This is a genomic window from uncultured Psychrosphaera sp., assembly GCF_947500655.1.
In the GTDB taxonomy this organism is placed as follows: domain Bacteria; phylum Pseudomonadota; class Gammaproteobacteria; order Enterobacterales; family Alteromonadaceae; genus Psychrosphaera.
This window is the reverse complement of record NZ_CANMSK010000013.1, coordinates 57,672-115,342: the sequence shown is the minus strand read 5'-3', so window position 1 is coordinate 115,342 and position 57,671 is coordinate 57,672. Positions and strand designations below refer to the sequence as shown.

51 protein-coding genes (2 of these 51 cut by a window edge) are annotated in these 57,671 nt (G+C 36.5%); 38 read left to right on the top strand and 13 right to left on the bottom strand.

Going from position 1 to position 57,671, the window contains the following annotated elements:
* From Q0940_RS11905 to Q0940_RS11895, 3 genes are all read left to right on the top strand, one after another.
* A protein-coding gene (locus Q0940_RS11905; RefSeq protein ID WP_299268779.1) for a hypothetical protein crosses the window boundary here: on the top strand, window positions 1-125 show its final stretch. Its footprint begins 310 nt before the window's first position; 125 of the gene's 435 nt are visible here — the last part of the coding sequence; its start codon lies beyond the left edge, outside the window; its stop codon occupies window positions 123-125.
* 133 nt (window positions 126-258) lie between these two features.
* Entirely contained in the window at window positions 259-1,380 is a 1,122-nt protein-coding gene (locus tag Q0940_RS11900) for a PQQ-dependent sugar dehydrogenase (protein ID WP_299268777.1), read from the top strand.
* 65 nt (window positions 1,381-1,445) lie between these two features.
* Window positions 1,446-1,958, top strand: coding sequence for a hypothetical protein (locus Q0940_RS11895; RefSeq protein WP_299268775.1), 513 nt, complete (start codon window positions 1,446-1,448; stop codon window positions 1,956-1,958).
* A 155-nt stretch (window positions 1,959-2,113) separates the two neighbouring features.
* Here Q0940_RS11895 and hisF read toward each other — a convergent pair whose 3' ends face one another.
* Window positions 2,114-2,887: an imidazole glycerol phosphate synthase subunit HisF gene (hisF, locus tag Q0940_RS11890; protein WP_299268773.1), complete on the bottom strand. Its 774-nt coding sequence runs from the start codon at window positions 2,885-2,887 to the stop codon at window positions 2,114-2,116.
* Between the two features lie 291 nt (window positions 2,888-3,178).
* Between hisF and Q0940_RS11885 the strand changes: the two genes are divergently transcribed.
* The 4 genes from Q0940_RS11885 (at window position 3,179) to Q0940_RS11870 (ending at window position 7,660) form a co-directional block, all read left to right on the top strand.
* On the top strand, window positions 3,179-4,873 hold the full coding sequence (locus tag Q0940_RS11885; RefSeq protein ID WP_299268771.1) for an NAD-dependent malic enzyme: 1,695 nt from the start codon (window positions 3,179-3,181) through the stop codon (window positions 4,871-4,873).
* A gap of 77 nt (window positions 4,874-4,950) precedes the next feature.
* Window positions 4,951-5,391, top strand: a complete 441-nt coding sequence (locus Q0940_RS11880; RefSeq protein WP_299268769.1) for a VOC family protein — start codon at window positions 4,951-4,953, stop codon at window positions 5,389-5,391.
* Between the two features lie 210 nt (window positions 5,392-5,601).
* Window positions 5,602-7,092, top strand: a complete 1,491-nt coding sequence (locus Q0940_RS11875; RefSeq protein ID WP_299268767.1) for a methyl-accepting chemotaxis protein — start codon at window positions 5,602-5,604, stop codon at window positions 7,090-7,092.
* The gene (locus tag Q0940_RS11870) at window positions 7,067-7,660 is read left to right on the top strand and encodes a DUF6436 domain-containing protein (protein WP_299268765.1); all 594 of its coding nucleotides are present in this window, start codon (window positions 7,067-7,069) and stop codon (window positions 7,658-7,660) included. Before Q0940_RS11875 ends, Q0940_RS11870 begins: the two co-directional genes overlap by 26 nt.
* A 132-nt stretch (window positions 7,661-7,792) precedes the next feature.
* On the opposite strand, the gene Q0940_RS11865 is transcribed toward Q0940_RS11870, so the two are convergent.
* Both Q0940_RS11865 and Q0940_RS11860 read right to left on the bottom strand, forming a co-directional pair.
* On the bottom strand, window positions 7,793-7,960 hold the full coding sequence (locus tag Q0940_RS11865; RefSeq protein ID WP_181135921.1) for a hypothetical protein: 168 nt from the start codon (window positions 7,958-7,960) through the stop codon (window positions 7,793-7,795).
* A 329-nt stretch (window positions 7,961-8,289) separates the two neighbouring features.
* Window positions 8,290-8,610 (bottom strand): DUF2007 domain-containing protein, encoded by a 321-nt coding sequence (locus Q0940_RS11860; RefSeq protein WP_299268758.1) that lies wholly within the window; start codon window positions 8,608-8,610, stop codon window positions 8,290-8,292.
* A gap of 138 nt (window positions 8,611-8,748) precedes the next feature.
* Between Q0940_RS11860 and Q0940_RS11855 the strand changes: the two genes are divergently transcribed.
* Both Q0940_RS11855 and Q0940_RS11850 read left to right on the top strand, forming a co-directional pair.
* Complete coding sequence (locus Q0940_RS11855) at window positions 8,749-9,618, top strand: 6-carboxytetrahydropterin synthase (protein WP_299268756.1); 870 nt, start codon at window positions 8,749-8,751, stop codon at window positions 9,616-9,618.
* The gene (locus Q0940_RS11850) at window positions 9,608-10,435 is read left to right on the top strand and encodes a M23 family metallopeptidase (RefSeq protein WP_299268754.1); all 828 of its coding nucleotides are present in this window, start codon (window positions 9,608-9,610) and stop codon (window positions 10,433-10,435) included. The genes Q0940_RS11855 and Q0940_RS11850 overlap by 11 nt, the downstream gene beginning before the upstream one ends.
* Window positions 10,436-10,528: 93 nt before the next feature.
* Here the strand turns inward: Q0940_RS11850 and Q0940_RS11845 are convergent, their stop codons facing one another.
* A complete protein-coding gene (locus tag Q0940_RS11845) occupies window positions 10,529-12,304 on the bottom strand; it encodes a PDZ domain-containing protein (protein ID WP_299268752.1) in 1,776 nt (591 codons plus the stop codon).
* Window positions 12,305-12,405: 101 nt separating this feature from the next.
* On the opposite strand from Q0940_RS11845, the gene Q0940_RS11840 reads away from it, so the two are divergent.
* The 4 genes from Q0940_RS11840 (at window position 12,406) to Q0940_RS11825 (ending at window position 15,469) form a co-directional block, all read left to right on the top strand.
* Window positions 12,406-12,816: an acyl-CoA thioesterase gene (locus Q0940_RS11840; RefSeq protein ID WP_299268751.1), complete on the top strand. Its 411-nt coding sequence runs from the start codon at window positions 12,406-12,408 to the stop codon at window positions 12,814-12,816.
* Window positions 12,817-12,922: 106 nt separating this feature from the next.
* Complete coding sequence (locus Q0940_RS11835) at window positions 12,923-13,393, top strand: Mpo1-like protein (protein ID WP_299268749.1); 471 nt, start codon at window positions 12,923-12,925, stop codon at window positions 13,391-13,393.
* Window positions 13,394-13,550: 157 nt separating this feature from the next.
* On the top strand, window positions 13,551-14,618 hold the full coding sequence (locus Q0940_RS11830) for a histidine kinase (protein WP_299268747.1): 1,068 nt from the start codon (window positions 13,551-13,553) through the stop codon (window positions 14,616-14,618).
* Between the two features lie 5 nt (window positions 14,619-14,623).
* Window positions 14,624-15,469, top strand: coding sequence for a LytTR family DNA-binding domain-containing protein (locus Q0940_RS11825; protein WP_299268745.1), 846 nt, complete (start codon window positions 14,624-14,626; stop codon window positions 15,467-15,469).
* A 118-nt stretch (window positions 15,470-15,587) separates the two neighbouring features.
* Here Q0940_RS11825 and Q0940_RS11820 read toward each other — a convergent pair whose 3' ends face one another.
* Complete coding sequence (locus Q0940_RS11820; protein WP_299268743.1) at window positions 15,588-16,574, bottom strand: ATP-dependent 6-phosphofructokinase; 987 nt, start codon at window positions 16,572-16,574, stop codon at window positions 15,588-15,590.
* Window positions 16,575-16,739: 165 nt separating this feature from the next.
* Between Q0940_RS11820 and Q0940_RS11815 the strand changes: the two genes are divergently transcribed.
* From Q0940_RS11815 to Q0940_RS11740, 16 genes are all read left to right on the top strand, one after another.
* Window positions 16,740-17,600 carry a DUF6279 family lipoprotein gene (locus tag Q0940_RS11815; RefSeq protein ID WP_299268741.1) on the top strand — a complete coding sequence of 287 codons (861 nt, stop codon included), beginning with the start codon at window positions 16,740-16,742 and terminating at the stop codon, window positions 17,598-17,600.
* A 248-nt stretch (window positions 17,601-17,848) separates the two neighbouring features.
* Window positions 17,849-18,298, top strand: coding sequence for a GAF domain-containing protein (locus Q0940_RS11810; RefSeq protein WP_299268783.1), 450 nt, complete (start codon window positions 17,849-17,851; stop codon window positions 18,296-18,298).
* Window positions 18,299-18,403: 105 nt separating this feature from the next.
* On the top strand, window positions 18,404-18,589 hold the full coding sequence (locus Q0940_RS11805; RefSeq protein ID WP_299268739.1) for a hypothetical protein: 186 nt from the start codon (window positions 18,404-18,406) through the stop codon (window positions 18,587-18,589).
* Window positions 18,589-19,218, top strand: coding sequence for an RNA chaperone ProQ (proQ, locus tag Q0940_RS11800; protein ID WP_299268737.1), 630 nt, complete (start codon window positions 18,589-18,591; stop codon window positions 19,216-19,218). Before Q0940_RS11805 ends, proQ begins: the two co-directional genes overlap by 1 nt.
* Before the next feature lie 8 nt (window positions 19,219-19,226).
* Complete coding sequence (gene prc, locus Q0940_RS11795) at window positions 19,227-21,266, top strand: carboxy terminal-processing peptidase (protein WP_299268735.1); 2,040 nt, start codon at window positions 19,227-19,229, stop codon at window positions 21,264-21,266.
* Between the two features lie 229 nt (window positions 21,267-21,495).
* Window positions 21,496-22,929 (top strand): Na+/H+ antiporter NhaC, encoded by a 1,434-nt coding sequence (nhaC, locus tag Q0940_RS11790; RefSeq protein WP_299268733.1) that lies wholly within the window; start codon window positions 21,496-21,498, stop codon window positions 22,927-22,929.
* Window positions 22,930-23,042: 113 nt separating this feature from the next.
* Window positions 23,043-25,619: an aminopeptidase N gene (gene pepN, locus Q0940_RS11785; RefSeq protein WP_299268731.1), complete on the top strand. Its 2,577-nt coding sequence runs from the start codon at window positions 23,043-23,045 to the stop codon at window positions 25,617-25,619.
* A 2-nt stretch (window positions 25,620-25,621) separates the two neighbouring features.
* Complete coding sequence (locus tag Q0940_RS11780; protein WP_299268729.1) at window positions 25,622-25,849, top strand: DUF2835 family protein; 228 nt, start codon at window positions 25,622-25,624, stop codon at window positions 25,847-25,849.
* A gap of 160 nt (window positions 25,850-26,009) precedes the next feature.
* Entirely contained in the window at window positions 26,010-28,061 is a 2,052-nt protein-coding gene (locus Q0940_RS11775; RefSeq protein WP_299268727.1) for a DUF1302 domain-containing protein, read from the top strand.
* Between the two features lie 15 nt (window positions 28,062-28,076).
* A complete protein-coding gene (locus Q0940_RS11770) occupies window positions 28,077-29,438 on the top strand; it encodes a DUF1329 domain-containing protein (protein WP_299268724.1) in 1,362 nt (453 codons plus the stop codon).
* Window positions 29,439-29,553: 115 nt separating this feature from the next.
* Window positions 29,554-30,582 (top strand): YCF48-related protein, encoded by a 1,029-nt coding sequence (locus Q0940_RS11765; protein ID WP_299268722.1) that lies wholly within the window; start codon window positions 29,554-29,556, stop codon window positions 30,580-30,582.
* Between the two features lie 4 nt (window positions 30,583-30,586).
* Window positions 30,587-32,908, top strand: a complete 2,322-nt coding sequence (locus Q0940_RS11760) for an MMPL family transporter (protein ID WP_299268720.1) — start codon at window positions 30,587-30,589, stop codon at window positions 32,906-32,908.
* 294 nt (window positions 32,909-33,202) lie between these two features.
* Window positions 33,203-38,029 carry an NAD-glutamate dehydrogenase gene (locus tag Q0940_RS11755; RefSeq protein WP_299268718.1) on the top strand — a complete coding sequence of 1,609 codons (4,827 nt, stop codon included), beginning with the start codon at window positions 33,203-33,205 and terminating at the stop codon, window positions 38,027-38,029.
* 170 nt (window positions 38,030-38,199) lie between these two features.
* Window positions 38,200-39,207: a quinone-dependent dihydroorotate dehydrogenase gene (gene pyrD, locus Q0940_RS11750; protein ID WP_299268716.1), complete on the top strand. Its 1,008-nt coding sequence runs from the start codon at window positions 38,200-38,202 to the stop codon at window positions 39,205-39,207.
* Window positions 39,208-39,350: 143 nt separating this feature from the next.
* Window positions 39,351-39,878 (top strand): cell division protein ZapC domain-containing protein, encoded by a 528-nt coding sequence (locus tag Q0940_RS11745; RefSeq protein WP_299268714.1) that lies wholly within the window; start codon window positions 39,351-39,353, stop codon window positions 39,876-39,878.
* Window positions 39,875-41,113, top strand: a complete 1,239-nt coding sequence (locus tag Q0940_RS11740; RefSeq protein ID WP_299268712.1) for a phosphopentomutase — start codon at window positions 39,875-39,877, stop codon at window positions 41,111-41,113. The genes Q0940_RS11745 and Q0940_RS11740 overlap by 4 nt, the downstream gene beginning before the upstream one ends.
* 2 nt (window positions 41,114-41,115) lie before the next feature.
* Here Q0940_RS11740 and Q0940_RS11735 read toward each other — a convergent pair whose 3' ends face one another.
* The 4 genes from Q0940_RS11735 to mfd are packed head-to-tail and all read right to left on the bottom strand — an operon-like array spanning window position 41,116 to window position 46,987.
* The gene (locus Q0940_RS11735) at window positions 41,116-41,604 is read right to left on the bottom strand and encodes a GNAT family N-acetyltransferase (protein WP_299268709.1); all 489 of its coding nucleotides are present in this window, start codon (window positions 41,602-41,604) and stop codon (window positions 41,116-41,118) included.
* Between the two features lie 27 nt (window positions 41,605-41,631).
* Window positions 41,632-42,051, bottom strand: a complete 420-nt coding sequence (locus Q0940_RS11730; protein WP_299268707.1) for a hypothetical protein — start codon at window positions 42,049-42,051, stop codon at window positions 41,632-41,634.
* Between the two features lie 36 nt (window positions 42,052-42,087).
* On the bottom strand, window positions 42,088-43,458 hold the full coding sequence (locus Q0940_RS11725) for a CsiV family protein (RefSeq protein WP_299268705.1): 1,371 nt from the start codon (window positions 43,456-43,458) through the stop codon (window positions 42,088-42,090).
* A gap of 55 nt (window positions 43,459-43,513) precedes the next feature.
* The gene (mfd, locus tag Q0940_RS11720; protein WP_299268781.1) at window positions 43,514-46,987 is read right to left on the bottom strand and encodes a transcription-repair coupling factor; all 3,474 of its coding nucleotides are present in this window, start codon (window positions 46,985-46,987) and stop codon (window positions 43,514-43,516) included.
* 1,226 nt (window positions 46,988-48,213) lie between these two features.
* On the opposite strand from mfd, the gene Q0940_RS11715 reads away from it, so the two are divergent.
* The 5 genes from Q0940_RS11715 (at window position 48,214) to Q0940_RS11695 (ending at window position 51,328) form a co-directional block, all read left to right on the top strand.
* A complete protein-coding gene (locus tag Q0940_RS11715) occupies window positions 48,214-48,921 on the top strand; it encodes a hypothetical protein (protein ID WP_299268703.1) in 708 nt (235 codons plus the stop codon).
* Between the two features lie 154 nt (window positions 48,922-49,075).
* A complete protein-coding gene (locus Q0940_RS11710) occupies window positions 49,076-49,489 on the top strand; it encodes a hypothetical protein (RefSeq protein WP_299268701.1) in 414 nt (137 codons plus the stop codon).
* A gap of 141 nt (window positions 49,490-49,630) precedes the next feature.
* Window positions 49,631-49,819, top strand: a complete 189-nt coding sequence (locus Q0940_RS11705; RefSeq protein ID WP_299268699.1) for a hypothetical protein — start codon at window positions 49,631-49,633, stop codon at window positions 49,817-49,819.
* Between the two features lie 79 nt (window positions 49,820-49,898).
* The gene (locus tag Q0940_RS11700; RefSeq protein ID WP_299268697.1) at window positions 49,899-50,333 is read left to right on the top strand and encodes a hypothetical protein; all 435 of its coding nucleotides are present in this window, start codon (window positions 49,899-49,901) and stop codon (window positions 50,331-50,333) included.
* Window positions 50,334-50,851: 518 nt separating this feature from the next.
* On the top strand, window positions 50,852-51,328 hold the full coding sequence (locus tag Q0940_RS11695) for a hypothetical protein (protein ID WP_299268695.1): 477 nt from the start codon (window positions 50,852-50,854) through the stop codon (window positions 51,326-51,328).
* A 99-nt stretch (window positions 51,329-51,427) separates the two neighbouring features.
* Here the strand turns inward: Q0940_RS11695 and Q0940_RS11690 are convergent, their stop codons facing one another.
* Together Q0940_RS11690 and Q0940_RS11685 are read right to left on the bottom strand one after the other, a co-directional pair.
* Entirely contained in the window at window positions 51,428-52,096 is a 669-nt protein-coding gene (locus Q0940_RS11690; protein ID WP_299268693.1) for a hypothetical protein, read from the bottom strand.
* A gap of 146 nt (window positions 52,097-52,242) precedes the next feature.
* Complete coding sequence (locus tag Q0940_RS11685; protein ID WP_299268691.1) at window positions 52,243-53,127, bottom strand: hypothetical protein; 885 nt, start codon at window positions 53,125-53,127, stop codon at window positions 52,243-52,245.
* A gap of 370 nt (window positions 53,128-53,497) precedes the next feature.
* Between Q0940_RS11685 and Q0940_RS11680 the strand changes: the two genes are divergently transcribed.
* Together Q0940_RS11680 and Q0940_RS11675 are read left to right on the top strand one after the other, a co-directional pair.
* Window positions 53,498-53,992 carry an N-acetyltransferase gene (locus Q0940_RS11680; RefSeq protein ID WP_299268689.1) on the top strand — a complete coding sequence of 165 codons (495 nt, stop codon included), beginning with the start codon at window positions 53,498-53,500 and terminating at the stop codon, window positions 53,990-53,992.
* Window positions 53,992-54,891, top strand: coding sequence for a PhzF family phenazine biosynthesis protein (locus tag Q0940_RS11675; RefSeq protein WP_299268687.1), 900 nt, complete (start codon window positions 53,992-53,994; stop codon window positions 54,889-54,891). The genes Q0940_RS11680 and Q0940_RS11675 overlap by 1 nt, the downstream gene beginning before the upstream one ends.
* 37 nt (window positions 54,892-54,928) lie before the next feature.
* Here the strand turns inward: Q0940_RS11675 and Q0940_RS11670 are convergent, their stop codons facing one another.
* Window positions 54,929-55,381 carry an SRPBCC domain-containing protein gene (locus tag Q0940_RS11670; RefSeq protein WP_299268685.1) on the bottom strand — a complete coding sequence of 151 codons (453 nt, stop codon included), beginning with the start codon at window positions 55,379-55,381 and terminating at the stop codon, window positions 54,929-54,931.
* 78 nt (window positions 55,382-55,459) lie between these two features.
* Here Q0940_RS11670 and Q0940_RS11665 point away from each other — a divergent pair, with 78 nt between their 5' ends.
* A complete protein-coding gene (locus tag Q0940_RS11665; RefSeq protein WP_299268683.1) occupies window positions 55,460-56,341 on the top strand; it encodes a helix-turn-helix transcriptional regulator in 882 nt (293 codons plus the stop codon).
* Between the two features lie 25 nt (window positions 56,342-56,366).
* On the opposite strand, the gene Q0940_RS11660 is transcribed toward Q0940_RS11665, so the two are convergent.
* Window positions 56,367-57,002, bottom strand: coding sequence for a PilZ domain-containing protein (locus Q0940_RS11660; RefSeq protein WP_299268682.1), 636 nt, complete (start codon window positions 57,000-57,002; stop codon window positions 56,367-56,369).
* 169 nt (window positions 57,003-57,171) lie between these two features.
* Here Q0940_RS11660 and Q0940_RS11655 point away from each other — a divergent pair, with 169 nt between their 5' ends.
* Window positions 57,172-57,671, top strand: partial view of a lipoprotein-releasing ABC transporter permease subunit gene (locus tag Q0940_RS11655; RefSeq protein ID WP_299268680.1) — the start only. It continues 742 nt past the right edge of the window; the window shows 500 of its 1,242 coding nt (coding positions 1-500); it begins with the start codon at window positions 57,172-57,174; its stop codon lies beyond the right edge, outside the window.

Here is a 57,671-nt window from a genome sequence, read left to right as displayed (position 1 = left end):
ATTTGAGCGTTAAGATTGATAATGTACTTTTAATTTATGCTGGTAAGAAAGAGTATTCTGACTTGATAAAAGCGGAAGTAGAAGCCAAAGGTATTAAATACGCCTTTATTGATACTTATAAATAAGCAGAATGGATGTTGGTTTTACGCTCAATATCAGTTAGATAGCCTAGGTATATATTGCTAGATGCCACTAAGGTCTTATTTTAATGCTAACACTGATTATTTTAGAGTTAAATTAGCCAAGTAGGATGTAACTATGAATCGCTATTTATTGTTAGTTGTTTTTTTCACGTTTAATATAAATGCGGCAACTGAGTTTAGTTTTAACACCACCACTTTTGTTTCTGGCCTTACCCAGCCTTGGGGGATGACTACATTACCTAATGGCGACCTCATCATAACTGAGCGTAACGGTCAATTAAGGCGTTGGAATGGCAAGTCTTTGTCAGCCAAAATAGTTGGTTTACCTAAGGTTTTATACATAGGTCAAGGTGGTTTGTTAGATGTAAAAGCACATCCTAATTTTGCGAAAAACAAATGGTTATATTTCACATATTCTGCAGTTAGCTCCGAGCCTCAAAAAAAGAATAAAAATGGCACTCATTTAGCCAGAGCCAAGCTTATTGATAATACTTTAAGTCAAGTTGAAGTATTGTTTTCTCCACGATTTATGAAAGCTGGTGGATACCACTTTGCTGGTAGAATTGAATTTTTACCAGATAATACTCTGGTCTTTGGCGTAGGGGATGGCTATTCTTATAAAGATCATGCGCAAGACTTAACCAGTGATTTAGGTAAGTTGATAAGACTAAATGATGATGGAAGTATTCCAGCAGACAATCCATTTGTAAAAAAAGCCAACCGCAATTCAGAAATATACTCTTACGGTCATCGTAACCCTCAAGGCTTAAGCTTTGACGTTAAACGAAACATCTTATTCTCTAATGAACATGGCCCTAAAGGCGGTGATGAAGTTAATATCATTAAGCCCAGCCTTAACTATGGCTGGCCAGAAATTACCTATGGCGTAGATTACTCAGGCGAGATCATTAGTGAGGATTCTGCAAGAGAAGGCATGCAGCAGCCTTTAGTCGATTGGACGCCGTCTATCGCACCATCGTCAATGGTGGTTTATTACGGAAAAGCATTTCCTCAATTAAACGGCCACTTACTAAATACCACACTAAAATATCAAGAGTTACGTTTGGTGGAGTTAGCAAACACTGGAGATACAAGCGGTGAAACACCAGTTAAAGTAGTGAGCCAAAGCCGTTATTTAAAAAGCCTAGGTGAACGCTTTAGAGATATTGAACTGGATAGTGAAGGTAATATTTATTTGTTAACTGACAGCGGAAAGTTGATTAAACTGTCAATTTAACGTTAAGAGTCAGTCACGCTCTTATTAACTGACTTTAATTCGATCGATATAATTAAGGAAAAAGTATGAGTAAAAGAATAGCGTACATCATTTGTATTTTAATGGTTCTTGTTAAAGTAAATACCGCTGATGGAATGTTAGTAGAAAGAATAAGTGGCGATACTAACTCCATTGAAGCTAGTGTTAAAGCCGAGGTTGAATTTATTCCTAAAGTAAACTCTAAACCTGTGTTCGCAAGTATTGATGTGCAATTAGACATAAGTTCGATTGAATCCGAGTTAACAGGTCACGAAACTGTATTTGTATATGTTAGAGCTTGGCAAGGTGCAAAAATACCATTAGCGATAAAACGCTTCACGGTAAATGAGCTGCCAAGTCAGATCAGTTTAGATTCAAGTAATGCAATGGCTTCGGAGATAGACATTACAAGTGCGAAAAAATTAGAGCTAATTGTACTAGTTTCAAAGTCTGGACAAGCATCACCACAAACGGGAGATTGGTTTGCAACGGCAGGACCAATTAGTATTGAGACTCAAAAAAATCCCGTGGTACTTAATGTTACCGAGCAATACCCTTAATATGTAAACTGCTTTAGTTTAATACTGACGCGTATTAGTGTTTTAGAGATATAAAGTTGGAAGGGTAAAAGTAGACACAAAAAAACTTGAAAAGAGTATCAACCCAATTCAAGTTTTTTTACTTACAGCCTTACAGCCTTACAGCCTTACAGCTCTTAGCCTCTCATCGGAATTCCGTTTTCCAATAATGTCTTTTTAAGCTCTTGGATATTGATAATTTGCTTATGGAAGACACTCGCTGCCAATGCACCGTCTACTTTTGCTTGTTTAAATACATCTTCAAAATGAGATATTTCACCTGCGCCACCAGAGGCAATTAATGGTAAATTACAGGCTTGTCTAATTTCAGCAAGCTGTTTGATATCGTAACCGCTTCTTACACCGTCTTGATTCATGCAGTTTAAAACAATTTCACCAGCACCTAGCTGTTGCACATGTTTTACCCAGTCTATGGTTTTCCAGCTGGTTTTTTGGGTACGAGTTTCATCACCAGTAAATTGGTAAACTTCGTAATCGCCTGTGTCTTTATTAAAGAATGAGTCGATACCAATAACAATACACTGTTGACCGTAGGTGTCATGTAATTCAGTAATTAAAGATGGATTAGACAGAGCTGGTGAGTTGATTGATATTTTATCAGCACCCATTGCCAAAATTTCACCAGCTTGCTCTACGGTTTTAATTCCACCTGCGACACAAAAGGGGATATCTATTACTTGGGCAATCTTAGTTACCCAAGATTTGTCTACAACGCGGTCGTCGCTTGAAGCGGTAATATCATAAAAGACTAATTCGTCAGCACCTTCTTCAGCATAACGTTTTGCTAGTGGCACTATGTCACCAATAATTTCATGATTTCTAAACTGAACACCCTTTACAACTTTTCCGTCTCGGACGTCTAAACATGGGATGATTCTTTTGGCTAACATGAAATTCTCAGTATCAATAAATAGAATAAAGGCGCAATTTAATTTCCTACGGCTTGACTGTCAACTGTTTACGCGAATATCTTCTATTATTATTGGAGTAATATAGTTTTAATGGTTTATTGAGATTTTTAAAAAGCAGTGTTTTTTAGTACAAATTGAGGGGAAACCCTATTCCATCAGGTATTACCAGTTTGTTATATTAGTCAAAATCGAATTGATGCTTTCACATTTTGCATTTTGTTCCGTAAAATGCAGGTTATTAATTACTTTATGTTTATCAACGGAATTGCCATGTCTGAACTTGTACCGAAAAGCCCACTTTATATTCATCATGCAGGGCCTGCATTAATCGAAACACCGCTATTAAACAAAGGTACAGCGTTTTCTAAAATAGAGCGCACTAATTTTAATTTAATGGGGCTGCTGCCTCCGCGTTATGAGTCGATTGAAGAACAAGTAGAACGAGCATATTTACAGTATTCCAGCTTTAAAGAAGCCATTAATAAGCATATTTATTTACGTAATATTCAAGACAGTAACGAAACTTTATTCTTTAAACTGTTAAATCGTCATATTGAAGAAATGATGCCGATCATCTACACGCCTACCGTTGGCGAAGCCTGTGAACGTTTTTCTGATATATATCGTAGTAACCGTGGCTTATTTGTTTCATATACGGAACGTGACCAAATGGATGACATATTACGTAATGCAACAAAACGTAATGTAAAAGTGATCGTAGTGACCGATGGCGAACGTATATTAGGTCTTGGCGACCAAGGTATGGGCGGAATGGGAATTCCAATTGGTAAGTTATCTTTGTATACCGCTTGTGGTGGAATTAGCCCAGCTTATACATTGCCAATCACCTTAGACGTTGGTACCAATAACGAGAAATTATTGAATGACCCTATGTATATGGGGGAGAGACATAAACGAATTAGCCAAAGTGCCTACGATGTATTTGTAGATCAGTTTATTGTTGCTGCACAAAAGCGTTGGCCTGGTGTGATGATCCAATTTGAGGATTTTGCTCAGCCAAATGCAATGCCTTTATTAAAACGTTACAGAAATGAAATATGCTGCTTTAACGATGATATCCAAGGTACAGCAGCCGTTGCGGTTGGTACTTTATTAGCTGCTTGCCGTAAAAAAGGCGAGAAACTTTCTGATCAAAATGTTGTGTTTGTGGGCTCTGGCTCAGCAGGTTGTGGTATTGCAGAACAAATAATTTTACAAATGATAAGTGAAGGTTTAACGGACAAACAAGCTCGCGCACAAGTATTTATGATGGACCGTTTTGGTTTGTTAACAGAAGGTATGACAGGCTTACGTGAATTCCAGGAAGCACTAGTACAAGACCCAACTAATTTGGCTGATTGGTCAATTGAAGATGAATACGCAAGTCTAGTAGAAGTGATGCTTAATGCTAAACCTGGGATTTTAATTGGTGTATCTGGTGTACCTGGTTTGTTCACAGAAGAAGCCATTAAAGCCATGCATAAAGGCAATAAAACACCGATTATATTCCCACTGAGTAATCCAATTAAACAAATTGAAGCTCGCCCTGAACAGATAATCGAATGGACCGATGGTGATGTTATTTGTGCATCAGGTAGCCCATTTGATCCAGTTCAATACAAAGGAGAGTCGTACCATATAGCGCAATGTAACAATGCGTATATTTTCCCTGGTATAGGTTTAGGCGTGTTGGCGGTTAAAGCTAAGATCATTAGTGATGAAATGTTAATGGCAACCAGTGTGACTTTGGCTGATTCATCACCTGTGGTAAATACAGGTGACGGTAACTTATTACCAAACTTAAAAGACTTACCTGAGTTAAGTAAAACCATCGCTTTCAATGTTGCTAAAATAGCAATGGAGCAAGGGCATGCTTTAACAATCAGTGATGAAGAATTAACAGCAAGAATAGAGAAGGGGTTCTGGTTACCAGAATATCGCCCATACAAACGAGTCAGCGTTTAATCCCCACTCGTTTATTAATTAAACTTAAAAAAACGGTAATAGATACCGTTTTTTTTATAACTAAAAGTGTCATTTTTATGCAATATCTTCATAGTATGATTAGGGTCCGCGATTTAGATGAGTCGTTAACTTTCTATTGTGATCATTTAGGTCTTATTGAAGTTGACAGACGTGAACATGAAAAAGGCCGATTCACCTTAGTGTTCTTAGCAGCACCAGATCAATTAGATAAAGCTAAAGTTAGTAAAACTCCAACTATTGAACTAACTTATAATTGGGATAAAGAGGAATATGCTGGTGGTAAAAATTTTGGCCATTTAGCATTTGCAGTAGATGATATTTACCAAACTTGTCAGAAGTTGATGGATGTCGGTGTTGTTATTAATCGTCCACCTCGTTGTGGTCATATGGCATTTATCAAATCACCAGATGGCATTTCAATTGAATTGCTACAAAAAAATGAAGATTTAATACCACAAGAACCATGGCTGTCTATGCCTAATACAGGTACATGGTAAATTAAAACAACAGTTCTTCGTTTTGAGGCCGATAGTGTTGCACATTATTGTAAGCATACTCTATGCGGTTACCGGTCGTTATTACTAACTATGGTTACCTGTACTAATAACCTATGGAAGGATCCAATACTCATACCTAATATAAGTCTTTATTAGTGTATAAATTATTTCACTTAAATTATTAACATCTTGAATTTTTATGGAGCTTCTATGAACAACTATCCTTGGATTGAAAAAGCGAATAAGCTATTCTTCTGGGTATTAACAGGCCAGTTTTTATTTGGCTTTATTATTGCGTACTTTGCTCAAACGGGATACGCACCGCTTTTACTCAGTGGCTTGATAACAGCGTTGCCACTATTTCTTATTGCGACTAAACCTTTTGCCGCAATTACTCGTCATACTGTCGCGATTGCAATTCAATTAATAACGGCTGTTCATATACATCAAGCTGGCGGCCTTGCTGAAATCCATTTTGAAATCTTTTCTTTATTAGCATTATTAATATTTTATAGAGATTGGAAGGTCATTCTAACCAGTGTTCTAGTTGTTGCTGTACATCATGTTTTGTTTTTTATTCTACAAAGCCAAAGTATGCCTTTTTACATTTTTGAACAAGACAATGTTTACTTTTATATTTTAGTAATACATGCGTTATTTGCTGTGATGGAAGGTGCAGCTTTAATGTACATAGCTAATGACAGTCATAAAGAAGCATTAACAGGGTTAAATATTTGTAATACTGTAGGTGAAGTGTTTGATAAGGAAGGGGTATTTAATTTATCAGTATCTTTGAACCAAGATAAAGTGAGTATGGAACTTACTGAATTTAACCGTTTATTGACCTCTTTTAAAACCTTAATAGAGCATGCAAAAACGATAGCTAAACGAGCTTATGATACATCTTCAAGCGTTGCCGACACCGCGGTTACTATGTCTGAGTCAACTGAGCATGTAGCAGAGCAAGTTGATTTGATTGCAACGGCAATAGAGGAAATGACAGTTACAAATAATGACGTGGCAAGTCGTACTGTTGAAGTAAGTAATAGTGCCAAACTGGCGAAAGAGAATACCACTGAAGTGAGTGGGATTATTGTAGACTCCAATAAAAATATTACTTTGCTTAAAAATGATATTTCTTCGACTGCTACAACAATAGAAAATTTATCTGCCAAATGTGATCAAATCGCAGATGTAATGAGCTCAATTACTTCTATATCAGATCAAACTAACTTATTAGCTCTAAATGCTGCAATTGAATCAGCACGTGCTGGTGAGCATGGTCGAGGCTTTGCCGTTGTGGCGGATGAAGTTCGTCAACTCGCGACTAAAACTCGTGAAAATGCGGAAAGTATTCGTGAAGTGGTTAATTCATTAACTGAGGATGCTAATTTATCAGTAACGCAAATGGCTTCGTGTATTGAAAAAGTTGATGTTGCTGTTCATGCGTCTGATGATATGTCAAAAGTAATGGCGTCAGTAATTGAACAAATAGATACCGTTGCTGATAACATTAATTCAGTAGCGACCTCAGCTGAAGAACAAGCAATTGTGTCAAATGATATATCCAGTTCAACGCAAGGGTTACATTCAACTTCAACAGAACAGAGTGAAGGCATGGCAAAAGTTCAAGTAGATATTAGTCAACTTAAACAGCAAATTGATGGACTAAACGATGAGCTTGAAAAATTCATCGTATGATCACCATTTTATGAGAATAAAGAGTAACTTAATCTATGTAGTTGTGTTTTTATGGTTTATCAGCATGTTAGCTGGGTTAGTTTATTTGTCGGTGTCATCGGTGAAAGCCTTTGACCCCGGCAGTAAACTATTAAGTCAAACCGCAAACACCGAATTTGATGTTGTTTTTGCGAAACAAATGAAAACCCAATTTAACCGTATTAATAATACGGTTTTTCATTTTAATGAGAAAGGGTGCGCTTGTAACTCGATAGCAAAAGAACATATCGACTCAGTGCAAGTGTTAGCCAAACAACAAGGTTACGCTAATAAGGTTATAGACGTGGATTCTGTGAGCTTTGAAGCTGAAAATAACATTCTTCCAATAATACCTTCAACCCCCGCAATTGCCGTATTTGGCGACTCAGGAAAGCTAATATACTTTGGGCCATATTCAGCCGGATATTCTTGCTCTGTTGGCCGTGGTATTGTTGAGTCATTTATATTGAATAAGACTAATAAAATGCCTGGCGCTGCAATTGTTGCTGATACTGTGGGATGTTACTGCAATAGAAGTGAAACTAAATAAACATGACTAACACAAGTTTAGTTAACATTTTTAAAGTGTGTTGATTTGAGGTTTTGAAAAGCGTGGTATGAGAAAGGTTTAATAGATCCTGAAATCAATAATTTGAGTTCAGGATCTCTAGGTCACTTATTTCTAAGCTTGGTAAACCCAAGCTAAAAATGATTTAGAGTCACGCGTATTGGTGAATTTAAATAATTGTGAACCAGTTTTATCTGTAATAACAATATTTTGTTTATTAACAGATATAGATTGTACGGGTGATGTAACTGAATACTCCGCACCATTATATGTATAAGACATAATAATACTCTCTTAAAATTGCGTACTTCATATACGCTTGTTTTAGAAAAGCTTTACTATTGTTTAATCGAGATTTTTTTTCATTTATAACTGACTATTCTGAACCAAATTAATATCTTAAATAAGATATACAGATCTGCAATTCGAATACTTAACAACAACTAAGCTTAATGTTTTGAGTGATGACTGACTGTGAAAGGGAAAGACATAACTAAATTACCAAGAGGTAATTTGTTAGATAGACAAGATAAGAATATATAACAGTCGCGACTATATATAAATCAAAGTGATAAGTAAATAGTTTTTTATATTTAATTTGAATAAAGTGGTTAAACTCTGCGTAATTCACCACAAGACCAACAAAACTCAAAGCTATTGGCATTTTCTTCTTCACATCCAACACATGACCAATCAACTTGCTGTTGATTTACTTCTTGTTCGATACGTTGGCATATTTGCTGGGCTTGATCAAAGTGTGCATCATCAATTAACCACAGCTCAGGCCAAACTTCAGTAAATGGCAATTCACCAATAGCTCCGCTAATAAATTCATTTTTTCTGCGAAATTTAATATCTGCAGCTGATAATCCAAATTCGTATGGTGCTAACTCTATTAAAGACGAACGACTGACTATTTTCTTCATTGCCATAAAATACTCAATTTAACGATTAATTATTAATCATTTTTAAATTAATTTAACATAAAGTAACTAGCAGATTAAAACAATTAATGCGAGAAGTGTTGTAAGCTCGTATAATACAGCCAATTATTTTGTTGAGAGTGTAAAATGCAATTATTTGTTAATGACCTAACCGTGATCGATTTTTCTTATTTGTGCCTTCAAAGAGGCATGGTGGGTGAAAGTTGGATTGTGGATTTGACATTACATGGTGAGCTAGATGAGCAAAACATGGTGTTGGATTTTGGAAAGGTTAAAAAACAAGTAAAACGTATTATCGACGATACCGTTGATCATAAGCTAGTTGTTCCATCTGAATATGCTGGTTGTAGCATCACGCATGTTGAAAACAGCAACTACATAAAAATTAACTTTGAAGACCAGCAGGGCAAGCAAATCGCTATTTCTAGCCCTGACGATGCATTTTGCTTTATTGATGCCGATACGGTATCGATGAATGATGTTATTTTGCATTTAGCATCGGTTATTAAACCTCAACTGCCAGATAACGTAAAAAAAGTAGAACTGTCCTTACGCCCAGAAGACATTAGCGGTTTTCATTACCACTATACTCATGGCCTTAAAAAACATGACGGTAATTGTCAACGCATTGCTCATGGTCATCGCTCTCGAATTCAAATTTTTGAAAATGGCATGAAAAGCCCTAAGTTAGAAAAAGCCTTCTCTCGTGAATGGGCTGATATTTACGTGGCGACAATTGAAGACAAAGTAAATAATGCAAATTTAGAGTTTATCCAATGCAGTGATTCACAAGTTGCATTTAAATATGAATCGTCACAAGGTAAGTTTGAAATAGCCTTGGAACAAGACGATGTATATATCATGCCTGTAGATACAACTGTAGAGTTGATTGCTCAATATATAGCCGATAGAATGAAGGCCCAATATCCAGATAACACTTATAAAGTCATTGCTTATGAAGGTGTTGCCAAAGGAGCCATTGCTTATGCGGAATAAAACTCTTATCAGTAGAGCTGTTTTTATTATGAGTTTGTTATTTATCTTTGCAGTAAATGCACAAAGTCAAAATGTAACTTTATCGGGTGACTTTATTCAAGGTGGCCTTATTGTAGGTAATGCCACTAAGCCAATTGAAAAAGCTTCAATAGATGACGTTAAAGTACCAATTCATCCAAACACTAAATTGTTTGCTTTTGGCTTTGGCCGTGATGCAAAAGCTCAGTCTGTGTTTAAAATAAGTTATAAAGATGGCACACAAGAGCAGTTAAATTTAGATATTGTTCAGCGTGAATATAAAGTCGATAAAGTAAATGGAGTTGCGAGTAAGTACGTTTCACCTCCTGAGAGCGTATTAAAACGTATTCGTAATGATTCTGCGATAGTTAAACAAGCTAGGGCTGGTTTATCATTTAGAACTGACTTTACTAATAGCGTAACTAAACCGGCCCAAGGCCGTACAAGCGGTGTTTATGGTAGTCAGCGTGTATTTAATGGCGTTCCAAAACGCCCACATTTTGGTCTGGATATCGCTGCTAAAACAGGCACTAAGGTTATTGCACCTTGGTCAGGTAAAGTGATGTTGGCAGAGCCTGACTTATATTATTCAGGTGGTACTTTGATTATTGATCACGGTATGGGAATAACCACAACTTACATACATTTAAGTGCATTGCATGTTAAAGCTGGTGATGTGCTAGAGCAAGGTCAATTAATTGCTGAGATTGGCGCTACAGGCCGCGTAACTGGGCCTCATTTAGACTGGCGTTTAAACTGGTTTAATCGCAGACTCGACCCGCAACTTTTATTACCATAAATGTTGAATGGCAAATAAACAAAAAGCGAACTTAAGTTCGCTTTTTTTCGTTATGTTAGTTGGTTTTTAATCTTCAAGTTAAATCTAATTGGTTTAGCCTAACCAAAGCTTAGCTTTTTCTGCATCTTTAATTGTTAAGCTAGCTACAAACTCTGGTGATTCCTCGACCGTTAAAGGTGCTTGATACAGCTTATCTTTTCTAAAGTAATGCACCGTTGTAGTTTTACTACTGACCGTACTTAATACTTTTTCGATATTTAAGTTGTTTAACCTAAAGTTATCTATCGCAATTAAATGATCATTAACCGCTATGCCTGCTTGTTCTGCAGGACTGTTCTCTAGCACTTGCTTAACCACTAAGTTACCGTTATTAAGAGCAACCACACAACCTAACCAATTGTTTGTTGAGTTTTCTACAATGCCTTGAGCATGTGTCGCGTTTTGCTGTGATTGATAACTTAATTCTATGCCAGAACGTGTAAAGGCCGCTGTTAAATCAATTTTGTTGGTGTTGTATAAAACATCATCTAATAAATCATGGTTTTGAATACCAATAAAGGATTTAAACAAATCTTCAAGCTGTTCTTGAGTTGTACCAATTTGTTCTTTGCCATATAAGTCCCAAGCTTTTTGCATTAAGTTTTTTAATGCGATTTTTCCTTGGCTTTCTTGTTTAATGATCAAGTCCATTAAACAGGCAATAGCGGCGCCTTTTTGGTAATAACTAACAATTTGATCTGGAGCTGCTTCATCTTGTTGATAAAACTTAGTCCAAGTATGTAAGCTACTTTCAGTAACTGATTGACGTAATTGGCCTTGACCTTTCTCTATACGAGTAAAGGTTTTAGCCAATATCTCTAAATACTTTTGTTGAGTAATTGTGTTGGTTTCAAGCAAACTTAAGTCATCAAAGTAAGATGTCATGCCTTCATAAAACCAAAGTTGTTTGGTATACACTTCTTGCTCTAATTGGTACGGAATAAACTCTTTTGGTTTAAGGCGTTTTACGTTCCAAGTATGCAAGTATTCGTGGCTACACAAGCTTAAAAAAGTAATGTAATTATCGTCAATTTCTTGCTCTTGTTTAACAATGTCAAAACGACTACATACCAATGCGGTTGAATTAAGGTGTTCTAAACCACCAAAGCCACTGTCTGTTACCATAGTTAAGAATAAATACTTGTCGACACCCTTAGGCAGTCCACCAAACATATCTATATGATATTGGCATAATGGTTTTAAGTCTTTGGCTGCACGTTGTAAGTCGCCAAAATGTTGGCCGACAGTAACTAAAAAGTGCGGCGTATTAGCTACTTCGAACTCAGCAATATCTAATTCACCAAACAAAATAGGGTAGTCAGTAAATTCTAAATAGTTTTTTGCGCTGTAATGTCCCCAGGCAAAACTATCGTTATGTTCAACGCCAGTTAACCCTGATGCTGGTTGCCATTTAGCAATAATTGGATTGCTTGATTTTTCTAATTCCACCAAACACGTTTGCTCTTTAAGTTCGTCAACACAAAATAGGGCACTTGCTGGGTTTATAAAACCAAACTCTTGGTCTAGGTAAGCTTTTCGTACACTCATATCAAAGGCGTAATATAGATAAGTTACGGTTACTTCTTGCTGATTATGGCTAATGGCAAAACGATTTTTGCTGATGGTCTCAATAGCTAGTTCGCCAGATGCATCATGTGCTTTTAATTCTAAAACATGCTTAGCAAAGTCACGGATCATGTAACTGCCCGGGATCCAGTTGGGTAACGAAATATGCATCAACTTATCAGTATTCGGCACAAAGGATATTTGTATACGGAATTGATGTTTAAGTGGGTTTTCTATCGATACTTTATATTTGATGGAAGCCATTGATCTCTGCTTTAATTAGAAATGAGTTAAATTTAAATTACACCTTAGTAGTATGTGCGCTTATAATGCTTTTCAACTGTATTAATTAAATAAGAAGATGAATGGAACACTCTGAAAAAGTCCAAGCTCGCATAAACTACGCTACTACTTATACCACAAAAACGGTTTTCCCTGGCAGAACAAATCATCATAATACCTTATTCGGTGGTGAAGCCTTAGCATGGATGGATGAAGTTGCCTTTGTTTGTGCTACTCGATTTTGTCGTAAGTCTCTAGTTACAATATCGTCAGATAGAGTTGATTTTAAAGAACCAATTCCAGCTGGTTCTATTGTTGAATTAGTTGCTAACGTTAGTACATTAGGGCGTACCAGCTTAGTTGTAGATGTGAATGTTTTTGTTGAAGGCATGCACAAAGATGATAAACACAAAGCAATTTCTGGTTCATTTAAATTTGTCGCATTAGATGAAGAGAGAAAACCAACGCCTGTTTTGGATGGTGTTGATCTTTAGTCTATGTTATTGAACAACTGTTAGTTGTATCTAGGTAGGTGTTAGTGTAAAACGCTATGTGCTACATAATTCTATAAAATAAAATCTATAAAAATTGGAAGTGGTTATGAAATCAATTACTCAGTGGTTAGAAGAGTATGGCGTAAGTCATAAAAACAAAACTAATAAGATAATACATTATTTATGTGTCCCTACAATTTATATGACCGTATTTGGTTTGTTATGGTCAATTCCATTTCCTATTGCCGATATTCCAATGTGGATTAATTGGTCTACGGTCATTGCTATTCCGGCTATGTTTTTTTATTTTTCTTTATCATTTACCGTTGGTCTCGGTATGACGTTGTTTTCAGCGTTAGTTGTTGCATTTTTACAATGGTGGCAATTAACAATGGCTGACACTATGTCTGTATTAGTGATGTCCGTGTTGGTCTTTGTCATCGCCTGGATTTTGCAGTTTGTGGGTCATCATGTTGAAGGTAAAAAACCGTCATTTATAAAAGATCTACAATTTCTGTTAATCGGTCCAGCTTGGATCTTATGTTTTGTTTATAAAAAGCTAAATATCCGTTATTAATAGCTAAATCAGTAGTTTTTAAGCTAAAAAAATTTATAACACGATAAACGGCACATCTGCCAAGTCAGGCGGAGATGTGCCGTTTTTTTTTTGATTTATAATCAAATTAATAAAGTACCTAGTAATACCAATTACCTTTTTCTAAGTAGGTTGTAATTTGAAATTTCAAAAATTGATTGAAGACCGAAAACGTTTTTTTTGGATACTACATTTCTCTGGTTGGTTCGGTTTTGCCTTAGTGCATTACATTGGCTCATTCATGAATGATATGCGTGATATCTATGTGTTTATTATTATTTCAAATGCATGGTTTGGCGCGTTACTTACCATACCTCTACGTTATCTTTATCAGCGTATATGGGAGCGATCTCCTTGGTTCTTAATCACGGTTATCTTATCAGCCTCTTATGTTGTTGGCCTTATTTGGGTTGTGATGCAGAACTTCACTTATTGGGAGTTTTATAAATTTGGTTACCGACCTGACGCTTGGTATTGGTATTTTAGAAATTCATTAGGTGGGTTTTATATCATTTTATGTTGGAGTGGGTTGTACTTTGGCATTAAGTATTACCAAATGCTGCAAAAAGAAAGGCAAAAAGCATTAAAAGCGTCAAATATGGCCAATGAAGCTCAATTGAAAATGCTGCGTTATCAACTTAATCCTCATTTTTTGTTTAACACGTTAAATGCTATTTCCACATTGATTTTGTGCAACGAAAATAAGATAGCCAATGGCATGGTCGCAAAATTAAGTGACTTCCTACGTTATTCTTTACACACAGATCCAATTAAAAAAGTACAGCTTAAACAAGAGGTTAAAGCATTAACCTTGTATTTGGAAATTGAAAAAATACGATTTGAAGAAAGCTTAGTAGTGACTTGGTCGATTAGTGAATCGGCAAGTAATGCGCTAGTACCTAGCTTGTTATTGCAACCGTTAATTGAGAATGCGATCAAATATGGTATTGCGGCTCAAAGCGATGGCGGTACAATTACTATTGTTGCTAAGACATTTGGTAATGACTTATTGCTTGAAGTAAGTGATGATGGACCTGGATTAATGGCGAGCACATCCTCAACCAGTAAAGGTGAGGGAGTCGGTATAGCGAATATAAAAGATAGATTACAGACTTTATATGACGATTATTCATTTTCATTGTCCACTAATGAGCCAAATGGCTTGAAAGTAAATATTAGAATTCCTTTAGAGTTTGAGTCGGAATAATCAGAATGATTGAAAACAATGCAGACAATAAAATCAAAACCATCATAGTTGATGATGAGCCTTTAGCACGAAAAGGCTTGGCTATTAGATTGGCCGAATTTGATGATATTGAAATTATAGCTCAATGCCCTAACGGAGCTTCTGCGCTGGAAACTATTAAAGCAGAAAAACCTAAACTCGTTTTCTTGGATATTCAAATGCCTGGAATGACAGGTTTTGATGTGATGAAACAGTTGCATAACAATATAGACGCAGAAGACTGGCCAATTGTTGTATTTGTCACCGCCTATGATCAATATGCACTAAAAGCATTTGAAGTTCATGCGTTAGATTATTTATTAAAACCGGTTGATAGTGGGCGTTTACAAGATTGTATAACTAAAGTTAAGAACCAAATAAATTCAGATAGTCAAACGGATAGTCAAACCAAATTAGTTAATATGGTGGCACAGCTAATTGGCTCTGACAGTGAAACTATTTTACAGAATTTGGCTGATGGTGAATTTAAAGCCGTTAAGGAATATAGTAATTACGTTGCGGTTAAAGATGTTGGTGAAACCACTCGTATTCCAGTTAAAGAAGTTGTTTGGGTTGATGCCGCGGGCGATTATATGTGTGTTCATTGTTCAGATGGTGAAACTCATATTTTACGTAAAACCATGAAGCAGCTAGAGCAAGAACTTGACCCTGCCAGATTTATTCGTGTACATCGTTCCGTTATCGTGAACTCTACCGAAGTATCAAAGGTATTAACCTTAACTAGCGGTGAATATGTTATCCAATTAACTAATAAACACGAAATAAGAGTTAGTCGCAGTTACAGAGATAAAGTAAGAGCTGCATTACTTTGATATAGATTGTTTTTTAGAAAAAAGTAGTTTGTTTTCTAAATACAATTAGCCCAACGGAATTAACCGGTTGGATTATCTAGCTGACTAACACCTGATTTATAGGAGCAAAACAGCTAGCTTATAAACTCAGTTTATTCTTATAAAGGTCGAGTAAATACGGATCAATTTTCTTTTTACCCAATCCTGTATCAGCTAATTTGGTTAACACTAATTTGTTATTCACTTCACCGGACATAACATTTTTAGCACCGCTCACTAAACTATCAACCGCAAAAGCACCTAATTTGGTTGCTAGAGTTCTATCTGCGCAACTTGCCATTCCACCTCTTTGTAAATGACCTAAAACACAGGCTCTGCAATCTATACCTATTTGTTTGGTTAACATCTCAGCCAGTGCTGCGGCACCGTCGGGATAAATTTTTTCTGCTGCAACAATAATATAACTGGCATGACCGTTTACTTTTAAGTAAGCATTAATATGTGCGGTAACGTTTTGCACAATTTGATGTGGCTCAATGTTCATTTCAGGGCTGAGTATGTGTTCGGCCTCTGCTGCAACTCCAATATTTACAGCTAATTGACCGCTGTGTCTGCCCATAACTTCCACGATAAATATGCGTTCAAATGCATCGGCTGTATCTCGTATTTTATCAATAGCGTCTAGTGCGGTATTTGCAGCGGTGTCAAAACCAATTGTAAAATCGGAACCATCTATATCGTTATCAATCGTACCTGGAACACCAATAATAGGAATATCGGTTAACTGACTAAGTAAGTGCGCACCTCTAAAACTCCCATCACCACCAATAACAATAAGTCCATCAAGGGAATTCGACTTTAAACTCTTGATAGCTTGTTGACGATATTTATCATCTAGCATTTTAGGGCAACGAGCACTTTTTAAAATGGTTCCGCCAAGCTGAGAAATATGTTTAACTTTTGCTAAAGGGAGTAAGACTGTGGCATTATCGATTAAGCCGTTATAGCCTCTTTCAAAACCGATACACTCTATATTATGAACACTGGCTGTGGTTACAATAGAATGAATGGCGGCATTCATGCCGGGGGCGTCACCACCTGATGTGAGAATTCCAATTTTTTTCATAACAGTGAATATCCTAAATTTTTTAATATGAAGCGCATATAAAACTTGAGCTATAAACATTATGCTCTAAATATAGATAAATAGGCTATTGATCTATAACAATATAAATCTAGTTAATAACCTGAAAAAATTTGCTGATACATAGCACTTAATATGAGTAAAAATATGAATATAGTAAATAACCAAAGTAAAAAAATAGTTAAGTTACTGACATTAATATTACTTACTTTTAGCATCACAAGTTGCAGTACTAAGTTAATTTATAATTATGCAGATTGGCTGATTTTTTGGGCTGTTGACGATTATGTAGAACTTAATGACTCACAAGAAAATATATTAGAAATTAAAATTTATGAGTTATTGAAATGGCATAGGCAAAAAGAGCTACCGTATTACACTTCTTTATTAAAAGAACTACGGACAATTGTTGTGAATAAAGATGATGTTGCCTTTGAACCTTTGTATCAAAAAGCAAAGGTGCTATGGAAACGTTCTGCGGTAAAAGTAACACCAGAAATTATTGCATTATTACCATCTTTATCTCATCAACAAAAACAAGAGCTAGTAAACAATATAGAAGAGATCCAGCAAGAAAAAAATAAACAATGGTTAGAAGATCAAGATCAAACTTGGGATGAAAAGTTTGAAGAAGCCGAAGAGCGAATTGAAAATTTTGTTGGTGATTTAACGGCAGAACAAAAAGTAACGCTCCAAGCCATGGAACGAACACGCCCAGATATATTGGTATTAAGAATTGAAGGGCGAAAACGTTGGCTTGAGCTATTTTCAAAAGCGCTATTTCATCAACCTGAAATTGACAAATTAACTATATATTCTTTGTTTACTGATTTATCAAGCCACCGCAGCATAGAACAACAAAAAGTTAACGAGGAAATATCACAATTACGTATTTCTGAGCTAAGGTACATAATAAAATCTATAACAAATAAACAGCAAATATTTTTACTGGAAAAAATTGATGACATGATTGCTGATTTTGAGATGTTAATGGCTCAAGATGAATAAAGTGATGAATACACGGATAGTTAATCTGGTGTTAAAATTGCTTTTAAAAATCTAAATTCATCGTTGTTTTTGTTATATTTTTCAATATAGATGTTTTTTTACCCATTTAAACAAGTCTATTGCTATTAATTAAGGTGCAAGCCTTTAAATTTGGGGCGGATCAAGGTAAGTTACGGCGTTATGTTTAGAAATGACCAATTAAATAAAGGTGTATTTTGGCTAAAGTAGAATTATATCGTGAAATAAATATGCAAGTGAGAGCTCTTTGTGATGGCGAACCAAGCTTAATCGCAAACTTAGCTAACATAAGTGCTGTATTATTTGATAGATTAGCCGATATAAATTGGGCTGGTTTTTATTTAATGCAAAATAATGTTCAGGGTAACGAACAAGAACTTGTATTAGGTCCATTTCAAGGCAAAGCTGCATGCGTTCGAATCCCTGTTGGAAGAGGTGTCTGTGGTACAGCTGTTTCTGATAAAACATCTCAATTAATTGAAGATGTACACTCATTTGATGGACATATTGCATGTGATGCAGCAAGTAATTCTGAAGTTGTCGTCCCTATCATTATTAATGATGTAGTAGTGGCGGTATTGGATATTGATAGTCCAAGTGTAGGACGTTTTGATCAAGATGATTTAAATGGTGTCGAAACTATGGTTAGTTTTATTGAAACCATTTGGCCAAAGAAATAACTGAAAATGAAAGATTTTATAAACATCCACGATTATATAATTAGCTCTGAGATAGTTGGTGATTGGGATGGGCAGGAAGAAGAGGTAACTGATAGGATTAATTCAATGATCCATCAGGCCTACAACATGTTCCCAGAAGATGTCTCGACTGAATCTGCGGAAAAATTATTTGATGAATTATGGGCTGCTGTAGCAGGACAAGAGTTTGTTATTGAAGCGGAATATGATGAGCTGGAAAGCTGGTTAGATACGTTTGTTCGCCAGAAGCTAGATGAAATAGAGTACGATTGATGCAAAATCAAGAAAAAACAGATTTAAATAAAGTAATTGAATTTTTAACTATTAAGTTTCCAAAGAGCTTTAGTTTAAAAGGTGAAGCTAAACCATTGAAAGTGGGTATCTTTAATGATATCGCTGGACAAATTGGTGAAGAAGATCCAGTTTCAAAAACACAGATTAGACATGCTCTTCGCCGTTATACCAATAGCTGGCGCTATTTAGAGGCCGTTGTAAAAGGTGGGCAGCGTGTTGATTTGGAAGGTAATGATGCGGAACCGTTGACTGAAGAACATGTACAACATGCTCAAACACAGTTAGCTGAAAGCAAAGCTAAATTCCAAGAAAAGAAAAAAGCAAATGCTGGCAAAGACAAAAAGCCGTATAAAAAACCAGCTAAAAATGTGGCTAATCCTCCAAAAAGAAAGCCAAAATCAGATAGTCAGGGAACTAAACCTGTTGCTGAGCCTCAAAAAGAACTTGTAGCCAATGATGACTTTACCGACGGTAAAAAGGTTCAAGTTAAGTTAGGCGCTTCACCAATAGCTGCAACAATTGTTGAGACTTCAAAAAATGAAGTGTCAGTTCAATTAGCTTCAGGTATGGTGATGAAAGTAAGTAAGGAAAATATTTTCCAAGCATAGGAGTCCATATGCAGATAGTTAAGCGTGTTTTTACATTATCTTTATTAGTATCGTTATGTGTATCATTTACAGTAAGTGCATCTATTGAAAATGAAACATTTGAAACCCCAAAATTAGTTGAAGAGCCTCAGCATGTTGCTGCATCAAAAAGGATTTCTTCTTGGTTTTTAAGGTATCACTATAAAAAAACAAAGCTAGATGATGAACTATCTGCAAAAGTGTATAAAAAGTTTATTGAAAACTTGGATTACAACAAGAGTATCTTCTTGCGAAAAGATTTAGAACAGTTTGCCAAATACGAAGATAAATTTGATGATGCAATAAAGTCAGGTGAATTACAGTTTGCTTTTGATCTTTATCAAGAATCAATCAAAAGACGTATGGAACGTTATGACTTCAGTATTAAGTTACTTGATGGAAAAATGGACTTTAATAAAGACGATGTTTTTTATTATGATCGTGAAGATGTTGAGTGGCCTAATACGTTAGCTGAGCAAAACGAATTTTGGCGTCAAAAAACAAAATATGATGCGTTAAACTTGAAGTTAACGGGTAAAGATATCCCGCAAATAAAAGAAACGTTAACTAAACGTTATACCAATGCGAAACGTCGTTTGTCTCAAACGCAAAGTGAAGATGCATTTCAGTTAGTAATGAATGCATTTGCAAGTAGCATAGAAGCTCATACCTCTTATTTATCGCCGCGTAACTCAGAACGTTTCAATATTGATATGAATCTAGAGTTGGAAGGTATTGGTGCTGTATTACAACCGGTTGATGAATATACTGTTATTCGTAGTCTAGTACCTGGTGGCCCAGCAGATAAAACTGAAAAGTTAAAAGCGGAAGATAAAATTATCGGCGTTGCTCAAGGTGAAGATGATTTTGTTGATATTATCGGCTGGCGCTTAGATGAAGTAGTTGAACTTATTAAAGGCAAAAAAGGCACTGAAGTTCGTTTACAAGTGTTACGTGGAGACAATATAGGTGCAGCTTCCAAAGAAGTTGTGATTATTAGAGATAAGGTTTATTTAGAAGACCAGTCTGTAGACTCCCATGTATTTGAACCTGTAACAACGACATTAGATAGTAAGATAGGTGTTATAACGGTACCTAGTTTTTATAATGATGTTTCTAGTGATATAAAAGCCGAAATAAAAAAACTTAAAGATCAAAATGTAAACGGTGTGGTTGTCGATTTACGTGGTAACGGTGGTGGTTCATTAATTGAAGCATCTTTAGTTACCGGATTATTTATTGATAAAGGCCCTGTTGTTCAGATCAGAAACAGTGTTGGTAATATTGATATTAGAGGCGATTACGATGGCGTAACTTATTACGATGGCCCACTAACAGTGTTAGTTGACCGTTACAGTGCATCGGCATCAGAAATATTTGCAGCCGCTTTACAAGATTACGGCAGAGCGTTAATTGTCGGTGAACAAACGTTTGGTAAAGGCACCGTTCAACAATTTAAACCATTAGAAAGACTGTATGACCGTTTTGATAAAAAATTAGGTTCTGTTAAATACACAATTGCTAAATTTTATCGTATTAATGGTGGCAGTACTCAGCATAAAGGTGTAGTTCCTGATATTTTATTTCCATCTGCAATTGATTCTCCAGAGTGGGGCGAAAGCCAAATGGATAACGCATTGCCTTGGGATAATATTCGTTCGGCACGGTATTCACCAACACCTACAATAAGCTCACAGGTTAATGCGTTAACAAAAAAACATAACTTACGAATTAAGTCTGAACCTGAATTTTTATATTTAGAGAGTGATATTGCTGAATATAAAAAAGATAAAGACCGTGATTTTATTTCACTTAACGAGAAAGAGCGTTTAGCTGAAAAAGAAAAGGATAAGATTAAGAATCTAGCTCGATTAAATGAGCGTTTAACACGATTAGGTTTAGAGAACGTAAAGTCTTTAGAAGATGATACACCTAAAGAGTTAGAAGAATTAGACCCGTTCTTGGAAGAAGCAGCGCAAATTATAACTGATTTAATTTCTGCTGGTCAGTTTGCTAAAGTAGCAAATTAAATAGAGTGTCTAAATAAAGAGCAGCCTTAGAGGCTGCTTTTTTGGTATTAAAGCAAATAATTAAATATCAGTGGTTGTTAAAGCTAAAACTTTCATCGTTAAGCAATTCCTCTTATTTTTAATGTGTTTGAACTCATTTTTTACTTCGATAGTAGTAAATTGAAATTTAATGTGTGATAAATAGCGAAGTCAGTTACACACATATTTAATGTCTATAAGGACTTAAGTTTTGAAATCAGTTAAATCTCCAAGTTTTATTGATGCACTTATTCCGGTGCTATTTTTGGTTGCTTTATTAGCGGTATCTGTTTTTATTTATGGAGATGCTAGCTCTTTTGGTCCAAACCAAATTATATTGATAATGTCAGCTGGTGTTGCCAGTATTATCGGTTTAAAAAACGGCTTAAACTGGAAGCAAATAGAAGATGCCATGATCCATGGTATATCGGTTTCTATGGGCGCTATCTTTATCTTGCTAGCTGTTGGCTCCTTAATCGGCACTTGGTTATTGTCTGGTACGGTACCAACGTTAATCTATTATGGATTACAAATCCTTAATCCTGACTGGTTTTACGTTGCAGCTTGTTTATTAAGTGCAATTGTTGCCATGAGTATAGGGAGTTCTTGGACGACCGCTGCAACAATTGGTGTTGCCTTGATGGGGATTGCTAGTGGAATTGGTGCAGACCCTGCTATTGCAGCTGGTGCTGTGATCTCGGGGGCATATTTTGGTGATAAAATAAGTCCGTTGTCGGAAACAACTAACTTAGCGCCAGCTGTTGCAGGTAGTGATTTATTTAGTCATATCCGTCACATGATGTGGACCACGGTACCATCATTTACTATCGCTTTAGTATTATTTACTATTTTAGGTTTCACTGAAGAGCGAGTTGGCGCAAATGTATCGATAGATAGTGTGCAAAATATTATCTCGGCGAATTACCATGTTTCATTATTCAATTTAATACCTCTTGTGTTTCTTGTCGTGATGGCATTAAAAAAATTACCTGCATTTCCATCTATTTTTATTGGCGCGCTTATTGGTGCTGTTTGGGGATTTATCTTCCAACAAGAGTTATTAACTAAAGTTGCTGATAGCAATATGGTTATTGATCAAGTATCCGTTATTTGGACTGCCATGTTTGATGGCTTCTCTATAACAACAGGTGATGATGTGATGGACGACCTGCTAAGTGGCGGTGGTATGTCTAGCATGTTGAATACTACGTGGCTAATTATGACAGCATTAATGTTTGGTGCTGTAATGGAAAAAGTAGGTTTGCTTGCTGTTTTTGTACAAGGTATTTTGAAAAAAGCCAAATCTACGGGATCACTCATCACTTCGACTATATTCACTGCGTTTGGTACTAACTTAATCACAGCCGATCAATACATGTCTATTGTTATGCCGGGACGTATGTATAAAGAAGAATATGAACGCCGTGGTTTAGATAACGTAAACTTGTCTAGAGCGCTAGAAGATGGTGGCACGATAACGAGTGCATTAATACCTTGGAATACTTGTGGTGCTTATATGGCTGGTGTTTTATTGGTTAGCCCATTAGATTATTGGCAGTATGCATTCTTTAACTTAATTAACCCAATAATGGCCATTGCGTTTGCATACATGGGGATTAAAATCCTAAAAGCTAAAACTGCATAATTAAGTTTGTAAACATTAAATCATAGCTGAGCAGTTTTAACTGTTCAGCTGTATGATATTAATATAAGTACATTTTTACATAAGTACATTTCAACTTCCTTCAAGTGACTACTATGACAACAGAAACTAAATACTTAAAAGATTACCAAATTCCAGAGTTCTTGATCCCAAAAACAGAATTGTTTTTTAATTTGGATGATGAGAAAACCTTAGTCCGCAGTAAATTACAAATTAAACGTAATGTTGAAACTGCAAAACAGTTAGTTTTAGATTGTGAAGTACAACAGGTATTAACCGTACTTATAAATGGGACGGACACTCCATTTACTGTTGAACAAGAACAGTTAAAAATAGATGTCGAGTTGGTGGAATTTGAACTTGAAATAGAAGTGATTGTTGATCCCATTAATAACACTGCATTAGAAGGGTTATACAAATCTGCTGGTGTTTTTTGTACACAATGTGAAGCTGAAAGTTTTAGACGTATAACACCTTACTTAGACCGTCCAGATGTATTATCTGTTTTTACCGTCATTATCTTTGCTGATGCAGATCTTTATCCATATATGTTATCCAATGGTAATCTCATTGATTCAGGCCTTGTAGAAGAAGATGATGAATCCCACAAACAAGTTCGTTGGACCAAATGGCATGACCCACATCCAAAACCAAGTTATTTATTTGCTTTAGTTGCAGGGGATTTTGATTTACTTACGGACGAGTTTGTTACTAAATCTGGCAGAAAGGTTGAGTTAGAGCTATTTGTCGATAAAGGTAATTTGCACTTAGGTCATCACGCTATGGCATCATTAGTTAAGTCTATGGCATGGGATGAACAGCGTTACGGCTTGGAATACGACTTAGATAAATACATGGTTGTCGCTGTCGACTTCTTTAATATGGGCGCGATGGAAAATAAAGGACTTAATGTCTTTAATAGTAAATATGTACTGGCCGATTTAAACACTGCAACTGATATTGATTATCACGGAATTGAAGCGGTAATTGGTCATGAATATTTCCATAACTGGACTGGTAACCGAGTAACTTGTCGAGATTGGTTCCAGTTAAGTTTAAAAGAAGGCTTAACTGTTTTTCGCGATCAACAATTTAGTGCAGACATGGGCAGTGAAGTTATAGAACGTATTAGCCACGCCAATGTTATGCGAACAATGCAGTTTGCCGAAGATGCAGGACCAATGGCTCATCCAATTAGACCTGAAAAAGTTATGGAAATGAATAACTTTTATACCGTGACTGTATATGACAAAGGTGCTGAAGTTATTCGTATGATGCACAGTTTATTAGGTGAATCTGGTTTTAGAGCTGGAATGGATTTATATTTTAAACGTCATGACGGTAATGCGGTTACCTGTGATGACTTTGTCTCTTCAATGGCTGATGCTAATAGCAAAGACTTAACTCAGTTCCAAAACTGGTACTCACAAGCTGGAACGCCAAACGTTGTTGTCTCTGAAAAACAAACAGATACTGGTTTAGAGTTAACGTTAGCTCAAACATTACCAACTCGTCCTGCAGAAGAGCAGAACAAACCTTTAGTTATTCCGGTTAAATATGAATTACTTGCCAATACCGATGGCCGTAGCTTAGAACGCGGTACGGTTATTTTTGACAAGTCTGAACAAGTATTCTCATTTTCCTGTGCAGAGCCAGCCACTTTAGTGTTATTTGAAAACTTCTCAGCACCTGTCAAAGTACATAGAAAACTAACTCAGGAGCAATTAATCCATATAGTTAAATATGCATCTGATGCTTTTTGTCGATGGGACTCAATGCAGTCACTATGGTTACAACAAATCAATGGTGCGAGTGACACAATATTAGATGAGGGCAGGCAAGGGCTTATCGAAGTTATTGAATACATATTAAATAATGATGATATCGAAACGTCTATTAAAGCTGAGTTGTTAACAATACCGAGTTATACCAGTATTGCAGAAACTTTTGATGTGATAAATCCAAGTCATATTTTAAAAGTTAAAAACGAAATAACTCTACAGATCATAGAGTCATTGGCAAAAACAATTAAAGCTTTAGTACAAGAACTAACAGATATTGAAGACGGTTATATTCAAACAAGTGTAGCGAAAAGGCGATTAAAGCATGTATTGTTATCGTATTTGTCGCATAGTTCAGACAGTGATGTTGAAAGTATAATTAGACAGGTTTACTTAGATTCTACAAACATGACTGAAAAAGTGTCAGCGCTTGAGTCAGCAAGAGTTTATTCTGTCGTGTTGTTAGATGAATTGTTAGAAAATATGGATAAACAATTTGCTGATAACGTACTTGTTTTTGATAAAATGACCTCTGCCGTTGCTAGAATTCCACATGCTGAAGTTTACAGAAAAATCGCGCAGTGGGCAGAACATGCCTTATTCTCGGATAAAAATCCAAATCGTGTTAGGTCACTATTTGGTGCCTTTGTGATGAACAACCCAGAGCAGTTTCATGATGAATCTGGTAAAGGTTATCAATTTTTAGCTGATTTTTTGAAAAAAATGGATAAGCTTAACCCTCAATTAGCATCTCGTATGATATCTCCATTACTTAGTTGGCAACGATATGAGCCGGTAAGAAAAGAGCTAATGAGACAACAATTGATTCAATTAAGTAAATTAGAGTTGTCGAAAGATTTATACGAGAAATTAAGTTCAGCATTAGGTTAGTTATGACACGTAAATTTAACTTCTATTTACATTTATCACCAGCGGAATGCCGTCAATATTACGAAGGCTTTTATAAGTCGATTCAAGTTGTAGCGCAAACAGGGCAAAGGATTCAGTTTCCAGCTGAGCACATCCGTACGTTTGTAACAGCAAATGGAATTGATGGGTTGTTTGAGCTTGAATTAGAAGAAAATAACAAATTTAAATCATTACAAAAATTGTCTAACTAACAGTATTTAATGGAATAATTACTCTAATAATAATTAAACATAGGACTTGCTTGCTTGGTTAAATGGTGTAATTATTGGGATAATTAGGCTCATCCGATGAGCCTAATATCCTCACTTATAAATATAAAAAATAAACTTGAGAGGACAAGGGGAGAAACATATGTCTAGAGGGGCAACAAAGTCTGCTTTAAAACCACTTGCTATAAGTGTTGCATCAGCCATTATCGCTATGCAATCTTTTGGCGGAAATGCAGCAACTTTTGAACTTGGTAACTTTGAAATAAAATTCGACTCAACTTTCTCTGCTGGTGCAGCGTATCGTGTTGAAAACCGAGACTTTAGCCTAGTAGGTAAAAGTAACAATCAATCATTTGATTGGTCTGGGTATACAGCTTACGCTCCGCAGTATGCAGGCAGTGACGTTTGGGATACCTCAGGTAGTTATTCTACTAATGGTGATTTATCTAACTTAAATTACGATCCCGGTGAAGCGTTCTCACAAGTAATAAAAGGTTTACATGACTTAACTATCGACGGTGATGGTTATGGTGCATTTGTACGTTTTATGTATTACAAAGATTTTGCAGTTGAGGGTATTGGCTATGAAGATCCTGTTTCAGGCAAAGCTTTTGACCCTTGTGCGGACAGTGAAGCAAAAGAATACGCTTGTGAAGATATTCGTTTATTAGACGCGTATGTTTATGCTGACTTTGAAATTGGTAACACTCCAATTTCAATCAAAGTGGGTGAGCAAGTTTTATCTTGGGGCGAAAGCACATTAATCCCTCATGGTATCAATGTAGGTGCGGTTGACGTTGCTCGACTAAAAACGCCTGGTGCCGACTTAAAAGAAGCCTTCATTCCAACAGGTATGATTTGGGCCAATATCGGTTTAACTGATACTTTATCTTTTGAGGCTTTTTATCAATACGAGTCTCAAGAGTCTCGTTTAGCCGCAACGGGTACTTATTTCTCTACTAATGATTTTATTGCAGCTGGCGGTGCTAATAGCAACGTACAGTTAAACTTTGCATCTAACCCTGATATGGGACGTGAAGAGTTAATTAGTCAATTAAATTTATTAGCCCCATTAATTTTATCTGGTTCAGCTTCTGCATCAGCTGCTTATTTAGCGTACCCAACAAAGTATGCATTAAGAGCAGAAGATTTAGATGAAGACGCTAGAGACTCAGGCCAATTTGGTTTGAAGTTAGGTTGGTTTGCTGAAGAACTAAACTATACTGAGTTTGGTTTTTACTACACAAACTATCATAGTCGTCGTCCATTAATATCAGGTAGAGCATCTGACTTTTCGAGTGATGCTATTACTGAAGATCTAGGCCTTATAGTATCTGAAGGTGTTACAGCGGAAAATATAACCTCACTGAATGCATTTAGTAAAGCGGCTGTATATTTCCCAGAAGACATCCAATTATTTGGTGTTAGTTTCAATACAACAATTGGAACTACGGCTGTTTCAGGTGAAATATCTTATCGCCAAGATGAACCAATTCAAATTGACGATATCGAGCTACTATTTGCCGCTATGCCTGAACAGTTAGCTAATGCTGGTATACGTCCAGAGTTAGATGGTCTTTCTCAGCTTGGCGATTATAACGTAGAAGGTTGTGATAGCCCTGTAGGTGGTGTTCAGCCAGGTGATACTGCAACAGGATATTGCCTTGTTGATTCAGTACAGGCACAATTCACGTTAATACAATCATTTGGTCCTACATTAGGTTTAGATAACTTAAATGGTGTTGCCGAAGTTGGTTATGTAACAATTAACGACTTCCCAGATCATAGTGTTCTTCGCTTTAATGCTCCTGGAACTTCACGTTCTGGTTCAACAACTGATGAAGTTGCCGCTGGTATACTTGCTGGCGTACAAGATGGTCAAGACACTGAGTCGTATTTTCCAACTCAAGACGCTTGGGGATATCGCTTAATACTTGCTGGTGAACTTAACCGTGTATTTGGTTCGTTTAACTTAAAACCAAAGGTTGTGTTCTCTCATGATGTTAAAGGTGTAACACCGGATCCATTATTCCTTTTCCATGAAGACAAAAAATCAATCAGTATGTCTATGGATATCGAATATCAAAATGTATCATTCGGTATGGCTTATAACGCATTTTGGGATGGCGTAGGTACGGTAAACCAAATGGCAGACCGTGACTTTGTTTCTTTCAATATTAAATATTCACTATAAGGGATATTACTTACTATGAAAAAGATAACCTTATTGACCTCAGCTTTAACTTTTGCATTAGCATCAGTAGGCGCGAGCGCAAAAATTAGTTCAGCAGATGCGGCCAAATTAAAAGGCGAATTAACGCCAATGGGCGCGGTAAGAGCTGCAAATGCAGATGGTTCAATACCAGCATGGAACGGTGGTATTACAACACCACCTGCTGGTTATAAAGTGGGTATGCATCACCCAGACCCATTCTCTGCTGATAAAGTTCTTTATACAGTTACTAACGCTAATAAAGCACAATACAAAGACTTATTAACACCAGGGGTAAGCAAAATGCTTGCAACATACCCTGATACTTATAAGTTAGACGTTTATCAAAGCCGTCGTACTGCGTCATACCCAAAGTATGTTTATGATGCGACTGCTACCAATGCGACTAACACAGAATTAGTACAAAATGGTAATGGTATTAAAAATGCGGCAATTGGTGCTCCATTTCCAGTACCTGCTAATGGTCTGGAAGTAATATGGAACCATATTTTACGTTTCCGTGGTGCTTCAGCCATTCGTCATGGTGGGCAAGCAGTGCCAACTGCTGATGGTGACTATACGTACATTGGTTTTGAGGAGTCAATCGCAATTGATTACTCTAAAAAAGATGCAACGGCTAAAGCGTTAGAAGAAAGTAATATCTTATTCCGCTTTAAACAAAAAATTACCGAGCCTGCTCGTCTTGCTGGTACAGCCTTGTTAGTTCATGAAACTATGGACCAAGTTAAGCAACCTCGTCAAGCTTGGACTTATAACTCAGGACAACGTCGTGTTCGTCGTGCACCAAATGTTGCATATGATGCACCAGGATCAGCGTCTGATGGTTTACGTACAACCGATGATTTTGACATGTATAACGGTGCTCCAGATCGTTACACTTGGACATTAAAAGGTAAAAAAGAAGTATTAATTCCTTATAACAGCTACAAACTACATAGTAATTCGTTACAATACGATGATATTATCAAACCTGGCCATATAGCAACTGATGTTGTTCGTTGGGAAAAACACAGAGTCTGGGTAGTTGAAGCTAACTTGAAAGATGGTATTAGCCATGTTTATAAAAAACGTGTATTTTACATTGATGAAGATAGCTGGCAGGTTTCTATAGCCGATATGTACGATAACCGTGATGAGTTATATCGTGTAGCTGTTGCTTATGGTATTAACTACTACGAAGTTCCTACGCATTGGACAACATTAGAAGCTTATTACGATTTAGACTCACGTCGTTATATAGCGATTGGTTTAGATAATCAGGAAGATATGTATGACTTCCAAACTGAGCAACAAGATCGTTTATATACTCCAGCGGCATTAAGGCGTGAAGGTAGATAACTACTTTGTTATAAAAGACGGTTGGTTCTGCCAACCGTTTTTATTTGTTCTTAACTCCTAAACCTCTTTTATCCATATCTATTTATCAAAAGTAATTTTATCTATGAAGTCACCTATGTTGAAAAAAATGATTAAAAATGTGTTTTATACACTTGTAGTTTGTTCTGCCTTTTCAGTCACAGCACAATCACCTGTCGCCGCAATTCAGTCAAAATTAGCCCAAGAAAAGCTCTTGATTGATATTACAGTCGCCGGCACAAATTTAATTGCTGTAGGTGAACGCGGACATATTTTACTTTCAACTGACGGGGAGCAATGGCAGCAAGCTAATGTTCCAGTTAATGTATTATTAACATCTGTAGACTTTAAGAATGATAAAGTCGGTTTTGCAACTGGCCATGATGCAACTTTATTAAAAACAACGGATGGCGGTTTCAACTGGACCGTGTCAAATTATCAACCTGAGCTTGATAAACCTTTACTAGATGTAAAAGTAATTGGCGACAATGTTATTGCCGTTGGTGCTTATGGTTTATTTTTAGAATCACCTGACAGCGGTGAGACTTGGCAGGACTCTTTTCAAGATGAGTTGTTAATTGAAGATGACCGCTTGTATTTAAACGATCTTAAAGAGTTTGAGCCCGATGTTTACCAAGAAGAGAAGCAATTTATGTTGCCTCACTTTAATAATATTAATGTGATTGGTGAGCAATTATTCATTGCCGGTGAAGCAGGCTTTTTAGCTAAAAGTGATAAAAATGGCCAAGACTGGGAGATTGTCGAAACTGATTACTTTGGTTCTTACTTCTCTATCATTGACGTAGATAATATTCAGTTTTTAGCTGGTCTACGTGGCAACCTATTTAAAAGTGAAGACCAAGGCGACTCTTGGCAAGCATTAGATACTGATGTGAAAGCAACGATTAATTCTGCCTATCACTACAATGATGTAACGTATTTCTTTGCTAATTCAGGCAATATTTTTTATACCTCAAATAACACAGATATTAACGATTATGTAATCGATGACGGTAAAGCGGTAATGTCTGGAGTGGTATTTAATGGGTTCTTATACTTAGCAACTGAAGCTGGTATTAAAAAAATCGCGTTAAGCGAATTTACTTCAAATAAAGCAAGAGATTAAATAGATGTTTGTAAAAAGTTTAGAGAAGTTCTTATTCAAACAACGTGCCTTAGTGATAGGTGTATTTACCGCGATCACTTTGGTTTTAGGTTATCAAGCGTCTAATATTCATCTAGATGCTTCTTTTAATAAAAACATACCGCTTAATCATGAATACATGAAAACGTATGTTAAACACAGCGATGACTTTGGTGGTGCAAACTCCATCTACATATCGGTATGTGACAAAAATGGCGATATATTTAACCCAGAATTTTTTGAAGCGCTTAAATCAGTCCACGATCAATTATTCTTCATCCCAGGCGTAAACCGCACATTAGTGTCTTCGTTATATTCTCCATCAACTCGTTTTATTGAAGTTGTAGAAGATGGGTTCGCAGGAGGACCGGTTATTCCTGCTGATTTCAATGCAGATAAAGCCGGGTTACAGAAAGTAAAACAGAATATTGAAAAAGCCGGCCTTATCGGTCGTATGGTTGCAGACGATTATTCGTGTGCCATGGTATCTAGCCAATTATTAGAAACTAATCCAGAAACTGGCGAAAAACTAGATAGCATAGCGTTAGCTCAACAATTAGAGACTGAAGTTAGAGAAAAATTTGAAAACGACCAAATATCAATCCATATAATTGGTTTTGCTAAAATGATCGGTGATGTTGCATCGGGTGCTAAAGACGTAGTTCTGTTTTTTGCCGTTGCGATTGTTATTACTGCATTAATGGTTTGGATATTTATCCGCTCAACCGTATTAACTATCTTGCCAATTGCTTGTTCTATTATGGCGGTAATATGGCAGCTAGGTATGTTAAATAGCTTAGGCTTTGGTTTAGATCCTATGTCTATTTTGGTACCGTTTTTAGTTTTTGCTATTGGTGTGAGCCATGGCGTACAAATGATCAATTCTATTGGTAAACGTGTGCATGAAGGCTTTACTGCAAAACAAGCTTGTAGTGCCAGTTTCTGTACCTTGTTAATTCCAGGTGGAATTGCATTAATGTCGGATACTGTTGGTTTCTTAACATTACTAACAATCGATATTGGTATTATTAAAGAGTTAGCAATTACAGCAAGTTTAGGTGTGGCGGTTATTATTTTCACTAACTTATTCTTAATGCCTGTATTAGCTTCATATATAGACTTTGACAAACGCTTTAAAGCATTACCAGCAGACTCTCATGATCATTTATGGGAGAAAATGTCTCGGGTAACCAAACCTAAAAATGCATTAATCATTTTAGTGATCACTGCTTTGTTGTATGGTTTTGGTTGGATGAAAAGCCAAGAAATGAAAATTGGTGACATGAAAGCGGGCGCACCATCTTTACATGAAGACAGTCGTTATAACCAAGATACATTTTTAATTACTGACAGATACGCTATATCAACGGATATCTTAAAAGTCATTGTCGAAATACATGATGACAACTTAGACGATGACATCGCTTATGACTGTACAAGTCATGCAACAATGGACTTGATTGACCAATTCCAGTGGCGTTTAAGCAACGTTGAAGGTGTTCAGTCGGCCATTAGTTTGTCTTCGGTAGCAAAAGTAGTTAACACAGGTTATAACGAAGGCAACTTAAAATGGCGTTCGCTGCCACGTAATAGTTCTTCTTTAGTTCAATCTACTGCTCGCATTGAAACAAGTACTGGTTTGTTAAATCGTAACTGTAGCGTGATGCCAATTATATTGTTTTTGGAAGATCATAAAGCTGAGACTATAGAACGTGTAATTTCATCAGTTAAAGCGGCAAAAGCCGAGATGGAAACCGACCAAGTTAAGTTCTTACTAGCTTCTGGCGCTGCAGGCGTTATGGCGGCAACAAATGAAGCGGTTGAAGCGGCTCAAGTACCAATGCTTTGGTATGTTTATGGCGCGGTTATCATTTTATGTTTAATTAGCTTCCGCTCAGTGAAAGCCACTATCGCAGTTGTTCTTCCTTTGTTTGTGGTATCAACATTAGCTCAAGCATTAATGACCTACTTGGAAATTGGTCTTACGGTTTCAACTATGCCAGTTATCGCATTAGGTGTTGGTATTGGCGTGGATTACGGGATTTATATTCTATCTACTATGATAGGTGAATTAAGAAAAGGTAATACGCTTACCCATAGTTACTTCTTAGCCCTTAAAGAACGTGGTAGTGCGGTATTATTTACCGGTCTTACGTTAGCTATAGGCGTAAGTACTTGGGCATTCTCAGCGCTGAAATTCCAAGTCGATATGGGCGTGTTATTAACCTTTATGTTCTTGGTGAACATGCTGGGTGCGGTAATTATCTTGCCAGCTCTAGCATCTGTCCTTTGGCGTAAAGAAAAATAGACAGTGAAAATATAAATAATTCAATTATCTTTAACTGAATTATTTATGAATAAATATATAAAAAAGCGGCCTTAAGCCGCTTTTTTATTAAAAGTCCCTGCATATCTTTTCCTTTTTAACTAATCTCTTGAATTCTTTAGTGTTACTACCAGTTATAATCTACTTCTCTAAATTTCAAAATAGGTCTAAACTAAATGCAATTGTTTATATGAACAGACTTATAGGTTGTTTATATAAAATATACCCGTCAAATCAATATATAATCCTAAATGTATAATTAAAAAGGAAACAGGAATGGCTTTATTACGTAATTCCTCATCGGTGATCCTTAAAAATGTTGCCAAATTGATAAATGAGAAGTTACCCGCCAAACGTCAACAGTTGGTCGAAGAATTTGCCTCTCGCTTGTTTGAAAACATAGCGCCAGACGATTTAGATAGACGAATTGACGTAGATTTATATGGCGCATCTCTTAGCTTATTTAATGCTTTTAATGAAGCATTTGAAGATAAACCTATTATTCGAGTATTTAACCCTGAGCTTGGCGATAATGGTTGGCAGTCTGAGCATACCATAGTGCAGATTGTGGTTAATGACTTACCATTTTTAGTCGATTCTGTGCGAATGGCATTAAATCGTTTATCGATTACCCCTCATTTGTTATTACATACTCCAGTTAAAGTTAACCGTGATAAAAACGGTGAAATTTCTGAATTTATTGATTTAAAAGCGGGCACTAGTACCCATCATCAAACTGTATTTCTGATTGAAATTGATCACCAAAGTGACCAGAAACAATTAAACAGTTTAGTGAAAGAATTGGCGTCAGTCCTTGGTGATGTGAGTATTGCTGTACAAGACTGGATCCCTATTCAAGATAAATTGGCTCAATGTATTGCTGAAGTTAAACAATCAAAATCAGCTAATAAAGATAATCTAAAAACTACGTTAAGCTTTTTAGATTGGATTGCGGATCATAACTTCACACTTATGGGGTATCGTGAATACACGGTATCTGCCGTTAAAGGTGATACGTTAGTTAAAGGCAAAGATGAAACCTCATTAGGTTTAATGAAAAAAAGACCAAGCACAGACAGATTATTATCTGAGTTGTCTCATACAGGCCGCACTGAAGCATTATCAAGTAACTTCTTGGTATTAACTAAAACGAATGCACAATCACGAGTACATCGTCCAGCTTATCTAGATTACATTGGTATTAAAAAATTAGATGATGAAGGCAATGTAATTGGTGAGTATCGATTTGTTGGCCTTTATGCTGCGAGTTTTTATAACTCAAGTGTTAAAGACATTCCTCTGTTAAATGAAAAAATAAATCGCATTACTGAAAGTAGTTCATTTGCCAAAGAAACACATGGCTATAAAGCGTTATTAAATGTGCTAGAAACGTATCCAAGAGATGAATTAATTCAAGCCTCTGAAGAACATTTAAAAGAAGTCGCTATGGGCGTATTGCAAATGCAAGAACGCGATATGACCAAGTTATTCGTTCGAAAAGATACTTATGGTCGTTTCTATTCTTGTATGGTGTTTGTGCGTCGGGAACGTTACAACACTAAGTTGCGTAAAGACACACAAGAAATATTACACAACGCGATAGGCAGTGATAGTGAAGTTGAATTCACTACTTACTTTTCTGAGTCTCCTTTAGCTAGAACGCATTATATTGTTCATGCTAACAATCAGGATGTTAAAATTAACGTGAAAGAAATTGAAAGTAACTTAATAGAAGCGGCAAAAACATGGGACGACAGATTAGCAACTGCGTTAACTAAAACATTCGGTGGCGCTAAAGGTAAAGAGCTGGCGGCTCGTTATAATCGATCTTTCCCAAGAAGTTATAAAGAAGCGGTATTACCTTCAACGGCAACGGTTGATGTCACTTATTTAGAAAAGTTAAACGACGATAATAAGCTAGAAATGCTGTTTTATCGTTCACAAGAATCTGTTGAAAAAAATGCAGTTCGTTTAAGCTTATTCCATAAAGATGAACCAATCCATTTATCTGATGTATTACCGATCCTAGAAAACTTTGGATTGCGTGTTATTGGTGAAACGCCTTATGCGGTAGATACTGAAACCGGTGAACATTGGATCATGGATTTCACCATGACATTAACCAATGGTGATAACTCAGACTTTGAAAAAACTCAGAAGTTATTCCAAACCGCTTTCGCTGCAGTGTGGGATAACAAATTAGAGAATGATGGGTTTAACCGTTTGATCTTAGGCGCTAAGTTAAGTGGCCGCCAAGCGTCGATTATCCGTGCGTATGCTAAATATATGCGTCAAATTGGTGTGACTTTCTCACAAAGTTATATCGAATCTACTTTCGACCGCTATCCTGAAATTGCAGGGAAATTAGTTACTTTATTTACGCATAAATTTAAGCCGAATAAAGATAGCGTTAAAAAATACGATAAGTCCAAAGAAGAATTATTTGCTGAATTAGACAATGTTGGCAACTTAGATGATGACCGTATCATTCGTTTATACGTTACTTTAATGGACGCCACGTTACGTACTAACTTTTACCAACCGGCAAAAGACGGGACAGACAAACCATACATATCATTTAAATTGTTACCTTCATTAATTCCAGAAGTACCTTTACCTAAACCTAAATTTGAAATTTTTGTGTACAGCCCTCGTATCGAAGGCGTGCATTTACGTGGTGGTAAAGTGGCTCGTGGTGGATTACGTTGGTCTGACCGTATGGAAGACTTCCGTACTGAAGTACTTGGACTGGTTAAAGCACAGCAAGTTAAGAATACAGTAATCGTCCCTAACGGTTCGAAAGGTGGTTTTGTTTGTAAGCAAATGCCAACTGAAGGCGGACGTGATGCATTTTTCACTGAAGGGCAAGAGTGTTACAAAATTTTTATCCGTGGCCTATTAGATTTAACTGACAACATAGTACATGGTGATGTTGTTCCACCTAAAGATGTGGTTCGCCACGATGAAGATGATACTTATTTAGTTGTTGCTGCCGATAAAGGCACTGCGACATTCTCAGATATCGCTAATGCTATTTCAGAAGAGTATAACTTCTGGTTAGGTGATGCATTTGCATCAGGCGGCAGTGTTGGTTACGACCATAAAAAAATGGGTATTACCGCACGTGGTGCATGGGAATCAGTTAAACGTCATTTCCGTGAAATGGGCATTAACTGTCAAACTACAGACTTCACTTGTGTTGCCGTTGGTGACATGGCAGGTGATGTATTTGGTAACGGTATGTTGTTATCTGAACACATTCGTTTGCAAGGTGCGTTTAACCACATGCACATCTTTATTGACCCAACGCCAGATTCTGCAACGTCATTTCCAGAGCGTCGTCGATTATTTGATATGCCACGCTCTTCTTGGGAAGACTATGACGCTAAGCTAATTTCAAAAGGTGGCGGTATTTTCTTACGCAGCGCTAAATCAATTAGTTTAACGCCAGAAATGAAAAAAATGTTGGGCACTAAAAAAGCCAGCATGACGCCAAACGAATTGATCCGTGGATTATTAACCATGGAAGTCGATCTGTTCTGGAACGGCGGCATTGGTACATATATTAAAGCCAAATCAGAAACTGACGCACAAGTTGGCGACCGTGGTACGGACTTAGTTCGTGTTAATGGTGGTGAGCTAAAAGCCAAAGTATTTGGTGAAGGTGGTAACTTAGGTGCTACACAATTAGGTCGTATAGAATACGCTCTAAGCGGTGGTCGTATTAATACTGACTTTGTTGATAACGTAGGTGGTGTTGATTGCTCGGATAACGAAGTTAACATTAAAATATTGTTAAATCAGTTAGTGACGGAAGGTGAATTAACCAAAAAACACCGTGATCAATTATTGTATGACATGACAGATGACGTATCTGAAATTGTATTAAAAGATTGTTACCGTCAAACTCACACTATCTCAGTTACTGAGCTTAAAGGCGCAAGTCTGTTAAAAGAACAAACTCGCTTTATTCATGCTCTTGAGAAAAGTGGCAAGCTAGACCGTGAAATTGAATTTTTACCGTCGGATGAAGATATTGCCGAACGTCAATTATCGGGTCATGGTTTTACTCGTCCTGAGTTGGCTGTACTAGTTGCTTATGGAAAAATGGTATTAAAAGAACAATTTGCTACTGATGAAATTGATCAAAACCCATATTACCTAAACATGTTAATTGAGGCTTTCCCGCCGAAATTACAGCAAGAATATAAAGAACAGATCCAAAAGCATCCATTACGTAAAGAGATCATCGCCACTAAGTTAGCTAACGAAGTTGTCAATGATATGGGCTTAAACTTTGTTGAGCGTATGAAAGAAGAAACAGGTGCTCCTGTAGAAGAAATTCTTACTTGTTACATGATGGCGCGAGATGTTTATAACTTGCCAAAATATTGGTCTCAAATTGAAGCGCTAGATAATAAGATACCAGCACAATTGCAAACAGAAATGTTGCATCAAGTTCGTCGTACCGTTCGTCGTACAGCTCGTTGGTTCTTAAGACATAGAAATAAAGCGATAGGCTTAGAAGATACTATTGGTTTCTACAAAGCGACATTCGATAGATTAAGTACTAAGTTACCTGAGTACTTAATTGAGTCTGAGTCTACATTATTAAAAGATGCTGAAAATGAATATGTACAAGAAGGTACACCACAAGAAACGGCTGCTTATGTTGCACAGTTAAGTTCTATATTCTCAGCAATGGATATTGCCGATGTTGCTCAAAGTATGGGTAAAGACGTTGACTTAGTAACTAAGCTTTACTTTAGATTAGGCGCTAAACTTGGTTTACATTGGTTCTTAGAACAGATCACCAATCAGCCTGTTGGTAATCATTGGCAGGCACTTGCCCGCGCTAGTTATCGTGAAGAGCTAGATTGGCAACAACGAGCATTAACATCTGCAGTACTGAAATTTAATAAAGACAGTAATGATGATGAAGCCATGTTTGATAATTGGTTAGCAGAATTTAACGGTATTATTGGTCGTTGGGAACAAATGTTAGCAGAGTTTAAAACCTCGGATAGCCATGAGTTTGCTAAGTTCTCAGTGGCATTGCGTGAGCTTATGCTGTTAAGTTACCAGTGTGATTCATCTTTGTAACGTTTAACGTAAAAGAGACGGTTAATTAACTAACAATTTATCGTCTAACTCTATAAAATACGCCCAATGAATTTATTTGTTGGGCGTTTTTTTATGCGTCCTATTTATAAGTGCTTTTATCTGCACTTTTATCAGTAGTTTTATTAATCCAATCCAAACGGGGTTCCAACATGTTATTTGAATTAGCAAAAAAGTTTATGTTCACACAAGATGCTGAGTGGGCACATGAATTTGCGTTAAAAAACTTTAAACGATTTGCTAATACACCACTTAGCTTTGTTTGGAAACAAACAATACAAGACAAACCTGTAGAAGTACTCGGAATGACTTTTCCTAATCCTGTGGGCTTAGCCGCTGGTTTAGATAAAAACGGTGATTGTATCGATGCGTTTGGTCAAATGGGATTTGGCTTTGTCGAAATCGGCACTGTAACGCCAGTAGGGCAAGCCGGAAATCCTAAGCCTCGCATATTTAGACTGCCAGAGCAAAATGCCATCATTAACCGTATGGGCTTCAATAACCACGGTGTTGATAACTTAATTGAAAATGTTAAACGCGCAAATTTCAAAGGTATTTTGGGGATCAATATTGGTAAAAATAAAGATACGCCAAATGAAACAGGTCATGAAGACTATGTGATCTGTATGCAAAAGGTATATCAGTATGCCGATTATATTACGGTAAATATCTCTTCACCAAATACCCCAGGATTAAGAGATTTACAATTTGGCGACTCATTAAACGTTTTGTTATCTGCGGTAAAACAACAACAAACGTTATTGGCTAAAGAATACGATAAATACGTACCTGTACTAGTAAAAATTGCCCCGGATATGGACGAAGTAGCGATAGAGCAAGTCGTTGAGTGTATTGTGTCAGAAGGCATGGATGGCATAATCGCCACCAACACAACTTTGTCACGAGATGCCGTAAAAGGCTTAAAACACGCTGAAGAAGCCGGTGGATTAAGTGGTAACCCAGTAAAAGACATGAGCACACAAGTTATAACTAAAATACGCTCAATCAATAAAGAAATTCCTATAATAGGTGTGGGCGGTATTAATGACGCTCAAAGCGCGAAAGAAAAATTAGCGGCTGGCGCAAATTTAGTTCAGATTTATACTAACTTTATTTACCAAGGACCTAAGCTAATCAAGCAGATCGTCAATAATCTATAGCTATTAAAGCGGGTGAAAAAGATTGTTACCGGCTAATACTTAGCTTGTTTTATAAATAGGCTAAGTGTGCAAAAAGTTGCTTAAATAACTCAGTTACATTAAATTAAGACTGGCTTTAATTTTGATATTTAATTAGGTGGGTAGTGTTGCAAAACAATCTGGTGAATTGGTATTGGCAAGTCGATGTAAACTCAGATGAATTTATTTTGAATTTATCAAATGATATTCAATTTCCTACGCTATTTTCTCGCCAACAACTTTTGACTACATCTCAAAAACATATCCCGTTCACCACAGAAGACGCGGTTATTTATAGTCGTTTTCGTGAGTTATTAGCATTAACTAAATTAACCCCACAAGCTCAATTTTCTATCGCCGTTAACGCCACAGCAGTGCATAACTATTTAGGCGCTTATGCGACAAAAAGTTGGCTCTTTGAGACCATTGGCAATCCAGGTTTTTATTTTGAAAGTGGCGATATAGTAGAAACTGAATCTAAGTCCATTGGCTATTACTTGGTTATTGACGGCGATGAGCTAACATCAACTATTATACTTCTATCCGAACAACAACAAATTGATACTAACCGAGTCTTTAATCAAGGTCAGGTTATTAGAGTGCATAATGACCGTTTAGAGAAAAAATCAAACGTAGAGACATTAGATCTATGAGCAGAGTAATTATATTAGTCGCCGATGGTTTAGGTATTGGCAGTAGTGCAGATGCCGAGGCATTTGGTGATGTGGGCGCAAATACCTTTTTCCATATTTATCAATTTATGAAACAGCTTTCTATAAAAGATCAGGCGCAAGAATTACATTTGCCTAATTTAGCTAAGCTTGGCTTATTAGCCGCTTGTGAGCAAGCCAATAATGTCGAAATTGATTTACCTTGTAAAACCTCACCAATTGCAGCTTATGGTTATATGCAGGAAATATCGACAGGCAAAGATACTCCAAGTGGTCATTGGGAAATGGCCGGCGTTCCTGTGTTATTTGATTGGGGATATTTCAAAGATAAAACCAATAGTTTCCCTGCAGAATTTATTGCCGAATTAATCGCTAGAACAGGCGTAACTGGGATTTTAGGAAATTGTCATGCACCAGGCACAGACATATTAATTAAACACGGTGAGCAGCATATTCAGAATCAACAACCGATTTGCTACACCTCAGTAGACAGTGTATTTCAGGTTGCAGCTCATGAGGAACATTTTGGCTTACAGCGTTTATATGACTTTTGTGAAGTAGCTCGGGAATTATTAGACAAATATAATATTGGTCGGGTTATCGCCCGCCCATTTCTAGGTGAAACCCCAACTGAATTCAAACGTACAGGGAATAGAAGGGACTTCTCTGTATTGCCACCTAGTGAAACTATGTTAGACAAACTCGTCGCACAAGGCGGCACAGTGACGAGTATAGGCAAGATAGCTGATATTTACGCTCATCAAGGAATTACTCAGAGTATAAAAGCCACAGGTCTTGAGCAGTTAATTGATAGCACAATTGAACAAATACAAAAGCCAGAGTCAATATCAAAGTCAAAGCAAATTATTTTCACTAACTTAGTTAACTTTGATCAAGACTTTGGCCACAGACGAGATATTAAAGGCTACGCACAAGCATTAGAGTACTTTGATACGCGTTTGACTGATGTGCTAGAAGCATTAAATGATGACGATATTTTGTTTATAACGGCTGATCACGGCTGTGATCCAAGTTGGAAGGGCACCGATCATACAAGAGAATATGTTCCAATATTAATGTATCAGCATAAGATGCAGGCGGTTAATTTAGGAAAACGAGATACCTTTGCAGATATGGGACAAACTATCTGTGAAATATTCCAATTAGATAAAATGCAATACGGTCAATCTTTCGCTCACCAATTAAAAAGCAGCTAAGTTTATAACGTTAGCTCTAATTGGTAGTCGTCCATCACATAACCACCACCAATATCTACACATAACTCTTTTACTTTTTTAAAGCCTATTTTGTAATAGGCATTTATAGAGCCGTGATTGTATTTATTGACAGTTAAGTAAACTTTGTCTTTATGATTATCTCTGGCCGATTGAATGATAAAGTCAGTGGCTAATTTACCAAATCCTTTTCCACGCTCAGAACTTAAAACATATAATTTACTTAGAAATAAATCGTTTTCTTGCAACTGAAAACCACAATAACCAATGGCTTTATCATCGCTGATCATTAGAAAGAAGTGATAATTTTGCTGTGAAATCTGTTTGCTTATTTCATCTTTAGAATGAAAATTTGCCAGCATATATTCAACTTGTTCCACGCCAATAATTGGCGTGTAATGTTCAGTCCAAATAAGGTGAGCGAGTTCGACAACCTTATTAATATCTTGTTCTGTTTTTACTGCTTTAAACATAATAATTCTTATTTATTAAACAAAAGTTTAGAGTGTTGGTAAGTGATAATAAGTGGCTAAAACATTAGCAGCAGCGCCTAATTTTAGTTGGAAAGTATTTTCTACTTTAGAGCCATCTTTCATCGCTTCAGATAATTCATCGTTAGAGAGCATAACCATGCAATTAAAGTGCTGCTTAGTCATATCGTGACGATATACAGCTGTTAAACCGGGTAAATTAATTGGGATCCAATTGTCAGCCGTATCAAGTTGTAAGTCCATAAATTGGCTTTCTGGCAATATTGTAAAGTCTATATTCACAACCAAAGTTTCATCACTGTACCAATTGGCACCTAACGCTTTAAAGTTTAACCAGGCTTCTAATTTACTGATCAAAAATGCTGAGCTTTTATCTCCAGCTTCAAATAAGCCTTTGATACTTAATGTGATAGGTAAGTCGGTTTCCATAACATTCCTAGTTTTGGTTGTGGCTCTTAATAGACTCTAATGACGATACTTTCTAATTTGAATTAAAATACCCATTTTAGGATGATCTAAAAAGTGCAAATCACCAGAATAAGATTTTCTTGTTTGTTTAAAGTTATAAGTCTTTAAATAATTGATAGTGACAAAATCTTCAGGATTTGGCATTTCAGGCTCAATATCAGAATTCGCATCTAACTGTGAAGAGTCCAAGTTATCATCAAGGCTAGCTCTCGCTTTATCATTAGTTAACTGAGCTAAAAATTCGACAGGGTCTATTTTCATTTGGCTCAATTCTCTAAAGTTAAACTGTCCATCAATATATAAATAATGATCTAAATGCAGTTTAATAAAGCCGTCAATTTGCCAAGTTTCAGCAGGCATTTCACTTTGTTTGGGATAGATTAATGTGCGGTTTTTAAAATCAACCACAGCACCAGATTGTAACTTTCTCATAAAGCTCTCAACGCTATTTTTATATCTAAACGGTGAGTCTGAATTGTACTCATCATCTAAATCACGTTGGCTATCTAATTCTAAATCACTTGGTAATAATGGAGGTAACTTTTCGGATCCATCATATTTAAACTTATCCGTGTAGTTTTTCCCCGCAATGATATAAACCGGTCGAGCATCACGTTGAGATAAACCCGGCTGACGCCAACCTATATGCAACATAGGTTCAGTATGAGGGTTGTCTTCTAGTTTATTAAACTGTCGTGTAAGTTGTAGATCTTTTTTACCAATAACATATACATTATGGAAATCATCAAAACCGCCACCGGTAATTGTTTTTGGTATTTCATTATACGGAACATGTGTATGGCTATTTATACCAACACGAGGTAAATCATTCACTAAATCCCAGTAGCCGGTTAGTGACTCGTTAGGCATTAAGCATAGTTCATTAGTAAACTGCCACTTTTCATTGATTAGTTTCTGGTATGCCATCATCTTATTAAAAAATTGGGAAGGTGATAAAAACTGACTTAATTTTTCATCTGCAAGAGGGTTTTTGTCTTGATGACATTCAGGTAAACCAGATAAATAGTAAGAAAGGTCTGGTTGTAATAAATCACGAACAAGATCCCATTGGCGAACGTCGGTTAACGATTTTATATTTTGAGAAAACTGCTCACGTAATTTAACGTTATCAGTACGTTTGAAAATAATCATTTCAACTTCAAACCAACGGCCATCTCGGGATTTTATACCTTCAACTAAGCTTTTGGTTGGAACTCGTCCAGCCTCAGGTTTTAAGGCTAATACATTAGCTGAAAATGAGCTCGCCAATACTAATGCCGACATTAATGCTAATGATTTCATATTTACTTTCAGCGGACTGTTTCTAAATGAACCGCTTTTAAACGTATAAGTGTTAAAAAGACTCAAGTTACTTCCTTTGATCTAATAATTGATTTCGTTTTTGTCATTGGATAATACAGTGTTACTTTTTCAATCTGTGCTCAAAATCATTCAGCATTGAATTTATCAGTTTTATCCTATCCTCGGTATCTTTATTTTCTAATACAAACTTAAGTTTGTTACCGCCATCCAGTTTATAAACACTTGGCTGTTGTTGAATTAAACTAATTAGAAATACAGGGTCAACTTTGGTATTGTCGCCAAACTCTATGCTGCCACCACGTGCGCTACCTTCAATTTTAGTAATACCAAGGGCTTGCGCTCTTTGCCTGAATTCACCAACGGTAAATAGATTTTTAGCGGCATCTGGCAATAAACCAAAACGGTCAATAAGTTCTACTTTAATCTCATTTAGTTCGTCAACATTGTTACAGGTTGCTATTCGTTTATACAAGCTAAGACGAATATTAACCTCATGAATATAACTATCTGGTAACAATGCAGGAATACGTAATTCTACTTCAGTTTGTTTTGAGGTTAGGGCATCTAATGTGAGTTCTTTACCTTGTTTAAGTGCTTCAACCGCTTGTTCTAACATTTCCATATATAAGGTAAAGCCAATAGTATGAATTTGACCTGTTTGGTCGTCACCTAATAATTCACCGGCACCACGAATTTCTAAGTCGTGTGTTGCTAACGCAAAGCCAGCGCCTAAATCTTCAAGAGACTCAATGGCTTCCAAACGTTTAATCGCATCTTTAGTAATAGATTTTGGTGGAGGCGTTAATAAATAAGCATACGCTTGATGATGAGAACGTCCCACTCGGCCACGTAATTGATGCAACTGCGCCAATCCTAAACGGTCAGCGCGTTCCATAATGATGGTATTTGCCGTTGGTACATCTATGCCAGTTTCAATAATGGTGGTACATAAAAGTACGTTAAAGCGTTGGTGATAGAAGTCGCTCATAATGCGCTCCAAGTCACGTTCACGCATTTGTCCGTGCGCGACAACAACACGTACATCTGGCATTAATGCTTCAATTTCTTTAGCGCGTTGCTCAATGGTAGCAACATTGTTATGTAAAAAATAAACCTGACCACCACGATTCGTCTCACGCATGATGGCTTCTTTAATTAAGTCTTCATTGTATTGACGGACAAAAGTTTTAACCGCTAGACGTTTTGCCGGTGGTGTCGCAATAATAGATAAATCACGCATGCCACTCATGGCCATATTTAACGTTCTTGGGATTGGTGTAGCCGTCAGCGTTAATATGTCTACGTCGGCACGTAGTTTTTTAATGGCTTCTTTTTGTTTAACACCAAAGCGATGTTCTTCATCAATGATCAATAAACCTAAGTCTTGGAACTTAATATTATCTTGAATTAATTTGTGAGTACCCACCACAATATCAACTTTACCGTCTTCTAACTGCTGTAAAATTTCAGTTTGCTGTTTGGCTGATTTAAAACGAGAAAGTACTTCTACTTTTACTGGCCAGTCGGCAAATCTATCGGAAAAGTTTTCATAATGCTGTTGAGCAAGTAAAGTAGTTGGTACTAAAACGGCAACTTGTTTACCGTCATTAACCGCAACATAAGCAGCGCGCATGGCCACTTCTGTTTTACCAAAGCCAACATCACCACAAACTAACCTGTCCATGGCATTTGGCGATTTCATATCGTTGATAACTGAGTTGATTGCACTTTGTTGATCGTCCGTTTCTTCAAACGGAAAACTGGCTGAGAATTGACGATAGCCATCTCTGTCCAATTTATACTGATAACCGGGTTTTGCAGCACGTTGCGCGTAAATATCGAGTAATTCTGCTGCTACATCTTTTATTTTTTCAGCGGCTTTTTTACGAGCCCGTTCCCATGCATCTGAACCAAGTTTATTTAGCGGGGCCGTTTCTGAGTCGCCACCAGAGTAACGGCTTAATAAGTGTAGATTACCAACAGGAACATATAATTTGGCTTCACTTGCATACTCAATAGTTACAAACTCGCTAGCCATACCGCCAGCATCAATAGTTTGTAAACCTAAATAACGGCCAACACCATGCTCAATATGGACAATAGGTTGATCTACTTTCAATTCGGCCAAGTTACGCACTAATGCGTCGGTCGATATATTTTTAGTTCGCTTATTTTTACGACGTTGACTAACTCTGCCACCGAGCAATTCGGTTTCTGTGATAAAGGTCACAGGCACAGAGTTATTGTCGACTAATGCCAGCATTCTAAAGCTGTGTTCAAGGGAAGTGATCACTATACCTATGTCAGAGTTTGACAGGATAAAGTCACTAATACTGCTATGTTGAGTTGGCTTTAATTGCGCTTGTTTCAATAGCTCCAACAGAGTTTCACGTCTTCCTGCTGACTCAACATTAAAGATGATACGACCTTGCTGTTCTTTTTGCTCCAGCACATAAGCGGTAATTTTGTTAAATGGTGATTTAAGTTGGCTATCAATCGCGATGTCAGGCAGGGCTTCGGTATTGGCATTAAACTTACCAGCGCCGGTCGTTAATACGCCTTTTTCTAATTTGATAATAGGCCAATCATTGAACTGAGAAAACAGCTTATTGATTTCTAAAAACAGCTGGCTTGGCGCAAGTAAAGGACGCAGGGGATCAACATTTAAGTTGTTATACCTATTTTCTATATCCGCAAGAAAGTGATCAGCTTGTTGCTTAATATCACCCACTTGAATGATTTGACTGTTTTTTGGAAAGTAATCAAACAAGGTGGCAACTGAATCAAAAAACAACGGTAAGTAATATTCTATCCCCGCAGGAAAGCTGCCTTCCGTTACATTTCTATAAAGACTGTCTTTGTCATTTCTTACGGTAAAGGTATCACGGTAGTTATTTCTAAATAACTCAATACCTTTGGTATCTAAAGGAAATTCATGAGCAGGTAATAAGTTAATAGAGTCGACTTTATCTTTGCTGCGCTGAGATTCAGGATCAAAGTAACGAATGGTGTCTATTTCATCGTCAAAAAAATCTAAGCGAAAAGGCTGGTCGCTGCCCATTGGGAACAAATCTAAAATAGAACCGCGTACTGAGAACTCACCATGTTCAATAACTTGTTCAACATGACGGTAACCGTTTTGTTCTAGCTGCAAGGTTAATGCTGAAATATTATTGGTGTCGCCCGCGGCAAATACAAAGCTATTACCTTGAATATATTTGGTTGGACTCAAAAAATGCATCAAGGTGCTAATTGGCACAATAACAATGCCTTTGGTCATTTTAGGCAATTGATACAGGGTTAATAAACGCTGAGAAATAATATCTTGATGTGGAGAAAAGGTATCGTACGGTAGTATTTCCCAATCTGGGAAGGTAAATAATTTAAAGTCGTCTGGAACCAAAGAAACAATTTCAGCTTCCAGTCGATGCGCCGCAGGCGTGCTTTCAGTAATAACGATAGTGACGCGGTCTGAATACAGCGCACTTTCAGCAATAGCCAACGCTTTACTACTGCCCGTTAATCGGCCCCAAGATATCTTATCAGACTTAGCTGAACTGGTGGCTTTTGGAATTGGTAAATTAGTAAGTTTTGTTAACGGCAAAGATGCTGTTGAAGCCTTGTTAGACACTGATTATTCCATAGGTACGACAATATTGCCGCTAGTGTAACGTGAATGGAGTTATAAAAAAAGAATCAGCCGGAGTGATGTTTTTGATTTGGGTGTTTTATTTGTTGGGAGGGGGCTTCTGATCGTTTTTGTGACTAGATTTGTTAAATCGAGTTTACATAGGCTCTAAGGTTTCGCCTCTCGGCAAGTTACCTTTTTGCAACAGGCCAAAAAGGTAGTGGCTTTTCGTTTTATGTTCTTACTGTGAAATATTACTTAACTGAACTCTGAGGTTTCGCCTCTCGGCAAGTTACCTTTTTGCAACAGCCCAAAAGCTGAACTGAACTTCTTTAATTATATTGGTGTTACATCGTATTTAAATTAACTCTAAGGTTTCGGCTCTCGGTGCAGGTTGTAAGTTCCCGACACAACCTAAGCTGGCACATCCATGACGGCCATCAATAATACATCCCTGTATTGATGGCATCCCATCATCCATGATGTGAACAATACTTTTTTCAACAGCCAAAAAGGTAGTGGCTTTGTTTTATACTTTAAAAGTTCGCTATTTAACTTTTACATCGTATTTATATTCACCACTGGTTTCGCCTCTCGGCGACCATACCTTTTTTCAACAGCCAAAAAAGGTAGGCGAAAAAGGCCGCCCGTAAACAAACATCTATTTGTATTAAAGATTAACTTTTATCTTCAAATACGGAAAAACATTCGTCCCTGAACATTTTCCTCAATCGGGCATCCATGCCCGCTCGATTTGAGAAAAGTTAATATTTAATACAGATGTTTTGAATCGGGAGTAAAAGCAAGATCAAGAACAAAAGAGCGAACCTGCCGTTCGCAGACAATAAATAGGCTTATATGTTTGTGTGATTAAAGTAATGGCACGTTATGTAACTTATTAAAATGGCACGATTAAGTAGAGGTTTTTAGTAAGCTTCTGATTTTATGAAAAATTCTTTAAAATAAATTTTTACATAACGCGCCACTGATGGCATGTTATGTAAATGGCTCGTTTTCCCCAAACCAAAAAACGTTTGTTTATCTACAAATCAACTGCTAAGTTATTACCACTATTAAATAAAAAAGTTTATTAGCGGAATAAAACCACCAGTGGATAACTTCCTTTAACAGGAATTCGCGCTAATACGCTGTTATAACGAAAAGGAGTTTTCATGAAAGAGTATATAATCGCTATTATTGGAATTGCATTAGCTGGGATTTTTGGAAAAATGTGGTGGGATGAAAAAAACTCTGAACGACCAGCTCTTCCTCCGAGTTTCATTGAAAGCCAAATTCGGCAATCAGAGTTTATTCCTTTAACTGAACAAATTTCAAAAGTTTATGCTGTATGTCCGACACAGGCTCGCATTGCAGATTATTTAATGTCATGGACGGCTAGAGTTAATTATTCAATAACTCTAAGTGATGTAAAAATCAAAGAGGTAGTAATAGGTGAGACGAAAAAGTGGATAGTTGAGTCACCGAAAATAAAAATCCTTAATGAAGGGACAAATTTAATTGATGAACGCGATCATTATAAATTTAATAACCAATTACTTATTCTAATGGATTCTGATGCACAAGCAGAACATTATAGAAAAGAGCGTGAACGAGCTGAAGACATTGCTAAATACATAGCCTATTACAGAATACAAAACGATAAAAGCCTACAAGAAATAATTAAATCTCAATTAAAACTGACGGCACTTGGTCTCATTTCACAAGCCAATGACAACAAAGTTGAGTTTTCAAATATTGAAGTTGTTATTGCACCAAATGAAATTGAACAACCCATACCTAATAGGCCTCATTTGTGTGATGCCCAACCGTTCAAAACTAATCTTGGTTTAACAGAGCTACCAGTAACAATCACGAATTGAAAATCGTCATAACAAGAGCTTTAAACGGAACAAAAAACAGTTGGTTAGGTTCCGCTTCGCTCCACATTATAACCAACAATTTTTGTCCGCTTAAGCGGGCGTTGAGGCCCTACGGGAATACCGAGGTAGCATGAAGGAAAGGCTAAAAAATCTCGTGTATCACTTTCGAGAAGTTATAGAAAGCATCCCGAGATCTGAATTTAATGGACAGTCTTCTATGGGGGCTACTCAGTTCCCGGGAGGCTGTTGTGATGATTCGTCTCATCTTTTAGCTGAATACGTTTTTCAAGAACTAAATCTAATATTGGATTTAGTTCACGGTGAATTTGGCGGCTTAAATAATGAAATACGAAGCCATGCGTGGTTATCTTGTGATGATGTTATTATCGATATTACATATGATCAATTTGACTGGAGAGGTTACCATTTTCCAAGTGTATATTTGGGTTTCGCAGGTGATTTTCATTCCACTTTCACTATAAAAACGAAACCTGATGCAAGGTATACACAGTTAAGTGATCAAGGGGGATTGGGTGGTGCGTATGCTGTTGTATCCGCTCGTTTATAGCCATAACAAAGCTGTAAACCTGAACCAAATAATAAAAGAGACACTCACTCGTATTTTAGAGTTTAAAAGTTTACCGCGGATTTCGTTTATAGAGTCTTTTAATAAGTGAATATCAAACATTACTTTAGAGTGTAATGAAAAATGGAAATTTATAACGTAAAATTAAAATATAAAACAAGCGATAATGAAGAGCTATCTACGCAAACGGTTTGGGCTAATGACGAAGAACATGCTATTCATAATGCAAAAATTAAACTCAATATTCATGTAACTTCACTTACTGAAAAATTAGTAGATGATTTTGAGATCATTTCGGCAGAAGTACACTAACAGAGGCTCCACTTTATTTTCATTATTTAATAAGTTATTTTAAGCCTCTGAATGAATTTTTATGTGGGTAGGAGGGTATGTGAAAATATTGCAATTCTTAACTTTGATATGTGTCATGTTTTCATATGATGCTTTAAGCTGTTCTTGTGGATTAAAGTCTGTTGAAGAGTCATTTGGGGATGCTAAAGCAGTTTTACTTATTGAGGTACAGTCTTTGAAAGTAGTTACAATTCCAGATAAAAGTCGGAAGGATGAGTATCGCAAAGTACTTGAAGCAACATTTAACACAATTGAGACATTTAAAGAGTCGGCTATCCCTGTAGAATCTTTAAGAACCTATAGTAATTGCGGTCTAGATTTATACCCGACGCAAAGGTATTTAGTCTATGTCCCCAAAGAAAGTAGCGTTGAGAACTATGTCTCACATTGCCATGGGTCATTTACATATCGGCCACAATTAGAATTCGCTGAATCGAAATTGAAATTGGTTCGAGAATACGCAAAAAAAGAATAAAAGAAAAGAATCAACGGAGTCAGATCATTTTGATTCCGCGCTACGTCGACAAGATAAAGTAAATGGCAAATGTATTGCCTTGTTCACAACATAAAAAAGTTAAGAAGTAGTTTACATTAGCTCAAGAGTAAAGCCTTTATACACACATCAATCCGTACTTCATTATTGATCTTCTGTTGAGCTAATTTCTTAGCTCGCCACTCGCAGCTCGAAACTTTCCTAATTACTCTTTGTCACAAACAGATTTATTTAGATGACTAAACTACATCGTTTGTTTCTCAATTGAGAATAATTTATCTCTCTACATTGCAGTATATAAAAGTCAAAGTATCCAATTACTAAAATCTAAATAAACAGGATGTTTGAAGCGGTACATGCATACAGGAAAGAACTGGAAATTGTGGTAAATATCTGTTATCAATAGGAAAAATAAATAAAGAGTAACCTCTTTTTAGTATTATCAGAGACGTCTTAATAAGGTTGGCTTCTGATATAACCGTTGTTTTAAAAGGGTCGATATGAAAACGTTAACATTGCTGGTTGCAGCGCTTATGAGCTTTGGTGCTTTATCAAATGAAGCATCTGAAATTATTGATTACGAGTTAGTTAAACAACTTGCTCCTTATGAAGAATTAAAAGGTTCGTTAGATGTTGGTGGTGGCGTTTCTTTGCCTTATAAATTTAGTATTACAGCACGCGGTGATGGCGGTATTAACATTGGTGGAATTTATATTCATACGTACGACTCACATAACGATGGAACTATTTTTCAAGATCACTTACTTAAACACCAGTTTGTAGACGTAAACAGAGATGGTTATTTAGATTTAGTTATATCTGGTGTTGGCTTATTTAAAGGCGTCACCGAGTGGGATGCAATAAGAAAGCGGACTTTAGTGTCTATTTTTATTTACGACATAGTGGGTAATAAATATATAAATACAGTTCCAGACGAGGCTATTTGGGCTATTGAGCCAGAAGATAAATTATTTTAATTAAAGCTGCGCTTTAGCAAATAGCAACAAAAACGCCGATTAACGTTATCAACATTAAATCGGCTTAAGTCTTATTCCGCTAATGGTTCTACAGAATTATTAGAAGTTTTTACGAACACCAAAAACATAACTCAGTTCAGAGTCATCTTGGTCGCCATTATTACCATACGGAGTTGTGTCAGTAATAAAGTCAGCGGCTACATAAATATCTATGCCGTAAAACTCAGGGAAGTCACGACCTAACTCTACACGTGCGTCTAGTGCGCTGTCGTCTGAGTCATCTTGAGTTGCGTAACCCACATGAGCATCTAGGTATAAACGATTGGTTAAATATTTTTCGTAAACGAGTTCAGCGTATAAGGTTTTATTTTTAATACCACGGTACAGAGCAATGTCTAAACTTTTTGAAAGAGACGTACCTATTTTAAATTCAGTCTCATCGCTTCTCGAGTCAATCAAATAGTTATAAGTGATCACTTCTAGGTCAATGTTAAAAACATCAAATTGACTGTTGTAACCAAAGCTCACATTCATTTGTACAGGAATACCTTCCGCATTGTCTGGAGCATCAATATTGATAAAAGATATCTTACCGTAGCCATTGCCATTTGTTTTTTTTGTCTGGGCGTAAGCGGCAAAACCGTGATCCGTTTGAGTAATACCACGGAATAAATAGTCGCTCATAAAGCCAATTTGATCGGTACTTTTGGCTTGAGCGCCTGCAGTAGTCAAAATTAATAAAGAAGTGGCGATAATTTTTTTCATCATAATTTTCATATCCATTTTAAAGTATTAAATACATCATTTTATTTATTGCGGCAGACTAAACGTCAGATGCTTGGTTGTCAATTAGTGGATATCCTAGTTTGCTTTTGTATTGGCATGTAAGATGGTTGTCTCTGTTATTTTGTTAACTAAAAAGAGTTCATTAATTGGTTCCAGTCCTCTAGTTTTGCGTTGAGCTCAGTTTGATGTTGGTCAAAATCAATTTTCGTCTTTTCTATATAAAGCTGAAAGTTATATATATCGTTTTTAGGGTAAGACCAGGCTGGTTTTTTATTTTTATACTTTTTAATCAAAGCATTATATTTGTTGCTAACTGCGTTTAGCTTTTTAATCGTTAAACCAATGCTGGCTGTTAGTTCTGCTGTTTTTTTCTCAACGCTTTTTCTTTGCTCTAAAGTCATATCTTTATTGTTTTTCAAAAGACGTTGTTTGAGCTCTCTGATCTTCTTTTGTTTTTTAACTGCTTGCGTTTTGTATTTTTGAAGTTTTTTGACAGCTCTTTTATGGGTTTTAACTAGGCTGACTTGTTTAACTTCTTGGTCTGCTAATTCTCCAGTTAATACTTTTCTTTCATCGGCGTATTGATTATGAATGTCTATTAGTTGGCTAGCTAACTGAGTTTTATGCTCATGTTGTTGTTCTATCTTTTCGCCAAGCTGTGAATTAGTCGTTACTTTCTTATGTCCTTTAAATAAACCACGCAGTTTGTTTTGTGATTTATTCACATTGATTTCCGTTTGCTTTGCTGATTTAGCCAGTTCAACTAAGTTGGGAAGTTTTTGCTCTAATAGTTGCAGTGCTTGTTGATTTAATTCCTTTTGGGTTATCAGTTGACGTTTTAGCGAGTTTAAACTTGCTAAATCTGTGTCTACTTTTTTCACTGCGATATTAATTTGCTTAGTGATTTTGGTCGATTCTTTATTAATATTTTTTGCTTTATATACAAATGTACAACCGCTATTTAACGCTAAAAATAAGCATATTAGTAATAACTTAATGACTCTAAGGTTCATTTATTTAATCTCCGTTTTTTCAATTTCCATCTATTGAGCTTTGATTTATACAACTAATGGCACTTTTTTTATTATAAAAGGCAATAGATTGTTTATTATCTTAATTTTATGGCTGTATCATATGATAATCATTTTTCCATTGCTAAGTTTTTAGGTGACTTTCACGTATGTAGTGCATTATCGAATTTGAATTTAAAAATTGTAACTTTTAAAACTCGGCGTTTTCTTGATTTGGGTGTTAGTTAACCCCATTAACTTAGTTTGATTTTGTGCTTGATCGACAATATCTGAATGAAGGTACGTTAAGCTCTTAAAGGCAAGATATTGCGATTAAATTAAGTTACACATTAAGGTATTAACGGAGGTTATTGTGATAAAACGACTTGGTAACGTAAACGAAAGTGTTGCTCGTCAAATTTTCAGTGTCTTTCAACGTTCTTATAAAATTGAAGCTGATCTTATTGGTGTAACTGATTTCCCACCTTTGTCTCGTACTGTTGAAGATATCATGTGTTCAAATACTCAATTTTATGGGGCTGTTGTAAATCCATGTATGGTAAATGACAGTACTGTAAATACCAGTACTGAAAACAAGTGTATTGGCGGTGTGATTGAAATAAGCATTAAAAATAAAACATTAGATATTTGTAGTTTAACCGTTGATCCTAACCACTTTAGAAAAGGTATTGCTGGTAAATTAATTAGCTTTGTTTTAAAGGAAAGTGACTTTGCTGATGCAGTTGTAGAAACTGCAGTAGTAAATAAACCCGCGATTAATTTATATGAAAAGCACGGTTTTATTGAGTTTAAAAGGTTTACGCCTTCTCACGGTATTGAGAAATTAGCAATGTTTTTAAGGAGATAATGTTAGTGAATGTAGAAGTGATTTTAGTTAGCTCTTTTACCGCCAATGGCGCTGGTGGAAATCCTGCAGGCGTAGTGTTTAATGCCGATGAATTATCAAGTGAACAAAAGCTAAAAATTGCACAAACGGTAGGTTATTCAGAAACCGCCTTTGTTTCTCGCGATGAAAAAGTTGATTTTGAGGTTTCTTTTTTTACCACAACAGAGGAAGTTGATTTTTGTGGTCATGCTACGCTCGCTGTGTTTGCTAGCCTTTATCAAAAGGGCATTGTGACAGTTGGCTCTTATGTTCAACGTACCAAAGCTGGGATCTTGCCTGTAGTGGTAGAGTCCGATGGTAAAGTGGTTATGGAACAACAACTACCGCAAAAACTAGATTGTTTTTTATCTCAAGGCCTTTTATATAAAGAGCTCTCAGATCTTATTGGTATTAATTCTAAGGTATTAGAAAGTACTCAGCTCCCAATTGAAGTTATCTCAACAGGATTACCTGATGTGATCATTCCGGTCCCTTATGGTTATTTAGATTTATTAGCACCAGATGATGAGCTTATTTCTGCGTTTTGTAAAAAACATAACGTTATTGGATTTCATGTCTTTGAGCTTTGCAAAGCTAGCCCTAGCAGCAACACGCAGACTAACATAACGGCAAGTTGTCGTAACTTTGCTCCTTTGTTTGGGATTACGGAAGAATCTGCAACGGGCAGCGCCAGTGGTGCGTTAGCATGTTATCTTTCAGAGCATTTAACCTTAGGTAACGATTATGTGTTTGAGCAGGGCAGGGCAATGAACTGTCAATCAATCATAACGGCATCGGTTGAGCTTGATAATGGCATTGTAAGCAAGGTTAAAGTAGGTGGTTTCGCAAATGATATTGGAACGTTAGTCGTATCTGTATAACGGCCAGTTAACTGGCCTTTTATGCAAATTTTTGTTCTTAGCGAATATCTTTAATTACCTTTTTCATTTGCTCTATCACCATTTCCCAACCTTGCATTACATGTTGCATTCTTTCTTCGCTGCCGTCGAACGTATCATTAATTATGGCTAAAGTTGAACAGGTTAAGCAGTCTCCGTCTTTGTGTTCTTTAATTAGGTAGGTCACGTGAATATAGTTTTTGGCTTCATCTGCTAAGCCAAAATTGGGATCGAAAGTTGAGTATTTAATTTTTGCATTTGGTGTTATGGCTATAATTTCACCTTTTTGAAATGCTTTATACCCCTGATATTCACCTTGCCAAGTAATGGGGGTGCCTTTTATCCAAGTTGATTCAACCGAGCAATTAAACATGTATGCTTTGGTATAGGTAGACTGAGTTAATACTTCCCATAGTAATTCTGCGCTAATTGGGAATTCGGCTTTTAGTGTTGTTGATAACGTTTTGTTCATATGACTTATCTCATTAATTTTTTTTAATCTTAGCTTGTGATAATGTTTATTGATTGTAAAAACACGACAGTGGCGAAAATGAATAACCAGAAGATGTCTGAGCCTGTTGGCATTTTAAATAAAGATTATTTCCAAAATAACTTTACGTTAAATACCTATTTCCCAAAAAATCATTTGCAAGATTATATTGAGCATTATTGGTTAATTTCTTGGGAATTACCTTTTGGGGTTTCTCATCAGCAAGATGTTATTCCGCATCCTAATACGCATTTAACCTTTTTAAACAATGACTCGCATATTCAAGGTATTTGTAAACAAAAATACAGCCATACATTAAGTGAAAGTGGCAATATTGTTGGCGTGAAATTTAAACCTGCTGGTTTTTTTTCTTTTGCAGAACGTGCTGGAGTAACCTTAAGTAGCATCACAGATAAAGTATTAGATATAAAAAGTGTATTTAATATCAATGACGATTTAACAGATGTAGAACAAAGAATTTTAAAGCTAGATACAGCAACAGATAAAATTAATTACGTAGACCAGTTGCTATTTAGCAACAGTCTTAACGTAGGTGAAAATATAAAACCAGATGAAAACATCAAAACACTTAATGCTATTGTCGCTGATATTGCTATTAACAAAGACTTAATTAAAGTCACAGATGTGTCCGGTAAATACAAGATAGAGTTGCGGCACTTGCAGAGATTATTTTTAAAATATATTGGCGTGAGTGTTAAATGGGTCATTAACCGATACCGCATGCATGAAGCGTTAACGACTGTTGAAAGTTATGACCCTGTAATAGATTCTGCCCAGTCACCAGACTGGGCAAAACTGGCTCTTGAGTTGGGATACTACGACCAAGCCCATTTTATTAAAGACTTTAAAAGCATCATGGGCACAACACCAAAAGAGCATTATTCACAGCTAAGTTCAAAAAAGTTATTAAGCTCAAATTAGCAGAGTACCTTGTTTGGCTAGAGAGTTATTTATTCGATTTCTGCTTAGTTTTGTTCAATAACATCTTAGATTGTTGGTGCAGTGACGCTCTTACTACCACTTCGCGGTCTTCGTCACGGATACGGTGGAAAACCACTTTGTAAATGTATGAAGTGGTCGGTGTTTTATCAGCTTCTGCTTTACCGTCTAATTCGTCTTGGCTTGGAGTAACAATTTGTATTGCTACAATTTTACCTAAGCAGAAAACAGCAGCCGCTTCTTCATTAAAAAATAACTTACATTGTATCCAATTATCTAACGTGAACGCTTGCTCAGATTGGAATACAAAACCGCCACCGCCATAAGAGTGTGCGTTAAATTTGATGTCGTCTTCATCTTGGCTTTGTAAAACATAGCTCATCATCAAGTCTATTTTACGACTTTGTGCTTTTAAGTATTCAGCCAAAGGCTCTATAGCGTCACCTAGTTGTCGTAACGGGCGTAACATGCTTTGTTCTAAACCTTGCATTTCCGAGGCGATTTTATATGCCGCAGGGATCATAGCGTCAAATTTATCCATGTCTGGAATTGAGTCCCAGCTTCCGCCATCTTTTATGTTAACTGGAATGTGATGCTCTAGTTGGAAGTATTCTTCAAATAGCTCTAGGTCGTGGTCAGTCATTTTTTACTCTACGTTTTATTCTAAGCAAGTTTGCACAAGTGATGCCTTGTACTTTAGCAATGAAAACCATATTATCGAAACTTAATTAATTATTAAATGTAAATAATTTATCTGCTTAGGCAAATGCAACTTAACTAAATTCAAGTTTAACCAACTCTATAGAATCTAAATGAACCTTCCAATTAGTTTACAAATCGGCTTACGTTATTCAAAAGCAGCCAAAGATGGCAAATTCATTAGCTTTATTTCCTTTTTCTCCATGGCGGGCATTGCGTTAGGCGTTTTAGCGCTGATTTTGGTTATGTCGGTAATGGATGGATTTGAAGGTATTTTAAAGCAACGTATTTTAGGTGCGGTGCCGCATGTGATCATTGAGCCTGAACAAACTAAAAATCAATTAACAGTAGCGCAATTTAATAAAACGGTTGAAGGCGCTGAGTTTACTAATAATGTTATTCAAGTGTTGCCTTTGGTGCAGTCGGTGGCAATTATGCAATTACCGTCAGATTTAAAAGGTGTAATGGCGCAAGGTATTAGCGGTAATGACTCTATCCCTTTAGGCGTTACTGAGCATTTAGCCCAAGGTAGTTGGTCTGAGTTTTTGGACTTTAAATACGGTGTCGTTGTTGGGCAGTATTTGGCAATGGAATATGGGCTGGGAGTTGGTGA

Excerpts from the sequence above, each read along its gene's own strand:
- Q0940_RS11900 (WP_299268777.1), top strand. The coding sequence starts at position 259 with ATGAATCGCTATTTATTGTTAGTTGTTTTTTTCACGTTTAATATAAAT.
- Q0940_RS11895 (WP_299268775.1), top strand. The coding sequence starts at position 1,446 with ATGAGTAAAAGAATAGCGTACATCATTTGTATTTTAATGGTTCTTGTT.
- hisF (WP_299268773.1), bottom strand. The coding sequence starts at position 2,887 with ATGTTAGCCAAAAGAATCATCCCATGTTTAGACGTCCGAGACGGAAAA.
- Q0940_RS11885 (WP_299268771.1), top strand. The coding sequence starts at position 3,179 with ATGTCTGAACTTGTACCGAAAAGCCCACTTTATATTCATCATGCAGGG.
- Q0940_RS11880 (WP_299268769.1), top strand. The coding sequence starts at position 4,951 with ATGCAATATCTTCATAGTATGATTAGGGTCCGCGATTTAGATGAGTCG.
- Q0940_RS11875 (WP_299268767.1), top strand. The coding sequence starts at position 5,602 with ATGAACAACTATCCTTGGATTGAAAAAGCGAATAAGCTATTCTTCTGG.
- Q0940_RS11870 (WP_299268765.1), top strand. The coding sequence starts at position 7,067 with ATGAGCTTGAAAAATTCATCGTATGATCACCATTTTATGAGAATAAAG.
- Q0940_RS11865 (WP_181135921.1), bottom strand. The coding sequence starts at position 7,960 with ATGTCTTATACATATAATGGTGCGGAGTATTCAGTTACATCACCCGTA.
- Q0940_RS11860 (WP_299268758.1), bottom strand. The coding sequence starts at position 8,610 with ATGGCAATGAAGAAAATAGTCAGTCGTTCGTCTTTAATAGAGTTAGCA.
- Q0940_RS11855 (WP_299268756.1), top strand. The coding sequence starts at position 8,749 with ATGCAATTATTTGTTAATGACCTAACCGTGATCGATTTTTCTTATTTG.
- Q0940_RS11850 (WP_299268754.1), top strand. The coding sequence starts at position 9,608 with ATGCGGAATAAAACTCTTATCAGTAGAGCTGTTTTTATTATGAGTTTG.
- Q0940_RS11845 (WP_299268752.1), bottom strand. The coding sequence starts at position 12,304 with ATGGCTTCCATCAAATATAAAGTATCGATAGAAAACCCACTTAAACAT.
- Q0940_RS11840 (WP_299268751.1), top strand. The coding sequence starts at position 12,406 with ATGGAACACTCTGAAAAAGTCCAAGCTCGCATAAACTACGCTACTACT.
- Q0940_RS11835 (WP_299268749.1), top strand. The coding sequence starts at position 12,923 with ATGAAATCAATTACTCAGTGGTTAGAAGAGTATGGCGTAAGTCATAAA.
- Q0940_RS11825 (WP_299268745.1), top strand. The coding sequence starts at position 14,624 with ATGATTGAAAACAATGCAGACAATAAAATCAAAACCATCATAGTTGAT.
- Q0940_RS11820 (WP_299268743.1), bottom strand. The coding sequence starts at position 16,574 with ATGAAAAAAATTGGAATTCTCACATCAGGTGGTGACGCCCCCGGCATG.
- Q0940_RS11815 (WP_299268741.1), top strand. The coding sequence starts at position 16,740 with ATGAATATAGTAAATAACCAAAGTAAAAAAATAGTTAAGTTACTGACA.
- Q0940_RS11810 (WP_299268783.1), top strand. The coding sequence starts at position 17,849 with ATGCAAGTGAGAGCTCTTTGTGATGGCGAACCAAGCTTAATCGCAAAC.
- Q0940_RS11805 (WP_299268739.1), top strand. The coding sequence starts at position 18,404 with ATGATCCATCAGGCCTACAACATGTTCCCAGAAGATGTCTCGACTGAA.
- proQ (WP_299268737.1), top strand. The coding sequence starts at position 18,589 with ATGCAAAATCAAGAAAAAACAGATTTAAATAAAGTAATTGAATTTTTA.
- prc (WP_299268735.1), top strand. The coding sequence starts at position 19,227 with ATGCAGATAGTTAAGCGTGTTTTTACATTATCTTTATTAGTATCGTTA.
- pepN (WP_299268731.1), top strand. The coding sequence starts at position 23,043 with ATGACAACAGAAACTAAATACTTAAAAGATTACCAAATTCCAGAGTTC.
- Q0940_RS11780 (WP_299268729.1), top strand. The coding sequence starts at position 25,622 with ATGACACGTAAATTTAACTTCTATTTACATTTATCACCAGCGGAATGC.
- Q0940_RS11775 (WP_299268727.1), top strand. The coding sequence starts at position 26,010 with ATGTCTAGAGGGGCAACAAAGTCTGCTTTAAAACCACTTGCTATAAGT.
- Q0940_RS11770 (WP_299268724.1), top strand. The coding sequence starts at position 28,077 with ATGAAAAAGATAACCTTATTGACCTCAGCTTTAACTTTTGCATTAGCA.
- Q0940_RS11765 (WP_299268722.1), top strand. The coding sequence starts at position 29,554 with ATGTTGAAAAAAATGATTAAAAATGTGTTTTATACACTTGTAGTTTGT.
- Q0940_RS11760 (WP_299268720.1), top strand. The coding sequence starts at position 30,587 with ATGTTTGTAAAAAGTTTAGAGAAGTTCTTATTCAAACAACGTGCCTTA.
- Q0940_RS11755 (WP_299268718.1), top strand. The coding sequence starts at position 33,203 with ATGGCTTTATTACGTAATTCCTCATCGGTGATCCTTAAAAATGTTGCC.
- pyrD (WP_299268716.1), top strand. The coding sequence starts at position 38,200 with ATGTTATTTGAATTAGCAAAAAAGTTTATGTTCACACAAGATGCTGAG.
- Q0940_RS11740 (WP_299268712.1), top strand. The coding sequence starts at position 39,875 with ATGAGCAGAGTAATTATATTAGTCGCCGATGGTTTAGGTATTGGCAGT.
- Q0940_RS11735 (WP_299268709.1), bottom strand. The coding sequence starts at position 41,604 with ATGTTTAAAGCAGTAAAAACAGAACAAGATATTAATAAGGTTGTCGAA.
- Q0940_RS11730 (WP_299268707.1), bottom strand. The coding sequence starts at position 42,051 with ATGGAAACCGACTTACCTATCACATTAAGTATCAAAGGCTTATTTGAA.
- Q0940_RS11715 (WP_299268703.1), top strand. The coding sequence starts at position 48,214 with ATGAAAGAGTATATAATCGCTATTATTGGAATTGCATTAGCTGGGATT.
- Q0940_RS11705 (WP_299268699.1), top strand. The coding sequence starts at position 49,631 with ATGGAAATTTATAACGTAAAATTAAAATATAAAACAAGCGATAATGAA.
- Q0940_RS11695 (WP_299268695.1), top strand. The coding sequence starts at position 50,852 with ATGAAAACGTTAACATTGCTGGTTGCAGCGCTTATGAGCTTTGGTGCT.
- Q0940_RS11690 (WP_299268693.1), bottom strand. The coding sequence starts at position 52,096 with ATGATGAAAAAAATTATCGCCACTTCTTTATTAATTTTGACTACTGCA.
- Q0940_RS11685 (WP_299268691.1), bottom strand. The coding sequence starts at position 53,127 with ATGAACCTTAGAGTCATTAAGTTATTACTAATATGCTTATTTTTAGCG.
- Q0940_RS11675 (WP_299268687.1), top strand. The coding sequence starts at position 53,992 with ATGTTAGTGAATGTAGAAGTGATTTTAGTTAGCTCTTTTACCGCCAAT.
- Q0940_RS11670 (WP_299268685.1), bottom strand. The coding sequence starts at position 55,381 with ATGAACAAAACGTTATCAACAACACTAAAAGCCGAATTCCCAATTAGC.
- Q0940_RS11665 (WP_299268683.1), top strand. The coding sequence starts at position 55,460 with ATGAATAACCAGAAGATGTCTGAGCCTGTTGGCATTTTAAATAAAGAT.
- Q0940_RS11660 (WP_299268682.1), bottom strand. The coding sequence starts at position 57,002 with ATGACTGACCACGACCTAGAGCTATTTGAAGAATACTTCCAACTAGAG.